Origin of the sequence: Candidatus Villigracilis affinis (assembly GCF_016705895.1) — a bacterium.
In the GTDB taxonomy this organism is placed as follows: domain Bacteria; phylum Chloroflexota; class Anaerolineae; order Anaerolineales; family Villigracilaceae; genus Villigracilis; species Villigracilis affinis.
Genome location: NZ_JADJKT010000007.1, coordinates 57672 through 113529, shown reverse-complemented (window position 1 = coordinate 113529; position 55858 = coordinate 57672). Strand labels below are relative to the sequence as shown.

63 protein-coding genes and 3 tRNA genes (2 of these 66 only partly in view) are annotated in these 55858 nt (G+C 51.2%); 55 read left to right on the top strand and 11 right to left on the bottom strand.

Annotation, left to right across the window (positions count from 1 at the left end):
* The 8 genes from IPI86_RS05330 to IPI86_RS05295 all read left to right on the top strand — a co-directional run.
* Positions 1-1492 carry the 3' portion of a hypothetical protein gene (locus tag IPI86_RS05330; protein WP_345296952.1) on the top strand. Its footprint begins 419 nt before the window's first position, so only the last 1492 of its 1911 coding nucleotides appear in the window; its start codon lies off the left edge, out of view; it ends in the stop codon at positions 1490-1492.
* A 90-nt stretch (positions 1493-1582) separates the two neighbouring features.
* The gene (locus IPI86_RS05325) at positions 1583-2581 is read left to right on the top strand and encodes a S1 RNA-binding domain-containing protein (protein ID WP_345296951.1); all 999 of its coding nucleotides are present in this window, start codon (positions 1583-1585) and stop codon (positions 2579-2581) included.
* 6 nt (positions 2582-2587) lie between these two features.
* Positions 2588-4813, top strand: a complete 2226-nt coding sequence (locus IPI86_RS05320; RefSeq protein ID WP_345296950.1) for a DNA translocase FtsK — start codon at positions 2588-2590, stop codon at positions 4811-4813.
* Entirely contained in the window at positions 4813-5439 is a 627-nt protein-coding gene (locus tag IPI86_RS05315; protein WP_345296949.1) for a CDP-alcohol phosphatidyltransferase family protein, read from the top strand. Before IPI86_RS05320 ends, IPI86_RS05315 begins: the two co-directional genes overlap by 1 nt.
* Position 5440: 1 nt before the next feature.
* On the top strand, positions 5441-6241 hold the full coding sequence (gene lgt, locus IPI86_RS05310; RefSeq protein WP_345296948.1) for a prolipoprotein diacylglyceryl transferase: 801 nt from the start codon (positions 5441-5443) through the stop codon (positions 6239-6241).
* Between the two features lie 87 nt (positions 6242-6328).
* Positions 6329-7264, top strand: coding sequence for an ABC transporter ATP-binding protein (locus tag IPI86_RS05305; RefSeq protein ID WP_345296947.1), 936 nt, complete (start codon positions 6329-6331; stop codon positions 7262-7264).
* Entirely contained in the window at positions 7254-8684 is a 1431-nt protein-coding gene (locus IPI86_RS05300) for a stage II sporulation protein M (RefSeq protein WP_345296946.1), read from the top strand. Before IPI86_RS05305 ends, IPI86_RS05300 begins: the two co-directional genes overlap by 11 nt.
* A gap of 226 nt (positions 8685-8910) precedes the next feature.
* The gene (locus IPI86_RS05295; protein WP_345296945.1) at positions 8911-9762 is read left to right on the top strand and encodes an MBL fold metallo-hydrolase; all 852 of its coding nucleotides are present in this window, start codon (positions 8911-8913) and stop codon (positions 9760-9762) included.
* On the opposite strand, the gene IPI86_RS05290 is transcribed toward IPI86_RS05295, so the two are convergent.
* Complete coding sequence (locus IPI86_RS05290; protein ID WP_345296944.1) at positions 9744-10247, bottom strand: HNH endonuclease; 504 nt, start codon at positions 10245-10247, stop codon at positions 9744-9746. The two genes, IPI86_RS05295 and IPI86_RS05290, sit on opposite strands and share 19 nt — an antisense overlap.
* 76 nt (positions 10248-10323) lie before the next feature.
* On the opposite strand from IPI86_RS05290, the gene IPI86_RS05285 reads away from it, so the two are divergent.
* The 3 genes from IPI86_RS05285 (at position 10324) to tyrS (ending at position 13322) form a co-directional block, all read left to right on the top strand.
* Positions 10324-11217, top strand: a complete 894-nt coding sequence (locus tag IPI86_RS05285; RefSeq protein WP_345296943.1) for a TIGR01777 family oxidoreductase — start codon at positions 10324-10326, stop codon at positions 11215-11217.
* Between the two features lie 23 nt (positions 11218-11240).
* Positions 11241-11918 (top strand): hypothetical protein, encoded by a 678-nt coding sequence (locus IPI86_RS05280; protein ID WP_345296942.1) that lies wholly within the window; start codon positions 11241-11243, stop codon positions 11916-11918.
* A 192-nt stretch (positions 11919-12110) separates the two neighbouring features.
* Entirely contained in the window at positions 12111-13322 is a 1212-nt protein-coding gene (gene tyrS, locus IPI86_RS05275; protein ID WP_345296941.1) for a tyrosine--tRNA ligase, read from the top strand.
* 27 nt (positions 13323-13349) lie between these two features.
* On the opposite strand, the gene IPI86_RS05270 is transcribed toward tyrS, so the two are convergent.
* From IPI86_RS05270 to IPI86_RS05255, 4 genes are all read right to left on the bottom strand, one after another.
* Positions 13350-19850, bottom strand: coding sequence for a GAF domain-containing protein (locus tag IPI86_RS05270; RefSeq protein ID WP_345296940.1), 6501 nt, complete (start codon positions 19848-19850; stop codon positions 13350-13352).
* A 107-nt stretch (positions 19851-19957) separates the two neighbouring features.
* Positions 19958-20028, bottom strand: a tRNA-Cys gene (locus IPI86_RS05265).
* Positions 20029-20085: 57 nt separating this feature from the next.
* A tRNA-Gly gene (locus IPI86_RS05260) sits at positions 20086-20157 on the bottom strand.
* A gap of 26 nt (positions 20158-20183) precedes the next feature.
* Positions 20184-20256: transfer RNA gene (locus tag IPI86_RS05255), tRNA-Phe, on the bottom strand.
* A 200-nt stretch (positions 20257-20456) separates the two neighbouring features.
* Between IPI86_RS05255 and IPI86_RS05250 the strand changes: the two genes are divergently transcribed.
* The 40 genes from IPI86_RS05250 (at position 20457) to IPI86_RS05055 (ending at position 48175) form a co-directional block, all read left to right on the top strand.
* Positions 20457-24356, top strand: coding sequence for a DNA-directed RNA polymerase subunit beta (locus tag IPI86_RS05250; RefSeq protein ID WP_345296939.1), 3900 nt, complete (start codon positions 20457-20459; stop codon positions 24354-24356).
* 193 nt (positions 24357-24549) lie between these two features.
* Positions 24550-24966 (top strand): 30S ribosomal protein S12, encoded by a 417-nt coding sequence (gene rpsL / locus IPI86_RS05245; protein WP_345296938.1) that lies wholly within the window; start codon positions 24550-24552, stop codon positions 24964-24966.
* Positions 24967-24988: 22 nt separating this feature from the next.
* Complete coding sequence (gene rpsG / locus IPI86_RS05240) at positions 24989-25456, top strand: 30S ribosomal protein S7 (protein WP_345296937.1); 468 nt, start codon at positions 24989-24991, stop codon at positions 25454-25456.
* A gap of 46 nt (positions 25457-25502) precedes the next feature.
* Positions 25503-27578: an elongation factor G gene (gene fusA, locus IPI86_RS05235; RefSeq protein WP_345296936.1), complete on the top strand. Its 2076-nt coding sequence runs from the start codon at positions 25503-25505 to the stop codon at positions 27576-27578.
* A 29-nt stretch (positions 27579-27607) separates the two neighbouring features.
* Positions 27608-28807 (top strand): elongation factor Tu, encoded by a 1200-nt coding sequence (tuf, locus tag IPI86_RS05230; RefSeq protein WP_345296935.1) that lies wholly within the window; start codon positions 27608-27610, stop codon positions 28805-28807.
* 10 nt (positions 28808-28817) lie between these two features.
* Positions 28818-29126, top strand: a complete 309-nt coding sequence (gene rpsJ, locus IPI86_RS05225; protein WP_345296981.1) for a 30S ribosomal protein S10 — start codon at positions 28818-28820, stop codon at positions 29124-29126.
* A 179-nt stretch (positions 29127-29305) separates the two neighbouring features.
* Complete coding sequence (gene rplC / locus IPI86_RS05220) at positions 29306-29938, top strand: 50S ribosomal protein L3 (RefSeq protein WP_345296934.1); 633 nt, start codon at positions 29306-29308, stop codon at positions 29936-29938.
* Between the two features lie 28 nt (positions 29939-29966).
* Entirely contained in the window at positions 29967-30596 is a 630-nt protein-coding gene (gene rplD / locus IPI86_RS05215; protein WP_345296933.1) for a 50S ribosomal protein L4, read from the top strand.
* A gap of 9 nt (positions 30597-30605) precedes the next feature.
* Positions 30606-30911, top strand: coding sequence for a 50S ribosomal protein L23 (gene rplW, locus IPI86_RS05210; RefSeq protein ID WP_345296932.1), 306 nt, complete (start codon positions 30606-30608; stop codon positions 30909-30911).
* Positions 30911-31747 (top strand): 50S ribosomal protein L2, encoded by an 837-nt coding sequence (gene rplB, locus IPI86_RS05205; protein WP_345296931.1) that lies wholly within the window; start codon positions 30911-30913, stop codon positions 31745-31747. The genes rplW and rplB overlap by 1 nt, the downstream gene beginning before the upstream one ends.
* A gap of 22 nt (positions 31748-31769) precedes the next feature.
* Positions 31770-32048, top strand: coding sequence for a 30S ribosomal protein S19 (gene rpsS / locus IPI86_RS05200; RefSeq protein ID WP_345296930.1), 279 nt, complete (start codon positions 31770-31772; stop codon positions 32046-32048).
* 11 nt (positions 32049-32059) lie between these two features.
* Complete coding sequence (rplV, locus tag IPI86_RS05195; RefSeq protein WP_345296929.1) at positions 32060-32401, top strand: 50S ribosomal protein L22; 342 nt, start codon at positions 32060-32062, stop codon at positions 32399-32401.
* Between the two features lie 9 nt (positions 32402-32410).
* Positions 32411-33160 (top strand): 30S ribosomal protein S3, encoded by a 750-nt coding sequence (gene rpsC / locus IPI86_RS05190; protein WP_345296928.1) that lies wholly within the window; start codon positions 32411-32413, stop codon positions 33158-33160.
* 32 nt (positions 33161-33192) lie between these two features.
* Entirely contained in the window at positions 33193-33612 is a 420-nt protein-coding gene (rplP, locus tag IPI86_RS05185) for a 50S ribosomal protein L16 (protein WP_345296927.1), read from the top strand.
* 3 nt (positions 33613-33615) lie between these two features.
* Positions 33616-33831, top strand: a complete 216-nt coding sequence (rpmC, locus tag IPI86_RS05180; RefSeq protein ID WP_345296926.1) for a 50S ribosomal protein L29 — start codon at positions 33616-33618, stop codon at positions 33829-33831.
* Positions 33831-34103 (top strand): 30S ribosomal protein S17, encoded by a 273-nt coding sequence (rpsQ, locus tag IPI86_RS05175; protein WP_345296925.1) that lies wholly within the window; start codon positions 33831-33833, stop codon positions 34101-34103. The genes rpmC and rpsQ overlap by 1 nt, the downstream gene beginning before the upstream one ends.
* Before the next feature lie 3 nt (positions 34104-34106).
* Positions 34107-34478, top strand: coding sequence for a 50S ribosomal protein L14 (gene rplN, locus IPI86_RS05170; RefSeq protein WP_345296924.1), 372 nt, complete (start codon positions 34107-34109; stop codon positions 34476-34478).
* A 9-nt stretch (positions 34479-34487) separates the two neighbouring features.
* Positions 34488-34817, top strand: a complete 330-nt coding sequence (gene rplX, locus IPI86_RS05165) for a 50S ribosomal protein L24 (protein WP_345296923.1) — start codon at positions 34488-34490, stop codon at positions 34815-34817.
* Positions 34818-34834: 17 nt separating this feature from the next.
* Positions 34835-35389: a 50S ribosomal protein L5 gene (gene rplE, locus IPI86_RS05160; RefSeq protein WP_345296922.1), complete on the top strand. Its 555-nt coding sequence runs from the start codon at positions 34835-34837 to the stop codon at positions 35387-35389.
* Positions 35390-35392: 3 nt separating this feature from the next.
* The gene (locus IPI86_RS05155; protein ID WP_345296921.1) at positions 35393-35575 is read left to right on the top strand and encodes a type Z 30S ribosomal protein S14; all 183 of its coding nucleotides are present in this window, start codon (positions 35393-35395) and stop codon (positions 35573-35575) included.
* A 19-nt stretch (positions 35576-35594) separates the two neighbouring features.
* Entirely contained in the window at positions 35595-36008 is a 414-nt protein-coding gene (gene rpsH, locus IPI86_RS05150; RefSeq protein ID WP_345296920.1) for a 30S ribosomal protein S8, read from the top strand.
* A 10-nt stretch (positions 36009-36018) separates the two neighbouring features.
* Positions 36019-36567 carry a 50S ribosomal protein L6 gene (gene rplF, locus IPI86_RS05145; protein WP_345296919.1) on the top strand — a complete coding sequence of 183 codons (549 nt, stop codon included), beginning with the start codon at positions 36019-36021 and terminating at the stop codon, positions 36565-36567.
* A gap of 3 nt (positions 36568-36570) precedes the next feature.
* Positions 36571-36936 (top strand): 50S ribosomal protein L18, encoded by a 366-nt coding sequence (gene rplR / locus IPI86_RS05140; protein ID WP_345296918.1) that lies wholly within the window; start codon positions 36571-36573, stop codon positions 36934-36936.
* Positions 36937-36983: 47 nt separating this feature from the next.
* Positions 36984-37532 carry a 30S ribosomal protein S5 gene (gene rpsE / locus IPI86_RS05135; RefSeq protein ID WP_345296917.1) on the top strand — a complete coding sequence of 183 codons (549 nt, stop codon included), beginning with the start codon at positions 36984-36986 and terminating at the stop codon, positions 37530-37532.
* A complete protein-coding gene (gene rpmD / locus IPI86_RS05130; protein ID WP_345296916.1) occupies positions 37525-37722 on the top strand; it encodes a 50S ribosomal protein L30 in 198 nt (65 codons plus the stop codon). Before rpsE ends, rpmD begins: the two co-directional genes overlap by 8 nt.
* 7 nt (positions 37723-37729) lie before the next feature.
* A complete protein-coding gene (rplO, locus tag IPI86_RS05125; protein ID WP_345296915.1) occupies positions 37730-38185 on the top strand; it encodes a 50S ribosomal protein L15 in 456 nt (151 codons plus the stop codon).
* 22 nt (positions 38186-38207) lie between these two features.
* Positions 38208-39593: a preprotein translocase subunit SecY gene (gene secY / locus IPI86_RS05120; protein WP_345296914.1), complete on the top strand. Its 1386-nt coding sequence runs from the start codon at positions 38208-38210 to the stop codon at positions 39591-39593.
* 9 nt (positions 39594-39602) lie between these two features.
* Entirely contained in the window at positions 39603-40253 is a 651-nt protein-coding gene (locus tag IPI86_RS05115) for an adenylate kinase (RefSeq protein WP_345296913.1), read from the top strand.
* Positions 40254-40312: 59 nt separating this feature from the next.
* A complete protein-coding gene (map, locus tag IPI86_RS05110; protein ID WP_345296912.1) occupies positions 40313-41083 on the top strand; it encodes a type I methionyl aminopeptidase in 771 nt (256 codons plus the stop codon).
* A 102-nt stretch (positions 41084-41185) separates the two neighbouring features.
* Complete coding sequence (rpmJ, locus tag IPI86_RS05105; RefSeq protein WP_345296911.1) at positions 41186-41299, top strand: 50S ribosomal protein L36; 114 nt, start codon at positions 41186-41188, stop codon at positions 41297-41299.
* Positions 41300-41310: 11 nt separating this feature from the next.
* Positions 41311-41697 (top strand): 30S ribosomal protein S13, encoded by a 387-nt coding sequence (gene rpsM / locus IPI86_RS05100; RefSeq protein WP_345296910.1) that lies wholly within the window; start codon positions 41311-41313, stop codon positions 41695-41697.
* Between the two features lie 25 nt (positions 41698-41722).
* Positions 41723-42127: a 30S ribosomal protein S11 gene (gene rpsK, locus IPI86_RS05095; protein WP_345296909.1), complete on the top strand. Its 405-nt coding sequence runs from the start codon at positions 41723-41725 to the stop codon at positions 42125-42127.
* An 18-nt stretch (positions 42128-42145) separates the two neighbouring features.
* Positions 42146-42811 carry a 30S ribosomal protein S4 gene (gene rpsD, locus IPI86_RS05090; RefSeq protein ID WP_345296908.1) on the top strand — a complete coding sequence of 222 codons (666 nt, stop codon included), beginning with the start codon at positions 42146-42148 and terminating at the stop codon, positions 42809-42811.
* A gap of 74 nt (positions 42812-42885) precedes the next feature.
* On the top strand, positions 42886-43857 hold the full coding sequence (locus IPI86_RS05085) for a DNA-directed RNA polymerase subunit alpha (RefSeq protein WP_345296907.1): 972 nt from the start codon (positions 42886-42888) through the stop codon (positions 43855-43857).
* A gap of 3 nt (positions 43858-43860) precedes the next feature.
* Positions 43861-44238 carry a 50S ribosomal protein L17 gene (gene rplQ / locus IPI86_RS05080; protein ID WP_345296906.1) on the top strand — a complete coding sequence of 126 codons (378 nt, stop codon included), beginning with the start codon at positions 43861-43863 and terminating at the stop codon, positions 44236-44238.
* 52 nt (positions 44239-44290) lie between these two features.
* Complete coding sequence (gene truA, locus IPI86_RS05075; protein ID WP_345296905.1) at positions 44291-45037, top strand: tRNA pseudouridine(38-40) synthase TruA; 747 nt, start codon at positions 44291-44293, stop codon at positions 45035-45037.
* Positions 45038-45059: 22 nt separating this feature from the next.
* On the top strand, positions 45060-45497 hold the full coding sequence (rplM, locus tag IPI86_RS05070; protein WP_345296904.1) for a 50S ribosomal protein L13: 438 nt from the start codon (positions 45060-45062) through the stop codon (positions 45495-45497).
* A 15-nt stretch (positions 45498-45512) separates the two neighbouring features.
* On the top strand, positions 45513-45905 hold the full coding sequence (gene rpsI / locus IPI86_RS05065) for a 30S ribosomal protein S9 (protein WP_345296903.1): 393 nt from the start codon (positions 45513-45515) through the stop codon (positions 45903-45905).
* A gap of 96 nt (positions 45906-46001) precedes the next feature.
* A complete protein-coding gene (gene mazG, locus IPI86_RS05060) occupies positions 46002-47099 on the top strand; it encodes a nucleoside triphosphate pyrophosphohydrolase (protein WP_345296902.1) in 1098 nt (365 codons plus the stop codon).
* A gap of 92 nt (positions 47100-47191) precedes the next feature.
* Positions 47192-48175: a hypothetical protein gene (locus tag IPI86_RS05055; RefSeq protein WP_345296901.1), complete on the top strand. Its 984-nt coding sequence runs from the start codon at positions 47192-47194 to the stop codon at positions 48173-48175.
* Between the two features lie 13 nt (positions 48176-48188).
* Here IPI86_RS05055 and IPI86_RS05050 read toward each other — a convergent pair whose 3' ends face one another.
* The 6 genes from IPI86_RS05050 to IPI86_RS05025 all read right to left on the bottom strand — a co-directional run bounded on the left by IPI86_RS05050 (position 48189) and on the right by IPI86_RS05025 (position 52211).
* Complete coding sequence (locus IPI86_RS05050) at positions 48189-48731, bottom strand: GNAT family N-acetyltransferase (protein ID WP_345296900.1); 543 nt, start codon at positions 48729-48731, stop codon at positions 48189-48191.
* A 10-nt stretch (positions 48732-48741) separates the two neighbouring features.
* Positions 48742-49383, bottom strand: a complete 642-nt coding sequence (locus IPI86_RS05045; RefSeq protein ID WP_345296899.1) for a hypothetical protein — start codon at positions 49381-49383, stop codon at positions 48742-48744.
* A gap of 61 nt (positions 49384-49444) precedes the next feature.
* Entirely contained in the window at positions 49445-50713 is a 1269-nt protein-coding gene (gene nirK, locus IPI86_RS05040; protein WP_345296980.1) for a copper-containing nitrite reductase, read from the bottom strand.
* On the bottom strand, positions 50602-51210 hold the full coding sequence (locus tag IPI86_RS05035; RefSeq protein WP_345296898.1) for a cupredoxin domain-containing protein: 609 nt from the start codon (positions 51208-51210) through the stop codon (positions 50602-50604). The genes nirK and IPI86_RS05035 overlap by 112 nt, the downstream gene beginning before the upstream one ends.
* A 13-nt stretch (positions 51211-51223) precedes the next feature.
* Positions 51224-51415, bottom strand: coding sequence for a hydrid cluster protein-associated redox disulfide domain protein (locus IPI86_RS05030; RefSeq protein WP_345296897.1), 192 nt, complete (start codon positions 51413-51415; stop codon positions 51224-51226).
* Between the two features lie 103 nt (positions 51416-51518).
* Positions 51519-52211, bottom strand: a complete 693-nt coding sequence (locus IPI86_RS05025) for a Crp/Fnr family transcriptional regulator (RefSeq protein WP_345296896.1) — start codon at positions 52209-52211, stop codon at positions 51519-51521.
* A 127-nt stretch (positions 52212-52338) separates the two neighbouring features.
* Between IPI86_RS05025 and IPI86_RS05020 the strand changes: the two genes are divergently transcribed.
* From IPI86_RS05020 to IPI86_RS05005, 4 genes are all read left to right on the top strand, one after another.
* Positions 52339-53397, top strand: coding sequence for an SCO family protein (locus IPI86_RS05020; protein WP_345296895.1), 1059 nt, complete (start codon positions 52339-52341; stop codon positions 53395-53397).
* Positions 53398-53564: 167 nt separating this feature from the next.
* Entirely contained in the window at positions 53565-53834 is a 270-nt protein-coding gene (locus IPI86_RS05015) for a metal-sensitive transcriptional regulator (RefSeq protein ID WP_345296894.1), read from the top strand.
* Between the two features lie 93 nt (positions 53835-53927).
* Complete coding sequence (locus IPI86_RS05010) at positions 53928-54146, top strand: heavy-metal-associated domain-containing protein (RefSeq protein ID WP_345296893.1); 219 nt, start codon at positions 53928-53930, stop codon at positions 54144-54146.
* Positions 54147-54197: 51 nt separating this feature from the next.
* On the top strand, positions 54198-55858 hold the 5' portion of the coding sequence (locus tag IPI86_RS05005; RefSeq protein WP_345296892.1) for a heavy metal translocating P-type ATPase. The gene runs 823 nt beyond the window's last position; only the first 1661 of its 2484 coding nucleotides appear in the window; the start codon lies at positions 54198-54200; its stop codon lies off the right edge, out of view.

Sequence of the window (55858 nt, the reverse complement as noted above, 5' to 3'; positions counted from 1 at the left end):
TGATGGGAAGCCGGCCCCGCACCTTCAGCGCACGATGTGGACTGAAGTGTTTACGCTGTTTTACGTTACGGCCATGGTTTGGGCGGGCGTGAATTTTGCGCGTGCCTATAGCTTGATGTTGACTCGCTCAGGACGCCGTCGCATGTTGTATCTGATGGCTGGCGCGACCGCTCCTGCGCTCGGCTCCTATCCTTACCTGTTATTTGGTTACGGCCTTGCGGCGGAGCATCCCTACCTCTTTTGGAGTGTGGCGACGGTGATCAACGTGCTGGTGGGGGCATTGGTCATCATCATGGCCTATGCGGTGGCTTTCTTCGGTGTTTCGTGGCCAGACCGTGTCATCAAAAGCCGTTTGTTCAAATGGATCATGCGCGGACCCGTGACTGCCTCCGCCGCTTTGGCGTTGATGACGGTCATTCGTCGCAGCGGGGAATTGCTTGGCTCACCATACAATCCCTTTGTGCCGTTCATCGTGGTCGTAACCATCCTATCGCTTGAACATGCCATTACATTTGCCGCGCCCCTCTGGGAACGCTGGCTTTTCTTCGGAAGAGATCGCGGCGAATTGCAATTACTCCAAAATTTTGAAGAACGCCTGCTCACCCAAAGCGACTTGCAGCAATTCCTTGAATCGGTGCTGGCCGCTGTGCGCGACCACATGCAGTCACCAGCCGCTTTTGTAGCAGCTTTGGATGATGAGACCTTATCACCGATTGTCGTGGCTGGGAATCGCGCCATGCTTGATCAGGAGGGTTTGACCGAGGCCTTGGACCAAGTGGGGGAGGATGAACGCCATGAGTTCCAGTGGGGGAACTTCTGGATATTGCCTCTGCGTCACCGCCGACGCCCCGAAATGGATCAGGATGAGATGCCGCCTTTGTTGGGCCTGCTCGGTGTTGCCCGGCGAGAGAAGCTATTGATCGAACGCGACCAGCGCGATGCCTTGTGGCTGCTTGCCGACCGTGCAGCGCTTGCCTTGCAAGACCGTCAATTACAACAGCGGGCTTTTCAATCACTAGCCGATTTACAGCCGCAGGTGGAAATGATCCAGCGCATGCGCGCCGCTGTGCGCTACGATACACGCGCGAATTTACTGACAGATAACCTCCCCGAAGAATCGGACCTTGCCAACTGGGTGAAAGATGCCCTGACCCATTATTGGGGCGGACCCAAACTGACGAACAATCCATTGATAAAACTTCAGGTCGTGCGCGAACTGGCGGAAAAAGACGGTGGGAATTCCGCCAATGCCGTGCGCACCCTCCTTAGAAAAGCCGTTGACCAGGTCAAGCCCAAGGGTGATCGTAAATTCACCACGGAATGGATCCTGTTCAATATTCTTGAAATGAAATTCATTGAAGGGCGCAAAGTGCGTGATGTTGCATCGCGTCTGGCCATGTCTGAAGCGGACTTATACCGAAAACAGCGCGTGGCAGTGGAAGCGGTTGCGAAGGCGATCCTTGAAATGGAAATGAGCCGAAAAGAAGCGTGAACTTTGGATTGTGAAGTCAGAGCGCGGTTTTCAGTGGGATTGAACTGAAAAAGCGTCGCTCATATTTATTGTGTTGGGAAGGAGCAAATTATGACTGGACAGAGAAACAAACATGAAAATCCGATGCCTGCCATTGACGAGGGCTGGTGGTCATCGGTGCTGATGGAGGAGAGCCGATATTCGTCGGCGCATCCTCCGGTTCGTTCGGCGGGGAACAGGTCCGAGGTCCGCAATGACTCGAAGCTTGTTGCTTCACATGGTGAAGTCGAGACGGATGATTCGCTCGAAAAGAAACCTGCGACCAACTGGAATCAGGTCAAGGAACTTTACATGAGCGATCAGATCGTTGACCTGGCTGTCACCGGGCATAATCGCGGCGGCCTGCTTGTGGAGGGCAGCGGTCTGTACGGATTTGTGCCATTCTCACACCTGATCGATCTGGCGGGGAAGGTGGAGAATATTGACCGCGACCATGACCTTGAATCTTATGTGGGTCGTTCGCTTCACCTAAAGGTGATCGAATGCGTGCCCGAAGATGACCGTGTGGTTTTCTCTGAACGTGCGGCGCAGTCGGAGCCTGGTAAACGGGCCGAACTTTTCAGCGCATTGCAGCCCGGGCAAAAGGTAAAAGGCACGGTCACCAATGTTACAGACTTCGGTGTCTTCGTTGATTTGGGCGGCGTGGAAGGGCTGATTCATATCTCAGAATTATCATGGGGACGTGTTTCTCACCCGAGCAACATCGCGAAGATCGGCAGCTCCATCGATGTGCAAGTGCTCGATCTTGCACCTGAGCGCTGCCGCGTTGCACTGAGTCTCAAACGCCTGCTGGCGAATCCCTGGGAGCATGCTACGGTTGAATTCCCCGAGGGAAGTATAAAGAATGCGACCATCACTAATGTGCTTTCCTTTGGCGCGTTCGCGCGTTTGGATGCCGGTGTTGAAGGTCTCATCCATGTCTCCGAGATTCCGCAGGCCAATGGCCAACCATTGAAGGAGATCCTTTCAGAGGGAGAGGCCGTGCAGGTACGCATTCTGCATCTCGACTCCGCCCATCAACGGATGGGTTTAAGTATGAGGCTCGAATAAAACAAAATGTCTGACTCTCCACACCCTCGCAATCGGCAATATCAACAAGCCGAACCGCCCCCCATCGCGCAAAACGACTGGCTCGAAAGGCTGGCCCGTTTTTACATGCAATTTGGCCGCTTTTTGCGCGATGTATTTGGCGTGTTATTTGTCGCGTTTGCGTTCATTTTATTGCTGGGGGTGTGGAAGTTTACCGATGGCGTGCTGGTCACACCGATCGCCATGCTGCTCAAACTCTGGTTTGGCTGGGGAAGCCTGCTCGTTATCTTTGCGCTGGGATATTTCGGATATTCTTTGGTACGACGAAACAACGCCGAAATACGCTGGGGACAAATCATCTCGCTTGAACTCGCTTCGCTCCTGACCCTTGGCCTGCTCGCTGTTTTCTGGGGCAACGACATCACTCGGGCAGAATCCGGCTGGGACGGTGGCCGCCTCGGTTGGGGGCTCGTCACCCTTGTTTGGCGGACCATGGGTGAGATTGGTGGCACACTTGTACTCTTTCTGTTGTGGTTGTTCACGGTCGTTACCGGTTTTGGCTTGTGGACAAAAATAGAAGCCTGGTTGTTGAAACTTGCCGGTGAAGCTCCGCCTGTAGTAGTGGCAACTCCCGTTCCTGCAGAAGTGGAGCAGCGGCAGATCGAACAATCCATACAACCCGCAGCGTCCGCTTCGCGAAAGAAGGCGAATCCGCTGCCTGCGGAATTCCGTACTACCCTGAAACAAAGTGACAAGAAGGATGAGAAACCTGCCAAGGCGCGGCCGCGTGACGAAGACCTCCCGCCGCTGCAAATCCTTCTCGCAGAATCAGCCGTCCGCGCGGATGAACGCACGATCAATCAAACTGCGGGCTTGATCATGAAGACCCTCGCTGATTTCGGCATCCCCGCCACAGTGATCGGATATCGGGTTGGCCCATCTGTTACGCAATTTGCGGTGCAGCCCGGCTTCATCAAAAAACCTGGTTCGGATGAAGAAGATGTACAGCAAATGAAAGTGCGCGTCGCACAGATTGCTTCGCTGGAAAAGGATATCGCGCTGGCGTTATCCGCCCAGCGTTTGCGCATCGAAGCGCCCGTGCCTGGCAAACCCTACGTGGGCATCGAAGTGCCGAACACACACAGCTCAGTTGTGCGTTTGAAGACTTTGCTTGAATCAGAAGCGTTCAATAAAGTTGGTGCGCCGCTCACTGTTGCGATCGGACGCGATGTGTCGGGCCATCCGCTCATTGCCGACCTGTCACGCATGCCGCACTTGCTCATTGCAGGTGCGACAGGTTCGGGTAAATCGGTCTGTATCACATCCATTGCGGCTTGCCTTGCAATGAACAACTCACCCGAAGACTTGCGCATGGTCATGATCGATTCGAAGATGGTGGAATTGATCCGCTTCAATGGTTTGCCGCATTTGTACGGCAAAGTTGAAACCAACCTCGAACGCATTTTGGGAGTCTTGCGCTGGGTCGTCGTCGAAATGGAGCATCGTTATCGCCTGCTCGAATCGGCGCATGCCCGTGATTTGGATTCCTACAATCGCAAAGTGACCCGCAAAGCCGATGGCAAAGCCCTGCCGCGCATCGTTGTGATGATCGATGAACTCGCCGACCTGATGATGTCTGCTCCGGATGTCACCGAACATAACCTTGTGCGTCTTGCGCAAATGGCGCGTGCCACGGGCATTCATCTTGTGGTTGCCACCCAGCGCCCATCCACCGATGTGGTGACGGGTCTTATCAAAGCCAACTTCCCGGCGCGCCTTGCTTTTGCAGTGGCGTCTGGTATCGATAGCCGCGTTATTTTGGATTACACCGGCGCGGAATCCCTGCTTGGGCGTGGTGATATGCTCTTCCTCAATCCTGAAGTGGGCAACCCCGTGCGCGCGCAAGGGGTCATGATCACCGATATGGAGATCGAGCGCATCATCTCACATTGGCAAAAGAACAGCGATGGCACTGAAGACACGCCCCCGTGGGAAAAACTTTTGCAGGAACCCGGCGAAGGCGAAGACGACGGTCTGGTGGAACAGGCTATTTCCATCGTGCGCCAAAGTCAGCGTGCCTCCGCTTCATTATTACAGCGCCGCTTGCGGGTGGGGTATCCGCGTGCTGCGCGCCTGCTTGACCAGCTTGAGGAAATGGGCGTTGTCGGTCCATCACAGGGCGGCGGCAAGGAGCGCGAGGTACTTGTCAGCGAAGATGATTTGGATGCGGACAAGCAGGAGGATCTGGGTTAGTGAAGCCAACTTTTACCGATCAATTGCGCCGCATTTTCAAAGGTATCCTTGATCCGACTGGCGCGTTCTTAAATCATATTGGGTTAACTCCTAATGCCATTACCTTGCTGGGTTTGGTGGGAACCACGGCTGGCGCGTATATTCTTTCACTGGGAAAGATGACCACCGGCGGTATCGTGCTTTTGATCTCCGTCCTTGTGGATGCATTGGATGGCACCATGGCGCGTTTGCGCAGCGAGCCAAGCGATTTTGGCGGCTTTGTTGATTCGGTCAGTGATCGGTACGCTGAGTTCATCACCTTCGGCGGACTTTTATACTTTTTTCTCACTCAGGAAAATTATCCAGGCGTGGTTGCGACTTTTCTCGCCACGGCTGGCTCGGTGCTTGTATCCTATGTAAAAGCGCGCGCTGAGGGTTTGGGCTTCACTGCAAAAGTTGGTCTGCTCACGCGTGTGGAACGTTACATCGTTTTGATTCCATTATTGATCTTTAATCAGCCGTTTATCGCGGTTGTCCTGATCGCTGTGCTCGGCAACATCACTGCATTCCAGCGCATCCTTCACGTCCGCGTGCAGGGGCGCGAGCGGATGAGAAAAGCAAAAGAGAACAAAGAGTACCTGCATTAACATGACCGAAGGTCTATCGCTCGGCCCACTGCTCCTGCGTTGGAACGGTCTCCTGATTGCGCTTGGCGTGGCAATGGGGGCGTTAATTTCTGCGCGCGAAGCAAAGCGGCATGGCTTTGACCCAGAGATTATTTACTATCTTTTTCTACCTTTGACGGTCTGGGGGACTCTGGGGGCACGCGTCTGGCATATTCTCACCCCGTCTCTTTCTTCCGTTGGGCTTGGCCTTACATCGCAGCATTATCTCACCCATCCATTGGACTTCATTGCATTTTGGATCGGCGGTTTTGGTTTCCCCGGCGCTTTGATCGGTGGTGCGCTGGCCTTGCTTTATTTTTCCAAAAAGAATGGCTTGCCCTTTTGGGCGTTGACCGATGTTCTGGCTCCGGGCATTGTCCTTGGTCAGGCCATCGGACGCATTGGCAATTATTTCAATCAGGAACTGTACGGTCTGCCGACCAATCTACCGTGGAAGATTTTCATTGATCCCGCTTATCGCCTGGCAGGTTTTGAAACAGTGAACTTTTACCATCCGTTGTTTGCTTATGAATCGCTCTTGAGTCTTGCGAGTTTATTTTTCCTTTTGTGGCTGGCGCGCCGATTTGCTGAAATACTTGCGGCTGGCGATCTTTTCCTTGTGTATCTTGTTTTGCATGCCTTTGCCCGCTTTTTGCTTGAGTTTCTGCGGCTTGATATTGCCCTAGTAAGTGGGATTAATATCAATCAGGTGTTTTTTGCGGTCATTTTTGTTTGTGCGGGGATCGGTTTGTACCTACGCCATCGCCCTGTCCAGGAATTGTAAGGTCTCTGTGAGCATCCATGCCGAGTAGTGGGGAATACAATTGAATCTGGGCTCATCGTTCATCGTGTTTACCAATAAGGAATCCGTATGATAGAAACTCATGATCTAAGCAAGCAATTCCACGATTTTATGGCCGTGGATGGGGTAAATCTGTCGGTGGATGCCGGTCAGATTTTGGCGTTGTTGGGCCAAAATGGCGCGGGCAAAACCACCACTGTCCGCATGTTGACCGCTTTATTGAATCCGACTCGCGGTTGGGCAAGAGTGGCAGGATATGACGTTGTGAAAAACGGGCATGATGTGCGTTCCTCCGTGGGGGTGCTCACGGAACAGCATGGTTTATACATGCGCATGACCGCCATCGAGTATCTTGATTATTTTGGGCAGATCTACAACATCGCGCCCTCGGCACGGAAATCTCGCAGCGAGCATTTGCTTGAATATTTCGGCCTCACTGAAGCTGCGAAGCGCAGAATTGGTGAATACTCAAAAGGCATGCGCCAGAAACTGGCCCTGGCCCGTGCCATGATGCATGACCCCGGTGTGTTGCTGCTCGATGAACCCACCTCAGCCATGGACCCTGAATCTGCGCGGCTGGTGCGGGATGAGATTGCGCGGCTGAAATCGTCCCAGCGCACGATCGTGATTTGCTCGCACAATCTCACTGAAGTGGAAGCCCTGGCAGACAAGATCGCGATCATTTATCGCGGACGGATTCTGCTGCAGGGGACTTTGGAGGAATTAAAAAAGAATGTGCTTGGCCTGCCTGAATACGAAGTCAAATTCACCGACACCTGGGACTCAAGTAGGTTGGAATTGCCCGAAGGTGTGGAAATACTTTCTCGGACGGCGACCAGTTTGAAGGTCCGTGTGGAGCGGCCGCAGGCATCCAATCCAATGATCTTGAATGCATTGTCCAGGGGATCTGCATCGGTGATGGCTTTTCAAGAGGAAGCCCGCACGCTCGAGCAGGTGTACCTTAAGGTGATGGCGGAAGCAAAAGGACGCGAAAATGTTCAATAAACTTAGGCCGGTCTGGCTTGTGGCGGGGCGTGAATTAAAAGACCAATTCCGTGATTGGCGTGTGTTGACGCCGATGATCATTCTGATGGTCTGTTTTCCGTTTTTGATGAATGAGTTTGCAAAACAGACGGTTGATTTTCTGAATCAATACGAGGCAAATTTAATTCTTGACCGCCTTGTTCCATTTTCGATCATGATCATTGGCTTTTTCCCGATCACGATCTCGCTGGTAGTTGCGTTGGAAGCCTTCGTTGGCGAAAAGGAACGCGGCACGATCGAGCCTGTGTTGAGCGCTCCGCTCGATGACTGGCAGTTGTATTTTGGAAAGCTGCTGGTGGGCGTGGCGACACCTTTGGCGGCGAGTTATCTTTCCATTACTTTGTATCTCATTATGATCGTTCAGCAAGGACTTGAAATACCTTCGTTTTCGATCATGCTGCAATTGATCTTGTTGACGACCGCCCACGCCACCTTAATGGTGAGCGCCGCGATCGTGATCTCGGTGCAATCGACTTCTGTGAAGGCGGCGAATTTGCTGGCTTCGTTCATCGTCATCCCTGTTGCCATTTTGATGCAGGGGGAGGCGGTCATGCTGTTTTGGGGAAATGAAGACGTGCTCTGGCTGGCTGTTGCGGGTGTGATGATTATCGCGCTGCTTTTAATTCGTGTGGGCATTGCCCATTTTCAGCGTGAATATTTGCTTGGCCGCGAGATCGATACGATCAACTTGAAGTGGGTCTTGAATACGTTTTGGAAGAATTTCATGGGCGGGGCGCATTCCATTGGCGAATGGTACAGGAAGGTTTTGGGCGGGGCAATGCGGCGCGTGCTCCCTGCCGTGCTGGCTGTGACCTTGGTGGCAGGTGTCAGTTTATGGATGGGCTACGATTGGATCATGGTGAATGTATCACCGGTCATCGCAAAAGCATCTCCTGAAAGGCTCGAGAAGATCGAGGAAAGCGCTCGTGAAATGCCCGGGCTGGCAAATTTACAAGACACCATCAATGCCCCTTTCCTATTTATGAACAACACCCGCGCGGTGGCGCTCATTTTCCTTGCGGGATTGGTTTCGTTCAGTGTGCTGGGCGTTTTGCTTTATATGCTCAATATCGGTTTGATCGGCGGCGTATATGCACTCCTTGAACTGCTTGGCCTGCAGCCATTGCCGATCTTTCTGGCGGGGGTCCTGCCGCATGGCATTTTTGAATTACCTGCGCTGGTGATCGGTGCGGCCGTGGTGCTTTACATGGGTGTGGCTATCGTCACGCCGCAGACAGGCAAGTCGATGGGTGAGGTGATCATTGAATTGTTTGCCGATTGGACGAAGATATTTTTCGGTCTCGTGGTGCCGCTGCTGGCTGTGGCTGCGGTCATCGAGGCGTATATCACCCCTGTCCTTTTGGCTGGTGTTGTGAAGTAGACAATTCGTTTTCCCTTGATCGTGTTTTTCAGGCAAAGCCGTAAAGGCGCGTTTCTCATGCACCTTTACGGCTTTGCCTTATCATGTGCCAATATACTCAATTGGACTTTGCCAAAACAGTTGTTAAATTTTGCATCAGGCGATACAATTTTGTGGGTCAGGTCATCCAGATTTTCGAAATAAAACTGCGATTAACGAAGGCAGGAATGTAGGATAAGATAACCATATGCCAAAAGTAATCATCCTTGGTTCGTCCAATGCAATCCCTACAAAAGGCAGCGAAAATACGCATATGGTCCTGGTGGGTAAGGAACGTATGGTGCTGATCGACTCCGGCAGCAACCCCATTTTGCGGCTGGAAGAAGCCGGTCTGGATTTTAACGACCTCACCGACCTGATTCTGACGCATTTCCATCCCGACCATGCCTCCGGGATCCCCCTGCTTTTAATGGATATGTGGCTGCTGGGGCGCGAAAGTCCGCTCCACATTTATGGATTGCACTACACTCTCGACCGCCTTGAAAGTTTGATGGGGTTCTACAATTGGTCTGATTGGCCGAATTTCTTCCCGGTGATCTTCCATCGGCTGCCGATCAAAGAAATGACCCCCGTTTTGGATTGCTCCGATTTTACGATCCATGCATCGCCGGTGCGTCACTTCATTCCCAACATTGGCCTGCGTGTGGAATTTACCCGCAGCCAAAAGGTGATGGCCTATTCCTGCGACACGGAACCCTGTGAAGAAGTTGTGCGCCTGAGTGAAAATGCAGATGTGTTGATCCACGAAGCCACCGGTGAAACCCCGGGGCATTCCTCCGCCCGGCAGGCGGGAGAGGTGGCCAAAAAAGCAGGCGCGGGCAGGCTGTATCTCATCCACTATCCGACCGGTCAATACTCGAGCGGCGATCCCATCGCGGAAGCAGGCGAGTCATTTCGCGGCATCGTTGCCTTGATGAAGGATTTTACAGTGTTGAAATTCGGGAAAAGATTACCGCTCTCCCATTTTGGAAGAGCGGCTGAAAACGGCAGCGATAGTCGTACGAAAAAGGCGGGGAAAATTTACCAGCCCGAAATATAAGGCTCCCACTCGCCGTTCTCTGTGAGATGCCGCCCGAAGATATATGCGGCATTGGCGGGTGGTTCCTTTGGAATATGCAGGAGATGCATGTGAGCCTCTTCCACTTTGCGCCCGCCCTTGCGGTGATTGCATGAGGAACAAGCCGCCACCAGATTCGTCCAAATATGCTGGCCGCCCATGTGACGTGGGATCACGTGATCCACAGTCAATAGCCCATCCCGTTTGCCGCAATACTGACAGGTATAATTGTCACGTCGGAATATTTCGCGGCGCGTTAATTTAACATGCGGACGTGGACGATGTACTTGTGATTCCAACCGAATGACCGACGGGCGGGGGAGCATTTGCGTGATTGTGTGAATGTATCCGCGCCCATTGACGATCAAACCGGCTTTCCCAGCAAGGATCAGACCAACAGCCCTGCGTGTTGAGCACACATGAATCGGCTCAAAATTGGCGTTGAGTACCAGTACCGGTTCGTACATATTGCCTCGGAAATCTGCATGATTATACATCCACTCAAATAAATCCGCGCAGCGGTGCATTACAGGAGCGTTTGAAATGAACATCATGATCGCAGGTGGTTCGGGTTTTTTGGGGAATGCCCTCGCAAGATCCTTCCTCGCAGATGGACACAAAGTATTCATTCTCACCCGCGGCACACATTCTCTGCCGGGGACGCAGGCCGTGCCATGGGATGCGAAAACAACGAATGGATGGGGGCATCTTGTAAACGAAATGGATGTGATCATTCACCTGGCAGGCAAGACTCTCGCCTCATGGCCGTGGACTGCCGCAACAAAAAAAGCCTTCCACGACTCTCGCGTCATACCCGGACTGGCGCTTGTTGAAGCGATCCTGCAAGCGACTCAGCGCCCGGGAATTTTTATTCAGCAGTCGGGCATCAATCATTATGGCCTGAGCGGCGACCTTGCTGATGAATCCACGCCGCCCGGAAGCGATTTCCTGTCACAGCTTACTGTAGAGTGGGAAAACACCACCAAACCGCTTGAAGAACTGGGTCTTCGGCGGGTAGTCACCCGTACGGCGCCTGTGCTCGATAAAAAAGATGGGCTGATGCCGCTGATGGCTTTGCCGGTAAGGCTTTTCGTGGGCGGGCCCATGGGCGATGGAAAATTCTGCATACCGTGGATCCATATTCAGGATTGGGTCGGTGCAATGCGGCATTTGATCGCAAATGATAATGCGCGCGGTGTGTATAACCTGATCGCGCCTGTACCCACTTCCAATGCTGAATTCAATCGAACCCTTGCCAGCGTGCTTCGCCGCCCATATTGGTTTCCTGTGCCTGCATTTTTGCTGCGGACCTTTTTGGGGGAAATGAGCGTCTTGATTGTTGAAGGCAGGTTTTCCCAGCCCAAACGGCTGACCGAGTCTGGGTACCGGTTCCAGTTTCCAGGTCCGCGTGAAGCGTTGACCGATTTGTTCAGTTAAAAGTCAAAGGAGAAAAAAATCCCATGAAGAAAATAATCCTCGTGCTGGCATTCCTTCTTGCCGCCTGTGGACCCTCTGCACAGCAACACCCTGTGGTGGTCGTGCCGCAATTGATTGCGACGGCCGAGCCGTATATTGACCCGTCTTATCCGACGGCCCAAGTGGAAGTCGCCGCACCGAATCAAACGGCGAGCGGTATCGAAGTTCGTATGGAACGGGTTTCAATGGAAGGCAAAAACATCAATGCGGATGTGTGTTTTACCCTGCCCGATACATCGGATTGGGGGGTTCAATCTGCGAGCCTGACGTACGGGGGAGTGGTTGTGCAGGAATTTGGCACCACCCTGTTGAGTTTTCAAGACCCTGTGAATGGAGTAGCTGGTCTGCGCTGTGACACGCTGACCTTCGTTGTGCCGCCCGATGCCGACCTGACCAATGCGGCGATCATCATTGATTCCATTGGTACCACAGTGCGTGAAGGCGAATATTGTTCGGTGTACATGCCGAAGATCCAGCAGGCCATGCTCGATCGCGGCATTGCCATTACATTGGATTGCATCGATGTGAATGGTTTGTTGACGATGCAGATCCTCAGCATCCCACCAGAGATGACGCAGGAACAGGCCGAGCAGATCGTTTACAGCGACGAGTTCTACACCGTAAAAGGCCCGTGGACCTTCCCGTTCGGTTTGGCACAGTAAAATTCTTGATGTATAATACGCGCATGTTCAGTTTAAGTTCGTTCAACAAATACTATTATTACACCCATCCATAATCCCTTGCGATGGAGTGCTTGAAACGCGCCCACATCATCGCGGGCGCGTTTTTGTTTGTCAATTTCAAAACAAACCAAAGGTTTTGAAAACCTTTAGGGTTTAGGTAAAGGAGAAGCTATGAACATCGAAGAACAAGTTGAATTGTTGATGCTCGGTACGGAATACGGCGATGAGGATCTTAAGAAGGCCATGACGGCTGAACTCCGCGAGCGATTGATGCTTGCCCAAAAAGAGAACAGGCCGCTGCGGGTGTATTGCGGTTACGACCCCACATCCACAGACTTGCATTTGGGGCACACCATTACCATGCGCAAGCTGCGCCAGTTTCAGGATCTGGGACACGAGGTCACTTTTCTGATCGGAAGCTACACTGCGTTGGTGGGTGACCCTTCGGATAAAAATAAAGCGCGTCCGATCCTGACCGAGGAGAAGGTCGCCGAAAATGCGATGACTTACACCGAGCAGGCTTTCCGTGTGCTGGATCGCGAAAAAACGAAGATTCGTTACAACGGCGAATGGCTTTCGAAGCTCACGCTGGTGGACCTGATCCGCCTTGGGCAGAACTTCACCGTTCAACAGTTTTTGGCGCGCGATAACTTTGCCAATCGCCTTGAAAAAGGGGAACCGATCTACATCCATGAGACTTTCTATGCGTTGATGCAGGGCTATGACGCCGTTGCCATGGAAACCGATGTTCAGATCGGCGGCTCGGATCAGTTGTTCAATATCATCGTGGCTGGGCGCAAATTGCAGGAGGCGTTGGGTCAGAAGCCGTTGGTGGGAATCATCACCGCGATCCTGCCGGGGACGGATGGCGTGCAGAGAATGTCGAAATCAACGGGGAACATCGTACCGATCAACACGGGCGCGAACGACATGTTTGGCAAGTTGATGTCTGTGCCCGACTCTGCGATGGCCTTGTACATGCGCCTTGTCACACGCTGGAGTCCGCACGAGATCGAAAAGATCGAGCAGGACGTGGTTTCCGGTGCTTTGCATCCGCGCGATGCGAAGATGAATATGGCAGGCGAGATCACCAGCATTTTCTACGGCGAAGAAGACGCGAAATCTGCGCGTGAGAATTTTGTCAAGACCTTCCAACAGAAGGAAATTCCCGATGAGATGCCTGATTTTGCTTTGCAATCAGGGCAAACAGTTGTGGATGTGATCCTCGCTGCCGGATTGGCTGAGAGCAAGAGCAAGGCCCGCTCCCTGATCGATCAGAAGGGTGTGAAGTTGGATGGCGAGGTGCTGGAACGCGGCGATGCACCTTTCCCGCACCCTGGTGTATTACAAGTGGGGAAGCGGCGTTTTGTACGGGTTAAGTAAATTCAAAAAAGAGATGAGCCGAGCGGCTCATCTCTTTTTTGTTTTGCTGGTTGGGGTCTTTTTACGTGGTTTCTTTGGTTCGCCCAGCGCGTTTTTGTACAAGTCATCGTTGTCGATCATCTTGCAGAAGGCTTCCACGACGATGGGGTCGAATTGTTTGTTCGAGAGCCCTTTGATGTACTTCATTGTTTTCTTGCGAGACCATGCGCGGCGATAGGGGCGGTCTGAAAGTAAAGCATCCCAAACATCGATGATCGCGAAGATGCGGGCTGCGAGAGGGATCTCTTCGCCTTTCAGGCCACGGGGGTATCCGCTTCCATCCCACCATTCGTGGTGGCAATAGGCAATGTCCACTGCGGGGCGGAGGTATGCAATGGGGTAGAGCAGGTCGTATGCATATTTGGGATGTTTGTGCATATCGGCCAACTCGCTTGGTGTGAGTGGGCCTTTCTTGTGAAGGATGGCATCTGCAACACCCATTTTGCCGATGTCGTGGAGCAAGGCCCCGCGGCGGATCTGCAATAAGTCGGTTTCGGGAATGTTCATTTGCCGTGCCAGTTCAAGGGTCAGGTTTGTGACGCGGTTCGTATGTCCCTGAGTCTCCTTGTCGCGTAGTTCCAGCGCTTTGCCCCAGCCTTCCAGGGTCGTGTCATATGCAAGGGAGATCTCCTGATTGGTTCGTTGGAGATTTTCGAAAAGCTGCGCGTTGTCGATTGCAATGATGGCCTGCTCTGCAAGTGTGTGGATGAAATCTAGCCAGTCTCCGTTGGGGGTGAAGGGTTTGCGGAAATAGGTTTCAAGGATGCCCTTGGTAGCTCCCTTGCTAAAAAGCGGCATGGCGTAATAACTCACGAATTGCTCGGATTTTAAAGTCCGCATTTTCGGCAGGTCGGGTTCCTTGCTCAAGTCCTTTATGAAGATCGCTCTGCGGTTCAAAAGAATCTGACCTGCGAGACCTTCGCTAATGTTTTGCGAGCCGCGCACTACTTCACGATTTTTGAATCCAGCTGGGGCGTAATAATTCAAGGTCTGGCTGTTGGGGTTGAAGACCAGTACTGTGGCGGCGCTTACTTCCATCTTAGTGGTCAAATGCTCTGTAAGGATGCCAAGTGTAATATGCAGGTCAAGGCTGGATGTGATGGCTGTATCCATCTCACGTAGTGTGGTGAGTCGGCGAATCTGTTCTTCACTGCGCTCGAAGAGGTTGGAGCGGTAGATGGCGTTGCCCGCGATTTCGGTAAGTGTTGTGATCAGGCGAATATGATTTGCTCCGATCTTATGGGGTGCAGACATGGCAACCACCAATGCACCGATGGTTTCGGATACGGTGCGAATTGGGAGTGTTACGCTACTCCAACCTGTACCGAAGAAGCTGGCATTTTCAGGTACGATAAGGTTATCGTGAATTAGTTCGGAACTGATGTGCATCGCTCCTTTGGAATACACCGAGCCAACGATCCCTTCATTGGGTTTGAACGTGGATTTTGGCAGACCCTTTAGCCTGCCACTTGTTGCAATCGGTACAAGTTCATTTGCTCCATGGTCATACAACCAGATGGCCGCTGAGTCTGTGCCCATGTTGGCTTTGATTTCATTAAGCAGGATGGGGATCATCTCTCGAGTATCGCGGGCGGTGCGCAGGGCAAAAGAGACACGACTGACCATTTCCAGCTCATCGAGTCTTTGGAGTGTCTCGGTATAGAGGCGCGTATTTTCAAGGGAGTTGGCGGCCTGATGGGCGAATATCTGAGCGATATGTGCGTCATTTTTTGTGAATGTATTGGGGATGTGGCGATCAATCGTAATGTATCCGGTCACCTGTCCGCGGGTGATCAGGGGAACCCCCATCCATCCACGAATCTTGCTGGTCTCTGCCCATCTTTCAAAACGGGGATCATCGTCGCAATCCTCAAGAATCAAGGGTTCGCCAGTTTCTCTAGCGATTTTGAATAGAACATGATCGACCGGGAAGATATGATTTAGAGCCTTTTCTGGATTTTGAAGGCCCCTGGTCGCTGTAATGCGGATGTGAGCTCCTTCGATCTCCATGATGGATGCGCTATCGTACGGGACGATCTTGCCCAGCCATTCAAGAATGGCCTCATGCAGGGATGGCAGGTCAAGCAGACTCGAAAGGATGGTCGCAGCTTGACGTACAAGTTCAGACTCTTTGCGTCGTTTTTGTTCCAATTCAAAAAGACGGGCATTTTCTATTGCGGTTGCGGCCTGGTTAGCGAACGTTTGAACGAGCACTGCGTGTTCCTCGGTATAAATGCCTGCTGTTTTGCTGTCGAGATTGATGAAGCCGATCGGTTTATCCTGAATGAACATGGCAACACCCATCCATCCGTGGATATATTCACTCCCTGCCCATTTTTGGAAATAAGGATCCACTTGCGCTTCTTCGAGAGCGTGAGGTTTCCTTTCCGCGATAATGGACCTCCATTTTTCAGTGATCGGGAAGATCTGTCCGACGGAGAAATGTCTCGGTAAATTGCGTTTGGCGACCATCTTCAATTCATCCTCCTGATGCACCATCATGATGGAGGCGCTGTCGTAGGGGGCGAGCTTTATCAGCCAGTCCAGAATGTTTTCGAAGACGTTATAAACGTCCAGCGTGTTGGCGAGTGCGGATGTTGCCTGATTTAAGATCTCTGCATTTTGAAGATGTTTGTGTTCCGCCTCGAATAGGCGGGCGTTTTCGATGGCAACCGTGGCTTGCTGTGCGAGGCTGTTTAGAAAATCGAGGTCAGTGGATTTGAAAGCCTTATCCTCTCCGATCCGCCAGACGACCAGCAAACCGGTCAACTGGCCCTTTGAGAGGAACGGCATTCCCATAATGTGTTCATCCCGTCCGATCTCGGTCCCTTCAACAGGAACCGAGCGTGGGTCATTGATTGTGTTGTTGACGATCTCTCCGCGTTTTTTGAGGGCGATATCTCCCAGGATTCCATTGCCGATTTTCAGCGGGTCGTTCTTGACCTCTTCTGAATCGCTGCCAAGAGCGGATATTGCCCTCAGTCGTAGCGGATTTTGCTCGGCCAAATAAACCGCACTGGTCTCCGCCTTTAGTAGTTCTTTGGCGTAAAGAGCGATGCTATCGAGCACTTTGTCGAGTTCAAGGGTTGCGGAAATGCTGCGGCCGACTTCTGCGATGGCTGCTGTTTCCTGCGCGCGGTGGGCCGTTTCTTCGAACAAACGTACCGATTCTATTGAAATGGATGCCTGATGCGCGATACTGACAAGGAAGTTCAACTCGGACTTGTCAAACAATCCATTCAGTTTTGGCCGCCAGGCATTGATCGCGCCGAAGGATTGTCCGTGCAAGATTAGGGGGGCAGACATCATCGTATCAAGCGCGGCATCTTCTTTGGGCGTGCCGGGCACGGTGATCGTGCGTGAGTCCAGTGAAATATCATTTACGATCTCGGGCTTGCCAGTCGCAATAATATTGCCGGTAATGCCTTTTCCGATCTCGATCGTGTGTGAAAGCAATTCCTTTTGATAAGCACCTTTTGCTGTAACGACCTTGATGGTTTTGTTATCATCTTGAAGCAAATAAACTGCGACCGTACCGGCATTGAGTAGGGAGATGGCTCTCTCGGCAATTTTATCGAGGGCGGGGATTACCTCACGGGTCGTGGCAATCTCATTCGCAATATTTGCCAGTGTTTCGATGATCTGGGTACGTCGTTTTTCCTCGTGGAACAAGCGGGCATTTTCGATGGCGATTGCAGCCTGGTTTGCAAATGTCTGCGCAAGGGCGGCGTGCCCTTCGTTAAAAAAATTCGGTGTTCGGCTATCGAGATTTAGAAAACCGATTATTCTGTCTTTGGAAAATAAGGGGATGCCCATCCAACTACGGATATAGTTTGTCTGCTCGAATTTTTCAAATCGGTCGTCGATTTGAACATCTGGAATGATTATGGGTAGGTGAAATTTTTCAATGCCGCCCCATTTCTTTAGATCAAATAAATATTTTTTGCCGATCATTTCTTGGGGAATGTTTTGCCCCGCGACAATTTCAACATACTCATTGTTGATCATTTCAATTGACATACTGTTGAAACTCACTAGCTTCGAAAGTGAAATGAATATATTTTCGAAGAGTTTGTCCAGTTCGAAGAAGGATGTTAATGTTCCGGTTGCTTCCCGCAGAATTTCGGCTTGTTCGCGACGCTTTTGTTCTTCATCAAACAAACGTGCGTTTTCGATGGCAATCGAAGCATGGTTCGCAAGTGCGAGTCCAAGTTCTTCATCTTGCTGTGTGAAGTGAGATGTTTGAAAACTTTCGAGCGCGATCATTCCTATTGATTTACCCTTGGCAATCAACGGGATTCCCAGAAATGACCTTATTTGTGAATTTTCGCCAAGGTACCTATAACGCGTATCAAGGAGTGTATTGTCGATCCGGACAGTTTGCTGCTCAGTAATAACGTGGTTGTTGAGCGGCAATTCTCCAAGCAGGAACGGCTCAGGTTTTACGAAATTTATTGATCCGGCAGATGCTGAAATAGTCAAGTAGTCTGCATCTAAAAGCTGGATGCTGCCGCCGTCTGATGGAATCACTTTAATGAGTTGATCAAGAATGGATTGTAGAACCTGATCGAGGTCCAGTGATGATGCGGCTATACGGATCAGGTCCAGTATCGCTGTTTCGCGTTGACGTTGAATCTGTTCTGCTCTAGTGAGGCGAAGCTTCTCAATTGCGGTTCCCAAGCCACCAGCGATTGTATTGAGCAGACGTTCATCCTGTTCATCAAAGGCATTAATCTGTTTGCTTTCTACATTAAAAACACCAATGATCCGTTCATTTACTCGAAATGGGGTGCATATTTCCGATTTTATACTTGATAATATTTCAATGTAATCTGGATCTTGTGTGATGTCGTTAATGCGGATGGATCTGCCGGTCCGCACTGCTCTCCCTGTAATTCCACCTGTAATCGGGTAGCCGTTTTTCCATTTGGAAATATCAGCACCTACATAAGATGGGTGAGGGGTTAGCATGGTTCCCTGTTCGTTCAAAAGTAAAATTCCGCATACGTCCGTGTATATGCTGGCAGTAATCCTTGTCACTTGTTCAATAATGTCATTTTCCGAGTTGCTCTGTGTGCCCGCCATGGTCGTTGCCCGCAGGATGGTCAATTCCTTTAATTGGCGCTCAAGCAAGATCTCTGCTTGTTTTCGAACCGTAATATCCTGTGCAATAGCGATAATTACATCCTGTCCGAAATAAGTTCCCTTGTTTAAGGTGATGATTTTAGGAAATATCTGGCCGTTGCTTCTTATTCCCCAGAATTCGAATTCTTGCGGCTCCCCGTTAAAAGTGTGTTCGATCCTTTTGACGAGATTTGTCAGATCGTTTTTATCGGGTGCACTCAATACCTCTGGTGTTTTTCCAATAAAAAACTCCCGTGGATAACCGTACATCTTCATTGCGCCGTCATTAACATCAAGGAATCTTCCTTCTTTATCCTGAATGTAAATGGCTTGGGTCACGCTATTGAATAGTTCACGGTAGCTGACCTCGTTTTCCTTCATTACCCTTTCTGAGTTTTTTTGCTCTGTAATATCCAGAAGAGTGCCTTGCCAGAAGAGGGGATTTCCACCCTCGTCTTTAATGATCGAAGCATCTTCTTTGATCCAGACATAATGACCGTCACGATGACGTAATCTATATTCAATGCGAAACGGCTCTCCAGTCTCGTCCGTTCGGATATCCTCGGCAATGACGCGTTCGCGGTCATCCGGGTGAAGTGAGTTTTCCCACATGTCTTCACCAGCTGCCCACTCTTCCGGACTATAGCCAAGTAGCTCCTTGAGCCGCGGGCTCATATATCGAGTGGATTGGGAATCATTGAATATGTCCATGAAAATGACTGCTGGTAGTTTTTCAACCAAGGTGCGATAGCGCTCTTCAGCTTCGCGTATTGCGTTTTCGGCATTTTTTTGCTTTGTAATATCTGTGACGAAACCCTCGTAATACAATATTTTTCCGTTAATACCCTTTACAGCACGGGCATTTGTGGAGGTCCAGATTATGCTTCCATCTTTTCGCAGGTTTTTTGCGTCGAACTTTTCCACATATCCTTGCTGGGTCAGTGCTTCTGTGAATTCGCGGCGACTCTCCATCGATAGGTGAATTTGTGTGCTGATGTTACTGATTTGTTCGATCATTTCTTCAGGCGTTTCATAACCAAACAGTGCCGCCATGGCAGTATTAACATTAATGAATTTCCCTTCAGGGGAGGATCTGAAAATCCCTTCTGTTGTGGATTCAAACAAGTCTGAAAAATTTTGTTCTGCAGTTTGTAGGATGTTTTTTCTGTTCTTTAGCAGGATAAATAAAACGAGAGCAGTAATGAGAACGAAAAACCAACCTTTATATGATTGAACGATGGATAGTTGATATGGGTCGGTGAATAAAAAAGCAACTATTCGGTCGGAAAGTAGAATCCATAAGGCCCCTATGATGGCATAGGTAAGGGAGATACTTAATGCAGATGATGATCGTGAATTCTTCATGATCTGTTCAGGTTTTTTTCCTCTATTTGATTATAGACTTTTTTCATGGATTTTTCATAAGAAAAGTGAAACAAAAAAAGCAAATCATTTATGATTTGCTTTTGAAGAGGCGTCGAGGGGATTTGAACCCCTGATGAGGATTTTGCAGACCCTTGCCTTACCACTTGGCCACGACGCCATATTATTGAATGAGAAATATTGATTGAATGTTGCTAATCACCATTCTCTTTTATTGAGCGGGCGATGGGATTCGAACCCACGACCTTCTCCTTGGCAAGGAGACGTACTACCACTGTACTACGCCCGCATTTCTTGGCTAAACTTCAGCCAGAGTGCCGAGACCCAGGATCGGACTGGGGACACCACGATTTTCAGTCGTGTGCTCTACCAACTGAGCTATCTCGGCAAAACCATCTTTTGTAAAGCGGTCGTGATTTTACACGTACTTATAGAGATTGTCAAGAAAAGCATGCGAATTCGTTTGAATGATATTCAATATCAAATGTAGCTTGACTTTTTATATTCGTTTCGATATAATGTTAGGTCGCTGTCCAAGTGGGACAGTTAAAATCGTTTTATAACCCAGCCACAAGTCAGGAGAGAAGAATGGCATCTTCTTTGCCCCAAAAAACCTACGCACGTATTCCAGTAAAGTTAGAGCTCCCCAACTTAATAGAAGTACAACTTGATTCGTTTGAAAGACTCAAGAAGGAAGGGTTGAACGATCTTTTTCATGAGATCTCTCCCATTGAGTCTTATAACAAAGGAATGAAGTTGTTCTTCCCAAGCAGAGGCCCTGAGTCGCAGCAGTGGGGACTCAAGTATTGGTTTGGCGAGCCCAAACATGGGATTGAGGAATGTGTCGAACGTGATTTGACATATGCCAGCCCATTGTATGTCTCTGTCTTGTTAGCTGGCCCGGATGTTCCGGAGCCGATCAAACAGGATATTTTCCTCGGTGACTTTCCTGAGATGACTGATAAAGGCACGTTCATTGTAAATGGCACTGAACGCGTCGTAGTTTCCCAGTTGATCCGCTCTCCTGGTGTGTATTTTGAAGCACCTGCGGACCGTGCAACCGGCCGTCCTTTGGCCATGGCGAAATTGATCCCGGATCGCGGCGCGTGGATGGAGTTTGAAACACGTAAGTCCGACTATATCATCTTGAAATTCAACCGCAAACGCACGGTTCCAATTACCGTTTTCCTGCGTGCTCTTGCTGCCGTGGATGATGGGCTGAAAGATTCCCCCATCAAATTCGGTACAGATGAAGAGATTCTTTCCATATTCAAGGATGTGGATAACAACCCTGAGCGTATGTTCATTGCGTCTTCGCTCAAGCAGGAACCTGATTGGAGTCAGTACAATCAGACCATCCCTAATGCCGCATTGATTGAGTTTTTCAAAAAGATGCGCCCCGGCGACCCTGCAACACTCGATAATGCCCGTCAGTTTCTCGAGGAGCAGTTATTTGACCAACGCCATTACGACCTTGAACGCGTGGGCCGTTATAAGTTGAATCAAAAACTCGACTTGAATATTCCGATCCCGCATCGTACGGTTTCGAAAAATGACGTGATTCGTTTGATTCGCCGTATGATTCAGATCAATAATGGTGCGGAGCGCCCTGACGATATTGACCATTTGGGCAATCGCCGCGTCAAGACAGTAGGGGAGTTGATCCAGAACAAGTTGAGAATCGGCTTGCGACGTATGGAACGTGTGATTAAAGAGCGCATGTCCATTCGTGATCAGGAACAGCTTTCTCCTGTGACCTTGGTCAATATTCGCCCCGTGGTTGCCGCGTTGCGTGAATTCTTCGGCTCATCACAACTTTCACAGTTCATGGATCAGACCAACCCGTTGGCTGAGTTGCGTCACAAGAGAACTTTGTCCGCGTTGGGTCCGGGTGGTCTTCGCCGTGAACGTGCTGGTTTCGACGTGCGCGATGTTCACCACTCCCACTACGGACGTATCTGCCCGATCGAGACCCCTGAAGGTCCAAACATTGGTCTTATTGGTCGTTTGGCTTCCTTTGCCCGTGTAAATGAATATGGCTTCATTGAAACACCGTATCGCAGAGTGTACAAATCTTTCAAGGCTGATGATGAACGCCTGGAAGGCCGTACTTTGCGTGAAGATGTTTACGACCCCAAGACCGAGGAGTTGCTCTTCAAGTCTGGGACTTCGGTTGATTCCAAGGCCATGAAGAAGCTCGCCAAGATCGGCGGAGATGTCAGCGTGATTCCGTTTGTTTCTGACGAAATCGCTTACCTTTCTGCAGACGCTGAAGATAAATATACAATTGCTCAGGCAAATGCTCAATTAACGGAGAGCAAAGAGTTCTCTCGTGAGCGTATTTCCTGCCGATACCACTCAGGCTTTATGTTTGCTGGATCCGAAGCCATTGATTATATGGATGTGGCTCCGCACCAAGTCGTAGGTATTAGTGCGGCGCTTATTCCATTCCTTGAGCATGACGATGCAAATCGTGCGCTCATGGGCTCGAACATGATGGCTCAGGCTGTTCCTTTGGTTCGCCCCGAAATTCCATTGGTTTCTACAGGCATGGAGGGTCATGCGGCCCTTGACTCAGGTCAGGTTGTGGTTGCTGACGCAGATGGTGAAGTTGTTTCTGTAACTGGATCCACCATCACGGTCAAGGAAAAGAAAAGCGGAAATCGCGTTTATCAGCTTCGCAAGTATCAGCGTTCCAATCAAAGCACCTGTATCGATCAGCGACCCTCTGTAGTTAAAGGGCAGTTGATTAAGGCTGGCGATATTATTGCCGACTCCTCTTCCACAGATAGCGGTCAATTGGCGCTTGGTCAAAACGTGGTTGTTGCCTTCCTTTCATGGGAGGGTGGCAACTTCGAAGATGCTATTTTGCTTTCCGAACGTCTTGTTCAGGATGATCGCTTCACTTCTGTTCATATTGAAAAGCATGAAGTTGAAGCTCGCGATACCAAGCTTGGCCCTGAAGAAATTACTCGCGACATCCCCAATGTAGGCGATGACGCTATCAAAGACTTGGACGAGAACGGCATTATTCGTATCGGTGCAGAAGTTGGCCCGAACGATATTCTTGTTGGCAAGATCACGCCCAAAGGTGAAAAAGAACTTACACCTGAAGAGCGCCTGTTGCGTGCGATCTTTGGTGAGAAGTCTCGCGATGTGAAAGATACTTCTTTGCGAATGCCTCATGGCGAGCGCGGCAAGGTTGTTGATGTAAAAGTATTTACCCGTGAGGACAATTCTGACCTCTCTGCTGGTGTGGATATGATGGTGCGTGTGTCAGTTGCACAGCGTCGCAAGATCACAGCAGGGGACAAGATGGCAGGTCGCCACGGAAACAAGGGTGTGGTTTCCAAAGTCGTGCCTGTGGAAGATATGCCCTTCCTTGAAGACGGTACTCCTGTTGACCTCATCTTGAATCCGCTCGGTGTTCCTGGTCGTATGAACATCGGTCAGGTTTTGGAAGTGCATTTGGGATGGGCTGCGAAACGCATGGGCTTCCGCGCGATCACTCCGGTGTTCGACGGCGCCAGTGAAGAGCAAATCGAAGCCGAACTTGCTCGTGCATGGATCATGGATCAATCCTGGAAAGAAGCAGCTGAACGCGCCTGGGAATGGCTCAAAGATCAGGAATATGATCCTGCTTCCATTCAAGATGACGATGAAGTTCGACGTTTGTACCTTGAGCATTGGCTCGGCAAACGCAAGTATGATGTTTACAGCTTGAACGATTTGGATTACGCGCGTCACGCGACAGCCCGTGAATGGTTGCGCGAAAAGGGCTATGCCAACCCCGAAGATATCCTGCTCGAAGACCGAGATGTGGCGAATCCCGACCCTGAGATTGATGACATGACCGTCAAGGCATGTTTACGACTTTGGATGGAAACCAACGGACTCACACGTCGTGTTGCAGAAGATAAGGTCTACGAAACCGCACAGGAAGTATCAAAAGAAAAGGGTGTTCCTCTTCCCATTCTTGGCAAGCAGGTTTTGCGTGATGGAAAGACCGGTATCCCGTATGATCAGCCAGTAACCGTTGGCGTAATGACCATACTCAAGCTTCATCACCTTGTTGAAGATAAGGTCCATGCACGTTCAACTGGTCCTTACAGTCTGGTCACACAGCAGCCTCTCGGTGGTAAGGCACAGTTCGGTGGTCAGCGCTTTGGTGAAATGGAAGTGTGGGCGCTGGAAGCTTATGGTGCTGCGCATACTCTTCAGGAAATGCTCACCGTCAAATCGGACGATGTTCAAGGTCGCGTAAATACATATGAAGCGATCGTGAAGGGTGAGCCGATTGAAGAGCCGAGTATTCCTGCATCGTTCCGTGTTCTCGTCAAGGAACTGCAATCCCTTGGCCTTGCAGTTGAAGCGATCAACGAAGGCGGCGACGTGGTCAAGTTTGGCAAGGATGATGAAAAGGCCCATCCACCAAAACACGACACCGGCTTGCTTAGCCTCGGAGAGAATCGATCAGGAAAAAAGTAGTAATTCCTATTGACGCGACAGGTATGGCGTGATAAACTAATCAGCCGTTGCCCAATGAAAGCAAGAGTGGCTTTATCCCCACTCGACCCAAACTGGCAGCTACAAATGAGGCCATCAGGAATCGTTATTGATGGTCTCATTTATTGCGAATATTCAAATGAATTTGTGAAATAATTTGTAATCGGAGGCGGTTATGCCGACAGTAAATCAAATGGTCCGTAAGGGCCGCAAAAATAATAAGACAAAAAGCAAAGCCCCGGCGCTTCAGTTCACTTTGAACAGCTTCAAGCAGCGCCGCGTGCGACAGGATAAGGGCGCACCGCAGAAACGCGGTGTTTGTACTGTTGTTCGCACCATGACTCCCAAGAAGCCGAACTCTGCGTTGCGCAAGATTGCGCGTGTGCGTTTGACCAACGGCATTGAAGTCACGGCTTATATTCCTGGTGAAGGTCACCAACTGCAGGAGCACTCTGTTGTATTAGTGCGCGGTGGTCGTGTAAAGGATCTGCCAGGCGTACGTTACCACATTGTGCGTGGTTCCCTCGACACCACCGGCGTAGCTAATCGTAAGCAGGGCCGGTCCAAGTACGGCGCAAAGCGTCCGAAGTAACATATAGATGGAGTAATAGAGCATGCGTAGAGCAAAACCTGAGAAACGGGAAATCCTTCCCGATAGCCGTTTTAATAGCGTTAACCTGCAGACCTTGGTCCAGCATGTGCTTAAGCGTGGCAAGAAGAGCACTGCTGTTCGCTTAATATATGATGCGATGGACCTGATCAAGGAGCGCACCGAAAAGAATCCTTTGGATGTTTTTGATGGCGCTCTCAAGAATGTTGGTCCTGCCATGGAAGTTCGCCCGCGCCGTGTGGGTGGTGCAACCTATCAGGTCCCGATGGAAGTTTCTACCGATCGCCGCACAACCTTGGCGATCCGCTGGCTTCTTTCAGCTGCTCGTGATCGCTCTGGTAAGTCTTTTTCGGACAAACTTGCATCTGAATTGATTGATGCGTTCAATGAAACTGGCTCTGCTATCCGTAAGCGCGATGAGACCCACAAGATGGCAGAAGCTAATCGCGCCTTCTCTCATTACCGCGTTTAGTTTTTAATTTAATCTTATATTTGTAAATAACAGGAAGTAGTTAAGCATGGCACGTGTGCATCCGCTGGACAAATACAGAAATATAGGCATTATTGCCCACATTGACGCTGGGAAAACCACCACTACCGAGCGTATCATGTTCTATACCGGTATGACTCATCGCATCGGTTCTGTCGACGATGGTACTACGGTGACCGACTGGATGGTTCAGGAACGCGAGCGTGGTATTACCATCGTTTCTGCTGCCGTTTCTGCGGAATGGAAGGGATATCAGGTCAATATTATCGATACTCCCGGACATATTGACTTTACTGCGGAAGTACAGCGTTCCTTGCGCGTATTGGATGGTGGGGTGGTGGTGTTTGATGCCGTGCAAGGCGTGGAGCCCCAATCTGAAACTGTGTGGCGTCAAGCTGATCGTTATGGCGTGCCACGCATTTGCTTTGTTAATAAGATGGATCGCGTTGGTGCTTCCTATGAACGTACCATTGAAACGATCATTGACCGCCTCGGCGCAAATCCGATTCCGATGCAACTCCCCATTGGCTTTGAAGCAACCTTCAAAGGTGTAGTAGATCTTCTTTCTATGAAGGCTGTTGTTTGGGAAGATGATTTGGGTAAAGAACCTCATATCATTGAGATTCCTGATGATTTGAAGGAACAGGCTGTTGAAGCCCGAGCCAAGATGGTGGAAAAGATAGCCGAATTGGATGATGATTTGACTATGAAATTCCTGGATGCCCAGGAAATCAGCATCGAAGAACTCAAGCTCGCACTTCGCAAGGGTGTTCTTGCCACCAAGGTTGCTCCCGTGTTCTGTGGATCTTCCTTAAAGAACAAAGGCGTACAGGTTCTTCTCGATGCAGTAATCGATTATCTTCCTTCTCCGGCAGATAAGCCAGTTATCACGGTATCTGAGCCCGGTGTTCCGGAAAACACCTTTGATATTGCTGCACAAGATGATGCTCCCTTGGGTGCTTTGGTCTTCAAGATCGTGACTGATCCATATGTGGGTCGCCTTGCTTATGTCCGTGTTTATTCTGGAATTTTAAGCCAGGGCCAAACTGTTCAGAACACCACCAAAAAAGGAAAGAAAGAACGCATTGGACGCTTAATTCGCATGCACGCCGATCACCGCGAAGATGTAGCAGAGATCCGTGCTGGTGATATTGGCGCAGTATTAGGCTTCAAAGAAAGCTTTACCGGTGATACTCTTTGCGATACCAAGCCTCTCGTTCTTGAGACTATTTCGTTTCCGGAACCGGTTATTTCTCTCGCAATTGAACCGAAGAGTTCTTCCGATCAGGAGAAGATGGGCGAGGCCCTTCGCAAGTTGGCGGAAGAAGATCCAACACTTCATGTGAATTCAGATGAAGACTCTGGTCAGACCATTCTTAGGGGGATGGGTGAGTTGCACCTTGATATTATCGTAGACCGTCTGTTGCGTGAATTTAGAGTACAGGCAAATGTCGGTGCTCCTCGCGTAGCATTCCGCGAGTCGATTACCAAACCAATTAAAGAAGTTAATTACAAATACGCGAAACAATCAGGTGGACGCGGTCAATATGGACACGTGGTATTTGCCATGGAGCCGGGTGAACGCGGAAGCGGTATCGTATTTGAAAATAAGACCGTCGGTGGTTCCGTTCCGAAGGAATATATTGGACCTATCGAAAAGGGTGTTAAAGAAGCTGCAGATGGTGGCGTTCTTGCTGGATACCCTGTTGTCGACTTGAAGGTTACCTTGATTGACGGCTCCTACCATGAAGTTGACTCTAATGAAATGGCCTTTAAGATGGCCGCCATTATGGGCTTCAAGGAAGGTGTACAAAGGGGTAACCCAATTCTTCTTGAGCCGATGATGAAAGTGGAAGTCGTTGTTCCTGAAGAGTATCTGGGCGATGTTATGGGCCAGATCAACAGCCGCCGTGGTTTGATTCAGGGCATGGAAGTTCGCCCTGGTAATGCCCAGGCAGTGAAGGCGATGGTTCCATTGGCAGAAATGTTTGGGTATGCAACACAACTTCGTTCTGCTACACAGGGACGTGGTGTGTTCAACATGGAATTTGACCACTATGCGCCAGTATCGCAGTCAGTGGCGGAAGAAATTTTAAAAGCGTAAACGTTTTTTCATAATTCAAGGAGTTTTTTATGGCGAAGGAAAAATTTGATCGCAGCAAACCGCATCTGAATGTAGGGACCATGGGGCACATTGACCATGGGAAGACGACATTGACAGCGGCAATTACGAAGGTGGCAGGCCTCTCAGGGCAGGCAGATTTCAGAGCCTATGACCAGATCGACAATGCACCTGAAGAAAAAGCACGCGGTATCACGATCAACATTGCGCACGTGGAATACCAGACGGACAAGCGTCACTATGCCCACGTAGACATGCCCGGTCACCGCGACTATATCAAGAACATGATCACTGGTGCGGCCCAGGTGGATGGCGCCATTCTCGTAGTGGCAGCCCCGGATGGTCCGATGCCGCAGACACACGAACATGTGCTGTTGGCTCGCCAGGTGGAAGTGCCGTCGATCGTTGTCTTCCTGAACAAGGTGGACATGATGGACGATCCCGAATTGCTGGAGCTCGTAGAACTCGAATTGCGCGAACTGCTGAGCAAGCAGGGCTTCCCCGGCGAAACCACCCCGATCGTGCGTGGATCCGCCAAACAGGCGTTGGAAAGCGCCTCGACCGACCCGAGCGCTCCTGAATATGCTCCGATCAAAGAGTTGCTGCGTGTCATCGACGAATACATCCCCGAACCGAAGCGTGACACCGACAAGCCGTTCATGATGTCTGTGGAAGACGTGTTCTCGATCAAAGGCCGCGGCACCGTGGTAACTGGTCGTATCGATCGCGGTATCATCAAGATCGGTGAGCCGATCGAGATCATCGGCTTGCGCGACACCAAGAGCACCGTCTGTACGGGTGTGGAAATGTTCCACAAGCAGTTGGACGAAGGCATGGCAGGTGACAACGTGGGTCTGCTCCTGCGCGGTATCGAACGTGAAGATGTGGAGCGTGGCCAGGTATTGGCCAAGCCGAAGTCGATCACCCCGCACAAGAAGTTCCTTGCGGAAGTGTACGTGTTGAAGAAGGAAGAAGGCGGTCGTCACAAGGCATTCTTCAGCGGCTATCGTCCGCAGTTCTACATCCGCACGATGGATGTGACGGGAGACATCACCCTTCCTGAAGGCGTGGAAATGGTCATGCCGGGTGACAATGTGAACCTGACCGTTGAGTTGATTGTGCCCGTGGCTCTTGAGCAGGGCTCCAAGTTCGCCATTCGTGAAGGCGGTCTCACCGTCGGCGCGGGTGTCGTTACCAAGATCCTGGAATAGGTGAGAGATGATGGCCAAACAGAAAATCCGTATCCGTCTTAAGGCATATGATCACCGCGTTCTTGATCAATCTGCGAAACGCATCGTTGAAACTGCCGAGCGTACTGGTGCTCAAGTTGTGGGTCCCGTACCCTTGCCAAGTAAGATCGAACGCTTTACAATACGTCGCTCTGCATTCATCGACAAGGATTCGCATGAGCACTTTGAAATCCGCACCCATAATCGTCTGATTGACGTTTTGGATCCAGACTCAAAGACCATTGATATGTTGATGCGCTTGAACCTGCCCGCAGGTGTTGATATTGAGATTAAGATCTAATTTAGTTCAGTAACCGCAATAATTTTGCGGATTATTTGAGACAGCGCAAGAGTAGGTCTGTGTTGTAGAACCGACACAAACCGCTTCGCACCAGACCTTCTGACTGCGCTGCACGGAGATGATGCGGTCGTTGCCCCGACTGGCAGTCTCGTCAATTCTTCTAAAGGAGTAAATTGAGTATGTTGAAAGGGCTAATTGGTAAGAAGATCGGCATGACCCAGATCTTCGATGAGCAAGGTGTTGCCTATACGGTAACACTCATCGAAGCTGGGCCATGTTACGTTACCCAGGTACGTACGCCGGAGAAGGAAGGTTATTCATCGGTACAACTGGGCTTTGGCGAAGTGAACCCCAAGCGCCTCACAGGTGGACAGTTGGGTCATTTTAAGGCCAATGAAATTTCCCCTGTGCGCTTCCTGCGCGAATTTCGAGCAAAAGATCATGGATTGAAGGTCGGCGACAAGATTACTGTTGTCGACGCTTTTGTCGTTGGTGAACGTGTCGATGTAATCGGCGTCAGCAAAGGCAAGGGCTTTGCCGGAGTTGTAAAGCGCTATCATTTCCATGGTATGAACGCCACGCACGGAACGTCCGACCGAAACCGCGCGCCAGGCTCGAACGGCTCAGGCACTACGCCTGGGCGAGTCTTGCGAGGATCGCGCCGCGCTGGTCATATGGGCGTGGATCGCGTCACCGCTCAGAACATCAAGATCGTCATGGTGGATGCGGAACGGAATCTGCTCGCAATTAACGGCGCAGTTCCCGGTGGCAAGGGTAGTCTCGTCATGATCAAGGAAGCGCGCAAGCAATAGGCGCGCAGGAAACGGGAGCCATATAACCATGAAAGTAGATGTTCTTGATTTGAAGGGCCAAAAGGTTCGCGAGATGGAATTGCCCGCGAATGTTTTTGAAGCCCCCGTAAATGTAGACCTGATGCATCAGGCATATACCCGACAAATGGCGAACGCTCGTCTTGGTACACATCAGACGAAGGTTCGTTCAGAGGTTAGAGGCGGTGGTCGAAAGCCGTTTAAACAAAAAGGCACTGGTCGTGCCCGTCAGGGTTCCACCAATGCAGCCCAGTGGGTGGGTGGTGGTCGTATTCATACACCCCATCCCCGCAGCTATGAACAGCGCATGCCCAAGAAAATGCGCCTCGCCGCACTCCGCTCTGTTTTGTCTGCCAAAGCCGCTGATGCTGGTATTGTTGTAGTGGATGATCTCGATATTAAAGAACCGAAGACCCGCCTGATGGCTGAGGTTTTGGGCAGTTTGGTTGGTACATCAACCGCTCTGGTTTTGATGCCTGCAAAGGATCAGAACTACGACAACGTGATGCGCTCTGCCAGCAACATCGAGAGCGCCAAAATCTTACTCGCAAGCTACTTGAATGTGCGTGACGTACTGAATTTTGACAAAGTCGTCCTGCCGCTCAAGACAATCGATGCGCTCGTGGCGCACCTTGGATAGGAGAGAGACATGACCACGATTCACGATGTCCTCGTCCGCCCTCTGGTAACTGAAAAATCCAGCTTCCAGTCGGGCAAACTTGGCCAATATGTTTTTGTCGTCGCCAATAAGGCGACCCGTACCATGGTAAAAGATGCAATTGAAACCCTGTTCGATGTTACCGTGGCGCGTGTGAATATTATGAATGCTCCCGCCAAACGCGGACGCCGTACCAAGAGCCGTCGTTTGCTGGTGCGCCGCCCCTCGTTCAAGAAGGCAATCATTACCCTTGCCGAGGGAAGCAAGTCCCTTGAAATCTTTGAAGGGGTGCAATAATGGCAGTTAAAAAGTACAAACCAGTAACTCCCGGCATGCGCGACATGACCGGTTACACCTTTGAGGAAATTACCAAGAGCACTCCTGAACGCGCGTTATTGGTAAAGAAAACAGCCCGCGGTGGTCGCAATGCTCAAGGTCGCGTTACAGTTCGTCATCGTGGTGGTGGCGCTCGCCGCTACATCCGTATCGTGGATTTTAAACGCGAAAAGCATGGCATTCCCGCCAAAGTGGCCGCTGTTGAATACGATCCGAACCGCACAGCCCGCCTCGCTCTTCTTTTCTACGCGGATGGTGAGAAACGCTACATCATTTCACCTCTCGACTTGAAAGTTGGCGACGCCGTGATGTCTGGTCCGAATGCTGAAATTCGCCCTGGCAACGCTCTTCCGATCAGCAACATCCCGATCGGTACTTTGATCCACAACATCGAAGTAAAAGAAGGCAAGGGTGCTCAGCTTGTCCGCTCTGCGGGCGGCGCTGCACAATTGCTCGCCAAAGAGGGTGACTTTGCCCAGATCCGTATGCCCTCCGGTGAAGTTCGCCTTATCCATCAGGTCTGCTACGCAACGATTGGTCAGGTTGGTAATCTTGACCACAGCAATGTCAAACTGGGCAAAGCTGGACGCAAACGCCACATGGGCATTCGCCCCACAGTTCGTGGTACTGCAATGAGTCCTCGCGACCATCCACATGGTGGTGGTGAAGGCCGTCAGCCTGTCGGTCTCCCTGGTCCTAAGAGTCCGTGGGGTAAACCCACTCTCGGCAAGAAGACCCGCCGAAACAAAAAGACTGACCAGTACATCGTGCGCCGTCGCAGTAAGACGAACCGCTAAGAATTAGACGAGGTACGCATATATGTCAAGATCATTGAAAAAAGGCCCTTACATTGAGCCGAAACTGCTCAAACGTATCGAAGCCATGAACCAAAAAAATGAAAAGAAAGTCATCCGCACTTGGAGCCGCCCTTCTGTGATTTTCCCCCAGATGGTTGGACACACCATTGCGGTGCATGACGGACGCCGCCACGTGCCGATCTACATTACCGAAAACATGGTCGGCCATCGATTGGGTGAGTTCGCCCCGACACGGACCTTCCGTGGTCACCAGACCAGCGAGAAAGCCGCTTCGGCGTAGGAGAGTGAGATATGAGCGATATTCATGCAAAAATCAGCCATCTTTCCCTCTCTGCACAGAAAGTCCGCATCGTGATCGATATGGTGCGTGGCAAGAGTGCAAATGAAGCCCTGGAGATCCTCCGCTTCGTTAACAAACGCGCCGCATTGCCAGTGCAAAAGTTAGTTGCATCGGCAGTGGCCAACGCCGAAGAAAACTTTGGTGTCAGCCGCGACGATCTGTATGTTGCCAAGATCACAGCCGATGAAGCCCCGACACGCAAGTGGCGCCGCTTTGGAGCTCGTGGCCGTTTCAAGCCGATATTACGCCGCAGTTCACATGTGACTGTTGTATTACGCGAGCGCGGAGCTTAAGGAGATTTTATGGGTCGTAAAGTACATCCTATTGGTTTTCGTTTAGGGATCAATCAGCCTTGGGGTGGGCGTTGGTTTGCCGAAGGCGCCACCTATCGTCAGCAGTTACATCAGGATTTTGCCATTCGTTCTCTGTTACTTGGCAAATTTTCCAAAGGTGGTGCTGCAGCCAGTGAAGTCGTTCGCGGTCTTCGCAAGCAAATGCCCGATGCCGTGAAAGATGGCAAAGCTGGAATCTCCCGTGTTGATGTCGAACGCACACCTGGTAAGGTCCGCGTTTCCATTTACACCGCCAAGCCCGGTATTTTGATCGGACGCAAAGGCGAAGGCGTGAAGAAGATCCGCCAGGCGCTGGAAACTTTGGCAGGCAAGAAAGTCGAGTTGGATATCAAAGAGATTTCCTCTCCCGACACCGATGCCATGTTGGTCGCCAAGAACATTGCTGATCAGCTTGAGCGTCGTATCGCCTACCGCCGCGCAATGAAGCGTGCCATTCAGCAGGCCATCAAGCAGGGCGCTGAAGGCATCAAGATTTTGGTCGGTGGTCGTTTGGGCGGCGCGGAAATGTCCCGCGACGTGTGGTTGCGCGAAGGCCGTGTGCCTCTGCAAACCCTGCGTGCCAACCTTGATTTCGCCACTACAGAAGCTTTAACCACCTACGGCCAGATCGGTATCAAGGTCTGGATCTACAAAGGTGAATCGGTTCCTGAAGTTGAAGAAAAAGCTGAAGCGACGGAAGGCGTGTACGTCAGCGAGTAATCGCGACGTCACACTGAGATGAGGTAATTGATATGTTAATGCCGAAGCGTGTAAAGTGGCGCAAGCAGATGCGCGGTCGTATGAAGGGTAAAGCTCTCCGCGGAGCGGAAGTTTCCTTCGGCGAATTTGGTCTGCAGGCGCTGGAACCGGGCTGGGTAACAGCCCGCCAAATTGAAGCAGCTCGCCGCTCCATTGTTCGTGGAATGAAGCGTCGTGGAAAGGTCTGGATCCGCATTTTCCCGTCCAAGCCTTTTACACACAAACCACCCGAGACCCGCATGGGTTCCGGTAAAGGTAATGTGGAGTACTACGTGGCAGTGGTCAAGCCAGGCCGTGTCATGTTCGAAGTAGGTGGCTTGCCAGGCGACATTGCTGTTGCCGCCTTGAAGAGCGCGCAATACAAATTCTCCATTAAGACCAAAGTCGTGGGTCGCCACGCGGAAGGAGAATAGAAGATGAAGTCTATGAAAGTGGAAGAAATCCGCAAAATGGCAGCGGAGGAAATCCGTAAGAAACTCACGGACACGCGCGATGAATTGATGAAATTGCGCTTTCAGCAGGTGAGCGGCCAATTGACTGACACCAGCAGCCTGCCAGCTCTGCGCCGCAACGTCGCCCGCATGGAAACGGTCTTGCGCGAGCTTGAGAACGCTGTTGTGGAAGGTGCATAATGAATAATCGTCGTCGTATGACTGGTGTAGTGACCAGCAATAAAATGACCAAGACTGTCGTGGTGGAGATCACCCGCAAGTTTCGTCACCCTCTTTACAAGAAAGTGGTGTATTCGAGCGCGCGCGTAAAGGCGCATGATGAAATCGGCTGTCAGATCGGTGATCAGGTCCAGATCGTTGAGACCCGTCCGTTATCCCGCGACAAGCGATGGGCAGTTGAAACCATCGTCAAGCGTGAGACACGCACCGCTGATCAGGGTGTAGGAGAATAAGCCATGATCCAGCAGGAGTCACGTTTGAAAATTGCCGATAATACCGGCGCCCGCGAAATACTTGTCATTCAAGTATTAGGCGGTTCCAGACGCAAGTACGGAGCGATTGGTGATATTGTGGTGGCAACGGTCAAAGCTGCCGCCCCCCAGGGCTCTGTAAAGAAGAGTGAAGTTGTAAAGGCCGTCATTGTGCGTTGCAAGAAAGAGTGGCGCCGTGAGGATGGCTCATACATCCGCTTTGATGATAACGCCGCGGTCATCCTCGATGCTGATGGCGAAAACCCGAGGGGCACACGTATCTTTGGACCCGTGGCGCGCGAACTGCGCGACAAAGGCTACATGAAGATTGTGTCGCTGGCCCCGGAAGTGCTGTAGGAGCGAAGAATGAAAGTAAAGATTCGAAAAGGCGATACAGTAGAAGTAATCAGCGGCCGCCTTGAAGACAAAGGCAAACGCGGCGAAGTCATCAACGTTATTCTCGATGACCGACGCGTGGTTGTACAGGGTGTGAACATTCGCACCAAGCACCAGAAACAGGTGCAGGCTGGAAACCGCCAAATGAACCCGGGCAGGATCCAGTTTGAAGGGCCGATCGACATCTCGAACGTGATGCTGGTTTGCCCCAAATGCAGTGAAGCCACTCGTGTTGGAATTCAACGCGATGATGACGGCGCTCACCGTGTTTGCAAGAACTGTGAAGCCATGATTGACTAGGCCGTGGAGCAGATAAAATGAACAGAATGCAAGAACTCTATAACAAGGAAGTAGCCCCGGCCCTGTTCAAGTCGTTCGGTTTCAAGAACGTAATGCAGGTGCCGCGTATCGAAAAGGTCGTTTTGAACATTGGCCTTGGCGAGGCGATGGACAACCCGAAGGCCCTTGAAGCTGCCACCGCAGACTTGACGCAGATCTCCGCACAGAAGCCTGTGCAGACCAAGGCTCGCAAAAGCATCGCGAACTTCAAATTGCGTGAAGGCCGTCTTATCGGTGCAAAGGTAACTTTGCGTGGCCCTCGTATGTGGGCATTCATTGACCGTCTCTTTAACATTGCCCTGCCGCGTGTACGCGATTTTCGCGGTGTTTCGGCGAATGCATTTGATGGTCGTGGAAATTACACACTGGGTCTCAAGGACCAATTGGTTTTTCCTGAGATCGAGTATGACAAAATTGACAAATTGCGCGGTATGGAAATCACAATTGTGACTTCTGCCCAGAATGATGACCACGCCCGCGCATTGTTGCGATTGCTTGGAATGCCGTTTAGCAGCAACAAGAAGGAAGCTTAATCTATGGCAAAGAAATGTATGCAATATCGAGAACTGCGCCGCAAACATGCTGTTCAGGTGCGCAATCGTTGTCAGCGTTGTGGACGCCCACGCGGTTTTATCCGCCGCTTCGGCTTGTGCCGCATTTGCTTCCGTGAATTAGCTCTGACGGGCAAAATCCCCGGCGTCGTAAAGGCATCCTGGTAGCCCCAGGTGGAGGAAGATCATGTCATTTACTGATCCGATCGCTGATATGTTGACCCGCATTCGCAATGCTGTGCTGGCTGGCCATGCCCAGGTTGCAATGCCCAACTCAAAGATTAAAGTAGAGATCGCCAAGATCCTCAAGGATGAAGGCTTTCTCGAAGGTTTCGAAGTGGTGGAAGGTGAACGCGAGGCTCAGAAGGTCCTGCGCGTGAAGCTGAAGTATGTTGGTGAACGTCGCCAGCGTAAGGCAGTGCTCTCTGGTTTGGAACGTGTAAGCAAACCAGGCCGCCGCATCTACACCAAGAAGACGGACATTCCGTGGGTGCTTTCAGGTATTGGCGTTGCCATTATCTCCACACCCAAGGGTGTTATGACCGGCGTACGCGCTCGACAGTTGGGCGTGGGCGGCGAGATCATTTGCAAGGTGTGGTAGGAGGTTTATCGTGTCTCGCATTGGTCGATTGCCTATTGATATTCCCGGCGGCGTACAGGTGAACGTGAACGGTTTGGATGTTCACGTGAAGGGCCCGAAGGGTGAGTTGAAGAGATCGTTTTCCCGCTTGGTTGGAATCAAAATGGAAAACAATCAATTGAACATTACCCGCAATTCGGAAAACCCCGCCGAACGCGCCATGCATGGTACTGTCCGCGCAGTGATCGCAAACATGATTCACGGCGTTAGCAAGGGTTTTGAAGTTGTTCTCCAGGTTGAAGGCGTGGGTTACCGCGCTGAAATGGAAGGGAAGAACCTCGCCCTGTTTGTTGGTTACTCACACCCGGTCAAGATGGAACCCCCGGCTGGTGTAACATTTGAAACGGACGCAAAGACCCGTCAGATCAAAGTTTCGGGTTTTGATAAAGAATTAATCGGTCAGATTGCTGCGAATATTCGCAAAGTACGCCCGCCTGAGCCGTACCATGGCAAGGGTCTGCGCTACCTGGGCGAACGCGTCCGCCGCAAAGCTGGTAAAGCTGGAAAAGGAGCCAAGTAAGCTATGGCTAAGAAGAGTCGCTCTCTCGCTCGTGAACGCCGCCATGTGCGCGTTCGCAAGCATGTACATGGAACTGCCGATCGTCCGCGCTTGAACGTGTTCAAGAGCCTTTCCGGTATCTATGCCCAGATCATTGACGATCACGAAGGCAATACCCTGGTTTCCGCGTCCACAGTGGACAAGGATCTGCGCGAGCAGGTAAAGGGTATGAAAAAGACCGAACAGGCCAAGGCCATTGGTAAGGCGGTGGCGGAACGTGCCAAATCCAAAGGGATTTCCACAATTGTGTTTGATCGTGGCGGTTTCCGTTATGTTGGTCGTGTCAAAGCCCTTGCTGATGGTGCCCGCGAAGGCGGTTTGCAATTCTAGAAGTTGTAGCGGCGAATTAATTCGTTGCTACGTTACTGGAGAAAGATATGGCAGAAAAGCAATTTACTGATAAGCAGCAATTTGAAACACAGGACGCCTTTGAAGAGCGTGTTATTGAGATTGCCCGCGTTGCAAAAGTGGTAAAGGGTGGTCGTCGCTTTCGCTTCCGCGTGACAGTTGTCGTTGGTGACAAGAACGGTACCATCGGCATGGGCACTGGGAAGGCGAATGCTGTTCCTGACGCCATGCGCAAAGCTTCTGAACGCGCTCGCAAGGATTTGCGTGTAGTGAACCTCTCCAACACCACCATTCCGCACGAATCATTGGGTAAGGTGGCTGGCGCAAAAGTCTTCCTCAAGCCCGCCTCCGCTGGTACTGGCGTTATCGCCGCTGGTGGTGTGCGCGCTGTGTTGGAACTCGCTGGCGTTCGTGACATTCTCACCAAGTCCATGGGTAGCGCAAACGTTTTGAACGTGGTTATGGCTACCTTTGGCGCTCTGGAAGGCTTGCGTTCTCCCGCAAATGAAGCGGCTCGCCGCGGCAAGCGTACGGAAGAATTAATGCCCTTCTGGGAACGGAGGAAGCAACATGCCTAAGCAAGCAACTTCCGGAAAGACCCTGCGCGTGACTTGGGTGAAAAGCGATATTGGCTTTCCCAAGGATCAAAAAGCCACTATTAAAGCACTGGGCTTGCGCAGATTACATCAAACTGTTGAGCACAAGGATACGCCCGCCCTTCGTGGTATGTTGAACAAGGTCGTTCATTTGCTCAAGATCGAAGAGTAGGTTGAATATGAAACTTCACGATCTCGTACCCAATGTTGGGTCAAAAAAGAATCGAAAGCGCGTTGGACGCGGTATCTCAGCAGGGCAGGGTAAAACCGCCGGTCGTGGTACCAAAGGCGCTGGTGCTCGCTCCGGCGAAGGCGGTCACGCTTATCGTCAGGGCGGTAACCTGCCGTTCTTCCGCCGCCTGCCATTTATCCGCGGTGAAGGATTTACCCCGCCAAATCAGGTTTCCTATAATGAAGTGAACCTTGATCAACTTTCACAAGCCTTTCAGGCCAATGCTGATGTGAATCCTGAAGCCCTTGAGCAGGCACATCTCCTGCGCGACTCACGTAACCCGACAGTTGTTCTGGGACGCGGTGAGATTACCGTGGCCCTCAAAGTGAAGGCACATCGTGTAAGCGCGGGCGCCAAAGCCAAGATCGAAAAGGCTGGCGGCTCGGTCGAACTGATCGCCTAACCCCTATTAAAGGATACTTTGCATGAAGAGCACTTTTTCAGGCTGGCATTACCTGTGGAAATCGGAAGATATTCGACGCAAACTGATCATCACCTTTGCAATTTTGGCGTTGTATCGGCTTGCGGCGAATGTACCCGCCCCTGGCGTAAATTTTGAAGTTTTGGCTGCATTCCGCGCATCATCTGCGGGCAGCGGGGGCTTCCTCGGTTTTCTTGATCTGCTCTCTGGTGGTACGGTCTCAAACTTCTCATTGCTTTCAATGGGTGTGTATCCGTACATCACAGCGCAAATTATTTTGCAGTTGTTGATCCCGATCATTCCAGCTCTGCAGCGTAGAATGGAAGAGGATCCTCGAGAGGCTCGCCGCTGGCAGGAAAAGTGGACTTACTATCTTGCCGTGCCGATGGCTGCCCTTTCTGCAATCGGTCAAATCAATATTTTCAATTCCCTATCCCTTCAGGCGGTCGGCGAGAGGATTCTCCCGTTCGGCTTTGGCGCTGACTTGTGGCTTACATCGCTGACGGTTTTGCTTGCCATGACGGCCGGTACGATGTTTGCCATCTGGCTTGGTGAGTTGATCTCCGAATATGGTATTCGTGGACAGGGTCTTTCTCTGGTTATTTTTGCAGGTATCGTTGCGCAAATGCCCGCGAATCTCGTTTCTCTTCTTTCAGATGAAAGTACACGCTGGTTTATGTTGTTGTTTACCATCGTGATCATCATTTTGACAGTGTTTGCGATTGTTTATGTGCAACAAGGCCGACGGAACGTCCCCGTTATGTACCCCGGACGCCGAATGGGCAATCGCATGTCCATGCCCGTAAAAGGTACACTGCCTTTGATGGTGAACTTGTCAGGCATGATCCCCTTGATCTTTGCAAGCGCAATTTTACAGTTTCCAGCAATCCTTGCAAGTTACTTCACCAGCAGCGAAAATGCAGGTGTTGCCAAGTTCTTTACCGATGTACAGAACTTCTTTGGGGCTACCAGCACAACCACCAGTAATTGGGGATATTGGCTCCTCTACTTCTTCATGGTTGTGATTTTTACATTTTTCTATACTTCTGTGTTGTTCGATCAGCAGAACTATGGAGAGAATTTGAAAAAAGTTGGCGCAACCGTTCCCGGTGTACATACTGGTGCTCCTACTCAAAAATATTTGAGCACAGTCCAGCGCCGTATCACATTGGTTGGCGCTGTGTTCCTTGGGATAGTTGCAATCATGCCTTTCTTAATAGGTTTGTTATTGCGGGTATTGAGTTTGAACACCGCTAGTTCCCAGGCTGGATTGTTCCTGGTTTCCTCTTCAGGTTTGCTCATCGTTGTGGGCGTGGTACGTGATACCTTCCAAAACATTGATGCAGAACTCAAATTGCATGGCTATAAAGATTCACTGCTGGTCCGCTAAGGAGCTGTAATGACGACCTTCATCGTCCTGCTTGGACCTCCTGGAGTGGGTAAGGGGACCCAGGCCGAGATTTTGGCCCGTTCCACCAACCTCGCACATATCTCTTCAGGAGATCTCTTTCGCGAAAACCTTAAAAACCAAACAGACCTCGGCAAACTCGCCAAATCCTATATGGATAAAGGCGAACTGGTACCGGATGATGTAACTATCAAGATGATCCGTGATCGCCTAAAACGAGATGACTGCAAGTCCGGTGCGATCCTCGACGGCTTTCCGCGCACACCAGCTCAGGCTGATGCACTCGAAAAGACACTCGCGGAGTTCAGTGGTCAGGTGGACAAAGTTCCTTATATTACTGCTGCTGAAGATATCCTGATTGAACGGACTGGCGGACGTTTTACATGTCGTGCAAGTGGCCATATCTATCATGAGACGTTCAATCCTCCAGTAAAAGTCGGAGTATGCGACATCGATGGGTCTGAGTTGTACCAGCGTGATGATGATAAAAAAGAAACCGTTACGAAGCGTATTCGTGTCTATCTCGAACAGACCATGCCGCTGGTGGAGTACTACCGGACAAGAGGTAAATTAGTCGAGATTAACGGTGACCAGGCCGTTGAGCAGGTAACACAGAAACTACTTGCTGCCTTGAAAACATAATTTTGGTATTGTGCGGAGCGAAGAATAATAGTGCTCCGCTGAGAAGTAGGTTTTATTCAATGAGTTGGCAACGCCAGATCAAGGTCAAAAGCCCTGCGGAAATCAAGGTCATGCGCGAAGCAGGGCATATCAATGCAACCGTTCTGGCCGCGGTAAAAGAACTTTTACAACCAGGTGTGACGACCGCCGACCTCAACGCGGCTGCTGAGGAGGTGCTGAAGTCACACGGATGTGTATCGCCGTTCAAGGATTACGGCCATCCGCCATACCCTGCATCCATCACCGTTTGTATCAATGACGAAATGGTGCACGGAATTCCCCACCCGAAACGAAAGTTGAAGGAAGGGGATATTGTCTCGATTGACTGTGGCACGATCCATAATGGCTTTGTCGCAGACTCCGCTTTCACTGCCGGAGTAGGGGAGATCTCTTCCCAGGCGGCAAAACTGCTTGAAGTCACCGAAGGAGCGTTGTACGCTGGCATTGATAAAATGCGCAAAGGTAACCGCACAGGTGATGTTTCGGCAGCGATACAAAAATATGTGGAAGACAATGGTCTCCACGTAACACGCGAGTACACAGGTCACGGCGTCGGGAGAAAAATGCATGAAGGTCCCCAGGTACCAAACGTCGGTATCGCAGGAACCGGATTTCAACTTCGCCCGGGACTGACGATTGCACTTGAACCAATGGTGCTCGTTGGGACGCATGAAACCCGCGTCTTGCCCGATCAATGGACGGTTGTCTCTGCTGATGGGTCTTTGACGGCACATTTCGAACATACAGTTGCCGTTACCGAAGGAGAACCCCTCATCCTGACTGTCCTGTAACCAAGCAGGCAACCGAAAAAGTATGGACGGTTCGTAAAACAACCAGTATAATTAAGTCTTTGGTCGTCAGAAAAGATGACCCCAAGCAAGGAGATTGAATTCATGAAAGTATCACCCTCCATTCGCAAGCGTTGTGCCAAGTGCCGCATTATTCGGCGCAAAGGCGTTATTTTCATCATTTGCGAAAATCCAAAACACAAGCAGAGACAGGGTTAGTGTGGTGACCTATGGCGAGAATTGAAGGTGTAGATCTGCCCCGCAACAAGCGGGTTGAAGTTGGCCTGACTTACCTGTTTGGTATTGGCCCGACACGCGCTCAGAAGATTTTGGCTCACACCAAAGTCAATCCTGATACGCGCATCAAAGATTTAAGCGAAGCGGATGTTGCCGCGATTCGCGAATATATTTCCAAAAATTTCAAGGTTGAAGGCGATTTGCGCCGCGAAGTTCAATTGAACATTAAGCGCCTGATTGAAATCGGGTCTTATCGTGGTTTGCGCCATCGCCGTAACCTGCCTGTCCGTGGCCAGCGCACGCGCACAAACGCGCGCATTCGCAAGGGCACCAAGAAAACGGTTGCCGGTCGTGGTCGTCGCAAGGGCACCAAGAAGTAATTCTGTCCGAAAGGTATAAATAAAAATGGCTCAGAGTGTTCGTTCCACCCGTCGCCCATCGGGCGCCAAAAAAGGGAAGCGTACCCTGTCCTACGGACAGGTGCATATCTTTGCTTCCTTCAATAATACGATCGTTACTGTTACCGACACTGAAGGCAACACGGTTTCCTGGGGTTCTGCTGGCTCCGCTGGTTTCAAGGGTTCTCGCAAGAGCACACCCTTTGCCGCCCGCCTCGCCGCTGAACAGGCTTTAAAAGCTGCCCAACAGCTGGGTTTGCAGGACGTTGATCTTTTCGTAAAAGGCCCCGGCCCCGGTCGCGAGAACGCAATTCGCGCCGTCCAGTCCATGGGTTTGAAAGTTCGCTCTATTTCGGATATCACCCCGGTGCCACATAACGGCTGCCGTCCTCCGAAAAAGCGACGCGTGTAATTAAGAGGTTGTTACCATATGGCTAAAACATTAAGTCCAGTTTGTAAACTTTGCAGGCGCGAAGGCGAGAAGCTTTTCCTTAAGGGCGAGCGTTGTTTTACACCCAAGTGCTCCTTTGAAAAGCGTGATTTCGCCCCCGGCCAGCATGGACGCACCGCAGGTCGTGGTGGTGGCAAAGGCAAGGGTATGGGTACCGGACGCGCTTCGGACTTTGCCCGCCAGTTGCGCGCCAAGCAGAAGGCCCGTCGCATTTATGGCGTGATGGAACGTCAGTTCCGCCGCTATTATGATACGGCTAAGACCGGCCACAGCCTTACCGGTTTGACCCTGCTTCAGATCCTTGAATCCCGCCTTGATAACGTGGTGTTCCGTCTTGGATTTGCTTCCAGCCGCTCACAGGCTCGCTTGCTCGTTGCCCATGGTCATTTCACTGTGAATGGTCGCCGCACCGATGTGCCTTCCATGCTCCTCAGCGAAGGTGACGTTGTTAGTGTGCGTGAAGGCTCTGGCAAATTGACCTACTTCAAAGACCTGAGCGCCTACACTGAAAAGCGCAATGCGCCCAGTTGGCTTAATCGTGATATCAAAGCGATGGCCGGTACCTTGGCTCGCATGCCAGAACGTGCTGAGATTGACGGAAGTCTCGACGAGCAGTTGATCGTCGAATACTATTCCAGACGCTAATCTTCCATTTTCGCTCTGGCCGGACTGTAAGCTGGTGTCCAGCCTTGAGCATTATATAAAGGGAAAGGTGAACCGTGACTGGTATCATCACGAACATGGTTATGCCAAAAATCGAGCGTGAAGCTGAAGCTCGGAACTATGGCAAATTCACAATTGGTCCGCTGGAGGGCGGTTATGGTGTGACGTTGGGCAATGCCCTGCGCCGCGTCCTGCTTTCCTCTCTTGAAGGAACCGCCATTACATCCGTACGTTTTGCGGATGTTCTGCATGAGTTTAGCGACGTCCCGGGCGTGCGAGAAGATGTCATCCAGGTAATGCTGCAGGTCAAACAGATCCGCATCAAAATGGATGGTGTTGACAGCGCTCGTATGCACCTTGAAGTGCGCGGCGAAGGAACGGTCACCGCGGCCGATATTGTTACCCCGGCCGAAGTTGAGATCGTCAACCCTGACACCTATCTTTTCACGGTGGATGGTGCAAAAACCAAGCACGACATCGAATTCGTAGTGGAACGTGGCCGGGGTTATTCCCCAGCCAACGAACGTGCCGGGCACATGCCCATTGGCGAGCTTCCTGTGGATGCGATCTACAGCCCGGTAAAACGGGTGAATTGGGAAGTATCCTCTGCCCGTGTGGGTCAGAGCACGAATTACGACAAATTGATTTTGGAAATCTGGACAGACGGCACCATTTCGCCGGAACGCGCCCTCAGTTCCTCCGCCCGCATCCTCATCGATCACCTGCGTTACGTCGCTGGCATCAACGAGGAAATGCTTGCGGTGGCCGTGGAGCGCGAATCCTCTGGCAGCCGTTTGAGCAGTGAACTGGCCGAAACGCCAGTGGAAGCCCTCGACCTGTCCGTGCGTGTCTTCAACTCATTGAAGCGCACTGGCATCACCAATGTTGGTGACGTGCTCGACCTCCTTGAAAAAGGCGAGACCGCGGTCATGTCCATCCGCAACTTCGGCGAAAAGAGTCTCGACGAGCTTCGCCAGAAGATGCAGGAAAAGGGCTTTATGAAAGACGACACATCCTCGGAGAGTTAGAAGATGAGACATTCAGTAGCAGGTTATATTTTAGGACGCACCAAAAGCTCACGTATTGCCTTGAGGCGCAACCTGATCAAACAACTTTTTATACACGAGCGTATTAAGACCACGGAAGCCAAGGCTGCTGCGGTTCGCGGTGATGCCGAACGCCTGATTACCATTGCCCGCAACAGCGCCAATGGCAGCGATTCGGACAAGCTCAATGCGCGCCGTCTGGCGATCACCAAGCTGGGTGATAACCAACTCATCAAGCGTTTGTTCGATGAGATTGCCCCCCGCTTTGCGACCAGACCCGGTGGTTACACCCGTGTGACGAAACTTGGACCCCGACTTGGCGACGCCGCCGAAATGGTTGTCCTTGAATTGGTTGAAGAATAGCAGAAACATCCGGCGTTCAGCCAAAAGCTAATTGCTAAAGGCTAATCGCTATATGGCACGTTACAAAGTGATCCTTGCCTATGACGGCACCGGTTTTACCGGAAGTCAAAGACAGGCAAACTCCCGCACAGTGCAGGGCGAGCTGGAAAAAGCGCTCCGCAGACTGGGATGGTCTGATAAGTCCATCGTTATGGCTGGCAGAACAGATACGGGAGTGCATGCGACAGGACAGGTGGCCGCATTCGATTTCGAATGGGCACACACGGAGGATAAACTTCTTCGTGCGCTCAACGCGGACCTTCCTTCTGATCTTGTCATAAGAAGCCTGATCACGGCCCCGGCCGATTTTCACCCACGCTTTGACGCCGCCTCGCGCGAATACCGCTACAGGTTATTTTGTGGAACGATCCGCGACCCGTTGCGGGAAAGATTTTTGTGGCGGGTTTGGCCCGCCCTGGATGAAGATGTCCTCAACCGGGCTGCAAACATCTTCCTCGGCACACATGATTTTGTCACCATGGGTTCACCAACGACCCCGAAAGGGACGACGGTACGCACGGTGACGAAAGCCGAATGGAAGAGAATGCCGGATGGTGAGTGGCAGTTTGAAGTCAGGGCAGATGCGTTTTTATATCGCATGGTAAGAAGGCTGGTTTTTGTACAGGCTTCCGCCGCCCAGGGAAAATGTTCGCTTGAAAAAGTCCGCAATGCTTTAAATGAGCAGGGAAAACTTTCATCCGGATTGGCTCCCGCGCACGGCTTGACGCTGGTTGAAGTAACGTATGGATCACATGACTAGATTATGAAACGGAGTGACGAAAGTGCAACAGAAAACATATTATCCGAAAGCCGCTGAAATTCAGCGCGACTGGGTTGTGCTGGATGCCGAAGGGCAAAATTTGGGCCGCTTTGCCGCGAGCATTGCGCACATTCTGCTTGGCAAACATAAACCAACCTTCACACCTGGTGTGGAGATGGGAGATTTTGTGGTTGTGGTAAATACCGAGAAGGTTACAGTGACCGGTACCCGCACCAGCAGCAAGCTCGAAAGCAAGATCTACTATAGTCACTCCGGTTATCCGGGCGGCTTGAAGAGCATCTCCCTGCGGGATCAACTCGCCACACACCCCGACCGCGCCCTGCGCGATGCCGTATGGGGCATGCTCCCGCACAACCGCATGGGTCGTGCAGTGCTCAAACGCCTGAAGATCTATGCTGGCCCCGATCATCCGCACGCAGTGCAAGCGGCGAAGAAATAAAAGAGGTAAGAGAATATGGCTCAATATTATGAAGGTATTGGTCGCCGCAAGGCAAGCACGGCCCGTGTTCGCCTGACGACCGGCAACGGAAAATTCACCGTGAACGAAAAAGATGGCGTAGCTTTCTTCACCCGTATGGGCGATGTCGAAGACATCATGCGCCCGTTCGGTGCAGTGGGGCAGGAAGCTGGCAAATACGATGTAAGCGCCATGGTTAACGGCGGCGGCACATCCGGCCAGACCGAATCCGTTCGTCTCGGTATTGCCCGCGCCCTCCAGCTCATCAATGCGGAATGGACATCTGCCCTCCGCAAGAAGGGCCTGCTCACCCGTGATGCCCGCGTGAAGGAACGCAAAAAGCCAGGTCTCAAGAAGGCCCGCAAGGCACCGACCTACACCAAACGCTAATCCTTTTACTGGGATTTCAGTTAATCCGTAATGCGTAATCCGTAATTATTTACGAGTTACGAATTACGGATTACGCATTTAACCACGGAGATAAGCATGGACTTCAACCTGATCTCTTCCATCTTCACGACGTTGCGCATCGCGCCGCCCTCGAAGCTGACTCTGCTCGAAGCGCAGACTCTCGCGTCCGCGCATGTACCGCCATTTCCGCCTGACATGCCCGTTTTGCTGACCGGAATCGATACAAGCGAATTGGCTTTGCAGGTTAGAACCGTATTGTTGACCGTGTATCCACGCGGGCACAGTATTTTTGTCGTTGACGTCAATAAGATGAAAGAGGAAGTATTGGGCAGTTTTGGGGCTGGTGTATTTTCCCCAGAGACCTGCTTGTATATTCCGTCGCTGGGGGAGGGGACATCTTTCGAGTCATTTGCGGAGATCGTGGCGCATTTGCGCGCGCCGGATGGCTGCCCATGGGACAAGGAGCAGACACACCAAACCCTGCGGAAGCATCTGCTCGAAGAATCCTACGAAACTTTGACCACCATGGACGAGAACGATCCCGAAGGAATGCGTGAAGAATTCGGTGATCTGCTTTTACAAATCGTGTTGAATTCGCAGATCGCGAATGAGGCCGGTGAGTTTTCGATGAACATGGTTGTGAAAGGCATTTACGACAAGATCGTTCGCCGTCACCCGCATGTGTTTGGAGATGTAAAACTCGATGGGGTGGATGGCGTTTTGCAGAACTGGGAAAAGTTGAAGGAAAAGGAACGAAAGGAAAAAGGGGAGGATGGAAAGCAGGAAAAGGGGTTACTGGATGGCGTTTCTGCCGCATTGCCCGCGCTAACCCAGGCGCAGGAATATCAAGACCGCGCTGCGCGTGTTGGTTTTGACTGGCCCGAAGTGGAAGGCGTTCTGGATAAAGTCCGCGAGGAGATCGAAGAGATCAAACGGGCACAGAATATTGATGAAGTCACTGCCGAGTTGGGTGATTTGTTCTTTGTGCTGGTCAACCTGGCGCGCTGGCGTAAAGTGGATGCGGAATCTGCGTTGCGTGGGACGAACTTGAAATTCAAGAAACGTTTTGCTTACGTGGAGCAAGGCGCGAAGAAGCAGGGAAGAAATCTTTCGGATATGAGGCTGGAAGAGATGGATATTTTGTGGAACGAAGCCAAGATGAAAGGTTTGTGATTATTTCAGACCTGGCTCACCCAAATTAGCATTTTGCCTGTCGATGATTTGTAAGGATAGATCATGAACAGGCGGGATAAAATTTTATTAACATGGGAACCAATCAGAACACTTCTTCCACAGCACAAACTCCCAAATGGGATTTGCCCGATGCCTGGGCAAAAAGCGGACATTGCCCTGCTTGCGGTGCGACGAATTTGAAAGTGACACACCTGCCGGACATGCCGGATTATTTATCCTGTGCGCGTTGTCAGGTATCGTTTGAAGTGGAAAATGGGGGACGATTCGTTCGTTTGAAATACATCCCCGACCGATATGAATTTGCGGATGCCCAGCTTCACAACCGATGGGTGGAGGCGGCTAGTCTCTCTGCGATCTTGAACAAAGCCAGACCTGCGGCGCATGAAGAAAAAACCATACCGCCATCTACCCAAATGCTTTCGGATGCGGACGCTTGGAATCGCGCACTGGGTATGTATCGGCTTGGAAACAAGCCCAAGATGATCCAGTTGACGCTGATGCAATCTGGAATGCCACAAGAACAGGCAGCGGTCATTTATCAGAAATTGAAGAAGCTGGCCGAACAGGATGCTCAAAAAATGAATCAGAAGTTCTGGATATTGGCCGGTATCTCCATTTTCCTGATCCTTTCCCTCGCGGGTGGGTGGTTGTATGCCAGCGGTAATCTTGCCATTCTAATGGGCGATGCTACGCCTGTGCCAGTGGTGGAAGGCCCTTCTGCAGTTGAACTCCTACTTGACCTTGTTCCTGATGATGCGAAGCCCGCCATCGTTGACCTGCCCGAAACGGTTGTGGAAGTTGGCCGTGGCCCCGGGCATTCCTCATGTCCTCCGACATCGGGAATGGCGGCGGAACTGTTTGGGGGCGATGCTGGCATGTGGCAGAAATCGGGTGCCTTTGCCGCGTGGCAAATGGTCAACCCGATCGATTCTGCCATCGTGACAGTTCCAACAGATATGACTGCCGCCTACGTGAATAATAAGACCATGCAATTCCTCTCGGTGCACGGACCAGCAACGATCTACAACGTAAATTTTCTAGTGATTTCCTGTTGAGGAAGTTAATGGGTCATTCTTTTTTGGGGTGTAGAATTTCCAGCGCCATTAAGTGTTCGTCGTAATAAACGCCATCGATGTAAAGTGCCTTGGGGTCAGTGCCGTAGAGTTTGAATCCGCAGCGCTCATAACTGCGGATGGCTGATGCATTGCTCGTGACAACCGCCAGTTTGACGATAACAACTTCATGTTTTATTGCCCAATCCAAACAGGTGCGGATCAACGCTTCGGCAATATGTTTCCCGCGCCATTCGGGCCTGACATAAACGCTGATGATGCTTGCGCTGTGATGATTCTTTTTCGTCATGTTTCGAAAGATGCCTGTCATGCCGATCAATTGTCCGTTGTGTTCGGCAAGGAACATGGCTTGCTCTTTCTCAATTATGGCCAATCTTCCCTCCCAATAACTTAATGGCTTGAGCAGGGCTTCTTCATAATCTGAGCCATAAGCAGTGGGGTGATCCTTAAGAGCTTTGAGCCGCAATTCGCGGAACGCTGGCAGATCTTCCGGGGTTGTGTGGCGGATGATGATTTCTTCCAATGGAGTGGATGTCATAATGTAGCGATTAGTTTTGGTTGCATGTAAAGCGCGCCAATGCCTCATCAAAAAGCGGACCGGCTGTTTCAGCCTGCGGGGTGTAGACCTTCCAGGCAAAGACACGGTCGCCGCAGGTCCAGGCGGCGATGCTGCCGAAGGGCACTTCGCTGATCGTGGTGGTGATGGGTCCATACATCACGTTCATGCCACGGACGAGTTTAACTTCGAGGGTGCCGGTTCTGGTATCCACTTGATCGTCGAGCAGGGTATCGAGCAGGAATTGCGGGTCAGATGTGCCGGGGGCTTGCAGCCAGATCAGATTGATGACCACGCTGGGAATTTGGTACGCGGCGAGGAATCCGTTGTTGTAGGCGCTTGGCGAGAGTTGACTTAACGCCGCCATGTGATCGTAGAACGCCATGTTGGCGGGATGCCCGATACAGAATTGATATTCGCAGAAGACGCCTGCCAGTGAAATGGGAGTGGGGGATGGGTATGCGGTCGGCGGGATGTTGGGAACGGCAGTTGGAAGCGCTGCAATGGTGGCGGCGACGGATTGTCGAATTAAATCGTTTGGGTTTGGAGTCGGGAGATTCTTTTTCGGGGAGCAGCCTGCAAATAGAAACAGAATCAGGCTGATGGTTAAGTTAAGAAGCGTTTGTTTTTTCATCCCGAAATTATAATGGAAAAGCCCCGTCATCAAGACGGGGCTTCTGTTTTGTGGATCTGTTTTAGTGTCCGCTTCCTGCGGAGGGGGTGCCGAGAAAGATTTCGGGAGCGGCTGGGCCTTCAACGATGAGGAAACCTGCGAGCCCGCGCTGCAATCTTGAGAGGGCATGATCTACAAGAATGAAGCTGCCCGGTACTTCGAGTTTGAATTCGACCATGGTTGCACCGCCGGGTGGGACAAGCGTGGTTTGCACGTCGGTGAGCGGTGCGCCGGTGAGGGAGGCCTGGTCGAAGACCCGATCGAAGATCTCGCCGATGACGTGGAAGGACGATGTGAAGTTGGGTCCGCCTACACCGAAGAAGATGCGTATGGTTTCACCGACATTGGCTTTGAGTGGTTTTTGAGTGGTGAGCGCGCCGACCGCACCATTGAAGACGAAATATTCAGGATCTTCATTCAGCAGTTTGGTGGTATCGGACATCTGATGGCCTTGTTCGCCGAATGCGCCCGATGTGTATAACTCACCTTGCATGACGTAAAACTCGCGATCCACCGGGGGCAGGCCGCCTTCAGGTTCAACAAGGATGAGGCCATACATGCCGTTCGAGATATGGTCTGCGACCATCGGGGTTGCGCAGTGATAGACGAAGAGTCCGACATTGAGTGCCTTGGCAGTGAAGACGCTTTCCTTGCCCGGCTGAGTTTGGGTCATGACTGCGCCGCCACCTGGGCCTGTGACTGCGTGAAAATCGACGGAGTGATTCATGGTGCTGGAGGTGTTGTTCTTCATGTGGACTTCGATGGTATCACCAAGGCGCACGCGGAAGAATGGGCCGGGGACTGCTCCGTTGAATGTCCAGTAGGTATATGTGGTTCCATCTGCAAGCTGGCCTTCCACTTCCACAGCCTCGAGATTGATCACGACGGTGGTCGGTTCGCGGGGTTCGAGCGGCGCGGGCAGGTCGGCTGGGTCGCGTACCACGTCTGCGCCGGTGGTGGGAGCCTGGGGTGCGGTAACTTCGGTTTCTGATGTGCTGTATGCTCCAGCGGGTAATCCATTGAGATAGGTAACGATGGAGTTGAGCTCGTCTTCGGTCAATGTGTCAGCCAGTGCGGCGGGCATGACATTGGGTGCGCATGCGCCGGTGGGGCAGGTAGGGGCGATAAACAAATTCGGGTCGAGAATGGATTCGCGGATGTATTCCTCAACTGTGGTGGCTACGCCGGTGTAGGCGTCACTCTTGAGGTGTTCCTCGGCGGCCATGCTGAGGTTTGAAAGATTGGGCGCAACCACGCCAACAGCGTTGGGGATTCCATCGATCCATGGCAGCTTCCACATGCGCCTTTTTGGAAGGCGGCAAGCACGGCGGGGTCGCCATTGCTGGTGGAGGAAACGGCCGCAGGCATCACATCGGACGTGCTGACCATTAAGATGCCTCGCATGCCCAATTCAGCATGGTTGGCTACACTGTCAAAATATTCCATTTCTCCATGTACGGTGGATACAGCAAATGTGACCGAGGCTTCCTCGCCCTTTTCCTTTACCACATCGGTGCTTACGTTGACTTCGGGAAAAGTGATGTCATGTTGCCCTTCTCCACCGTTGATTAATGTGACCGTGATGGTTGAACCAGGGACGGCGCTCAGAGTGGGGTTTTCGATCCCGTTGATCTCGTCGCTGACGCCAAGAAAGACCAGTCTGCCTTCCCGCAGGTCAGTGGTCAATACATATTCCTTGTCAACAGGTTGGAAGCTTGTGCCTGTGCAGGCGGCGATGAAAAGACCAAGCAGAATTGTTAAGACCAGAAATTTAGAGAATTTTTTCATTTTGTGCTCCTTATTAAAGTATTTGAATGTTGTATTTGGGCAGGTCTTCAAGGAATTTTTTTTCGTCAAGTTGATAGGTGTTGATCACATCTTCCAACCTGCAAAACCGCGCAAAACCGCAGCCCACACAGGCGGCATGCCAATCCAGAAAGAGCCTGGCTGCCTTGGGGGAGGATTTCAAAATATCTTCCACACTGGTTTTCAAAAGTCTCGAATTGTCTTCCATGATGGATATAGAATATCACCTTTCTCCGAGTTGTCTTTGCGCTAGCGCAAATAAGCAGTAGGGACACAGCGCCGCTGTGTCCCTACACTCCATCCGCAATTCTTACCAGTTCGTGTGGTTTCAAAATCCTTATTCGTTCCCTGCCCGTTTTTATGATCCCCTGCCGCTCCCATTCACTGAATAACCGACTGACCGTAAATAGCGTGGATCCGGTCATCTCGGCCACATCCTGTCTGGAAAAGGATAACTCGATTGCCGCATCTTTTTCGGACCTGATTCCTGCCTGCCCTGCCAGGCGGATCAGCGCATTGGCCACCCTCTGCTCAACGCGTTCCGTAGCCAGTTCCCTGTAGCGAGCCTGCATTTCTTGAATATAAGCAGTCATTAGGTTCATCAGGTCGAAGGAAAGATATGGGCGGGTTTCCAGCATGGAATGCAGGAACTTGCTGTGAATTGCGAGCGCGGTGCTATCCTCCAGGGTTTGTGCGCTGGCGGGGTAACTCGCCTCCGCGCGGACAGCTCCCAAAGCGCCGAACATCTGCCACGGGTAAATGGTCCGCAGATTCACCTGTTGACCATTGGGATTCGCCTGCATTAATTTGACCTGTCCGCTGGCGAGCACGTAAAGATATTCAGCCGAATCTCCTTGAAAGAAGAAAAAACCGCCTTCTTCGACCGAGCGGGTAATGCTGTTTTGCAGAATAAGGCGCAGGTCGTCATCTGTCGCATTTTGAAAGACGACGACCTGTTTCAGATCTTTTATTGAAATTTCCATCTTTCTATTTTACCCCTGGAAATAAGACCAATCCTTGTAAATTGCACAGAATCCTCTTTGCGCCGCATCAAAGAAGGAATGATACGTTTTGAGTATATTGTTTCTTATTCGTGCTTAAAAGGATCTTATGAAAAAAAACCTTGCTACCCTGATTGTCATTCTCCTGCTGTCCTCCGCGAGTATCTGGAGCTACCAGCGCTTTGCGTTGTATCAATTCCATGGTTCGGTGTTTCAGGAGCCAAAGCTGGCGGCTGAGATCGTTCTGCGTTCGGCTTCAGGCCCTGTGCGTCTTAGTGATTATCAGGGGAAGATCACCTTGTTGTACTTTGGCTACACTTCCTGCCCGGATGTTTGCCCCACCTCGTTGGCAAATCTAAAACTGACGCTTGGTAATTTATCCCCTGAAGAAGCAGCACAGGTACAGGTTGTTTTTGTCTCCGTAGACCCGGCTCGTGATACACCCGAAAAACTCGGCCGGTATGTGCAAATGTTTGATGCAGGTTTTATCGGGGCGACGGGAACCCGTGAGGAGATCGACCTGATCACAGCTGCGTTTAACGTCTACTATAAAATAAACAACTCGGAATCAAGTGAAAACTACAGCGTGGATCATTCTGGATTTATAACAGTGATCGACCGCAGCGGATATGCCGTTATGAGCTGGCCGCACGGCACTCCGCCTGGTGAAATGAGCGAGGATCTTCGCTATTTGCTACGGAATGGCATGCCGATCAGCGCACAAATTCTGGCAGGGCCAACATATACACCCGTGGTGTGTGCGGTGACTCTTGCTCCTGCGCATATCCGAGGCGGTGAATGGCTTTATCAACACCATTGTGCACAATGTCACGGCTCAGATTTGGCTGGCAACCCCGCCTGGCAGGTGGAATTGGCAGATGGTTCACATCTTCCGCCGCCCTTGGATGGAAATGGGAAAGCCTGGCAATATTCTGAACAGGATCTTCTCCAGATCATCAAAGAGGGGCGTAGCTTGGATAAGCCCATGTACATGCCAGCGTTCAAAAACGGGCTGGCAGATTGGGAAATTAACTTTATCCTCACATACATGAAGAGCAAATGGAGTATCAATCAACTGAACTATCAGCATGGATTTATGACTCTGACACCACAGGCAACTCAGACTCTTGTTGCGACTCCATCTCCAACTAATACGGCAACTCCGTAGCAAAAATATGTCTATGCTTGTATTGATGAGGACAAATGATTTACATATTTTAGAAGTGATTTTTGTCCTTGACAGGATCTGGGTCAAAGTTTATTATTAGTTCACCCCACCCCCCTGGGGGGGGTAAGAGAAAAGCAACAGACCTTATCTGGAAGTTAGAGGTAACCATGGAAAACGACAGCACAATTCGAAGACTGAAGACCGTTGAGGGCCATCTGCGCGGAGTGATCCGCATGGTGGAAGAGGACGCCTATTGTATTGATGTGATCCGCCAGATACAGGCGATCGAAGCGGCGCTCAATAAAGTCAGCTCCAGAATACTGGAAGACCATTTGAATTCGTGCGTTATCACCGCGATCCAGGGCAGTGACAAAAAGGAACGCGAGCGCGTTTTGAAGGAAATTACTGAAGTATTCGAGATGTCTACAAAAGTTTAATTCGTTTGCTAATCTGGCAGGCGGTGTTTATCGCCGTATTGAGGCTGCCAGTGAAATAAAAATAAAAACATACAACCAAGGAGAAATAAAACCATGACCACAGTTACTTATACCGTCCCTGCGATTTCCTGCGGACATTGCACCCACACGATCGAGACCGAAGTGTCTGATTTGCAGGGCGTGCAGTCTGTAAAAGCGGAGATCGATTCCAAAAAGGTGACCATCACATTCGATGCGCCCGCCAACGAGCAGGCGATCAAAGCCTTGCTCGCAGAGATCAATTATCCTGCTGAAGGATTGCTCACTTTATAGTGTTTTCGGTCACGCAGCTTTCAGGCGTGACCTTGTTATAGGAAGTTGAAAATGACTGATACGAAGCAATTAACTTTACCAATTACTGGCATGACCTGCGCAAACTGTGTCGCAACGGTGGAGCGCAATCTCAAAAAGCTGGATGGCATGCAAAGCGCGGTGGTGAACCTGTCCTCCGAGCGCGCCACTGTGGATTTTGACTCTGCCAAACTCGGGTTGACCGATGTCATTGCACGTGTAAATCGTGCGGGCTATGGTGTGGCCACCGGCGAAGCGGACTTGATCATCAAACGTCTTTCTGATGACAACGATGCGCGCCGCCTTGAGAAGGCCCTCGCCAAACTTGAAGGCGTGCTGGAAGCACAGGTTACGTTCACCACTGAAAAAGCGCGTGTGAAATATATTCCAACCATCGTCACACAGGCGGAATTGCGCCGTGCCGTGGCTGCTGCCGGGTTCGAGGCGATGGAGCTCGGTGGGGAAGCGGAAGATGCCGAGGCAATGGCACGTGAGCATGAGATCAACGAACAGCGTCGATTGCTCATTATCGGTTTGATCTTTACAGTTCCGCTCTTCCTGCTCTCGATGGGCAAGGACTTTGGGCTGCTCCCTGACTTTTTCTACACAGGCACAACCATGGAAGGCATGCGTGACGCCCAGCCGTGGTTCGGATGGTTAATGCTGGTACTTGCGCTGCCCGTTCAGTTCTATGTTGGCTGGCAGTATTATGTGGGCGCATTCAAGGCACTGAGAAACAAATCTGCGAACATGGATGTGCTTATCGTAATGGGCTCATCTGCTGCCTTCTTCTATTCATTGCCGATCACGTTTGGTCTGCTCATGGGGCACGTTTACTATGAGACGGCGGCCGTGATCATCACCCTGATCAAACTTGGAAAATTCCTCGAAGCCCGTGCCAAGGGACGCACCTCTGAAGCGATCAAGAAACTGATGGGATTACGCGCCAAGACCGCACGCGTCATTCGTGACGGGGTGGAGGCTGAGGTCTCAATTGACGATGTCCGTGTCGGAGATATGATCCTCGTCAAACCTGGCGAGAAGATTCCTGTGGATGGAGTTGTCATCGAAGGCCGCAGCGCAATTGACGAATCCATGCTGACGGGTGAATCGCTCCCAGTCGAAAAGAAGCCCGGCGACCCGATCATCGGCGCAACGCTCAACAAGCTCGGATTGCTGAAATTCGAAGCGACAAAGGTTGGCCGCGAAACTGCGCTGGCTCAGATCATCAAGCTGGTGGAAGATGCGCAGGGAAGCAAGGCGCCGATCCAAAAACTGGCTGACCAGGTCTCTGCGATCTTTGTTCCGATCGTAATTAGTATTGCCGCATTGACTTTTGCAGGCTGGTACTTTTTCGGACCCACCCTGCCGATCAACTCTGATATTGATAACTTCACACGTGCCCTCATTTACATGGTCGCTGTGCTGGTCATTGCCTGTCCGTGCGCGATGGGACTTGCCACACCGACTGCAGTTATGGTTGGTACCGGCAAAGGTGCCGAGATGGGTGTGCTTTTTAGGAACAGTGAAGCGTTGGAACGTGCAGGGAAAGTTTCAGTGGTTGTGCTGGACAAAACTGGAACTATTACAAAAGGGCAGCCTGCGGTTACAGACATAATTACCAATCCCCAAATACAAATTACCAGTGATGAACTTCTCCGCCTTGCTGCGTCTGTGGAGAGGGGGAGTGAGCA

Coding starts and splice junctions, on each gene's coding strand:
- rplD (WP_345296933.1), top strand. CDS start 29,967: ATGAAAGTAGATGTTCTTGATTTGAAGGGCCAAAAGGTTCGCGAGATG.
- IPI86_RS05250 (WP_345296939.1), top strand. CDS start 20,457: ATGGCATCTTCTTTGCCCCAAAAAACCTACGCACGTATTCCAGTAAAG.
- rplV (WP_345296929.1), top strand. CDS start 32,060: ATGAGCGATATTCATGCAAAAATCAGCCATCTTTCCCTCTCTGCACAG.
- rpsK (WP_345296909.1), top strand. CDS start 41,723: ATGGCTCAGAGTGTTCGTTCCACCCGTCGCCCATCGGGCGCCAAAAAA.
- IPI86_RS05055 (WP_345296901.1), top strand. CDS start 47,192: ATGGGAACCAATCAGAACACTTCTTCCACAGCACAAACTCCCAAATGG.
- rplQ (WP_345296906.1), top strand. CDS start 43,861: ATGAGACATTCAGTAGCAGGTTATATTTTAGGACGCACCAAAAGCTCA.
- rplP (WP_345296927.1), top strand. CDS start 33,193: ATGTTAATGCCGAAGCGTGTAAAGTGGCGCAAGCAGATGCGCGGTCGT.
- rpsG (WP_345296937.1), top strand. CDS start 24,989: ATGCGTAGAGCAAAACCTGAGAAACGGGAAATCCTTCCCGATAGCCGT.
- rplN (WP_345296924.1), top strand. CDS start 34,107: ATGATCCAGCAGGAGTCACGTTTGAAAATTGCCGATAATACCGGCGCC.
- IPI86_RS05300 (WP_345296946.1), top strand. CDS start 7,254: ATGTTCAATAAACTTAGGCCGGTCTGGCTTGTGGCGGGGCGTGAATTA.
- IPI86_RS05295 (WP_345296945.1), top strand. CDS start 8,911: ATGCCAAAAGTAATCATCCTTGGTTCGTCCAATGCAATCCCTACAAAA.
- rpsQ (WP_345296925.1), top strand. CDS start 33,831: ATGAATAATCGTCGTCGTATGACTGGTGTAGTGACCAGCAATAAAATG.
- fusA (WP_345296936.1), top strand. CDS start 25,503: ATGGCACGTGTGCATCCGCTGGACAAATACAGAAATATAGGCATTATT.
- truA (WP_345296905.1), top strand. CDS start 44,291: ATGGCACGTTACAAAGTGATCCTTGCCTATGACGGCACCGGTTTTACC.
- IPI86_RS05115 (WP_345296913.1), top strand. CDS start 39,603: ATGACGACCTTCATCGTCCTGCTTGGACCTCCTGGAGTGGGTAAGGGG.
- rpsD (WP_345296908.1), top strand. CDS start 42,146: ATGGCTAAAACATTAAGTCCAGTTTGTAAACTTTGCAGGCGCGAAGGC.
- IPI86_RS05325 (WP_345296951.1), top strand. CDS start 1,583: ATGACTGGACAGAGAAACAAACATGAAAATCCGATGCCTGCCATTGAC.
- rpsI (WP_345296903.1), top strand. CDS start 45,513: ATGGCTCAATATTATGAAGGTATTGGTCGCCGCAAGGCAAGCACGGCC.
- rplW (WP_345296932.1), top strand. CDS start 30,606: ATGACCACGATTCACGATGTCCTCGTCCGCCCTCTGGTAACTGAAAAA.
- rpsM (WP_345296910.1), top strand. CDS start 41,311: ATGGCGAGAATTGAAGGTGTAGATCTGCCCCGCAACAAGCGGGTTGAA.
- IPI86_RS05305 (WP_345296947.1), top strand. CDS start 6,329: ATGATAGAAACTCATGATCTAAGCAAGCAATTCCACGATTTTATGGCC.
- tuf (WP_345296935.1), top strand. CDS start 27,608: ATGGCGAAGGAAAAATTTGATCGCAGCAAACCGCATCTGAATGTAGGG.
- IPI86_RS05045 (WP_345296899.1), bottom strand. CDS start 49,383: ATGAAAAAACAAACGCTTCTTAACTTAACCATCAGCCTGATTCTGTTT.
- IPI86_RS05320 (WP_345296950.1), top strand. CDS start 2,588: ATGTCTGACTCTCCACACCCTCGCAATCGGCAATATCAACAAGCCGAA.
- rpsC (WP_345296928.1), top strand. CDS start 32,411: ATGGGTCGTAAAGTACATCCTATTGGTTTTCGTTTAGGGATCAATCAG.
- IPI86_RS05155 (WP_345296921.1), top strand. CDS start 35,393: ATGGCAAAGAAATGTATGCAATATCGAGAACTGCGCCGCAAACATGCT.
- rplX (WP_345296923.1), top strand. CDS start 34,488: ATGAAAGTAAAGATTCGAAAAGGCGATACAGTAGAAGTAATCAGCGGC.
- rpsE (WP_345296917.1), top strand. CDS start 36,984: ATGGCAGAAAAGCAATTTACTGATAAGCAGCAATTTGAAACACAGGAC.
- rpmJ (WP_345296911.1), top strand. CDS start 41,186: ATGAAAGTATCACCCTCCATTCGCAAGCGTTGTGCCAAGTGCCGCATT.
- secY (WP_345296914.1), top strand. CDS start 38,208: ATGAAGAGCACTTTTTCAGGCTGGCATTACCTGTGGAAATCGGAAGAT.
- lgt (WP_345296948.1), top strand. CDS start 5,441: ATGACCGAAGGTCTATCGCTCGGCCCACTGCTCCTGCGTTGGAACGGT.
- map (WP_345296912.1), top strand. CDS start 40,313: ATGAGTTGGCAACGCCAGATCAAGGTCAAAAGCCCTGCGGAAATCAAG.
- IPI86_RS05025 (WP_345296896.1), bottom strand. CDS start 52,211: ATGGAAATTTCAATAAAAGATCTGAAACAGGTCGTCGTCTTTCAAAAT.
- mazG (WP_345296902.1), top strand. CDS start 46,002: ATGGACTTCAACCTGATCTCTTCCATCTTCACGACGTTGCGCATCGCG.
- rplB (WP_345296931.1), top strand. CDS start 30,911: ATGGCAGTTAAAAAGTACAAACCAGTAACTCCCGGCATGCGCGACATG.
- rpsS (WP_345296930.1), top strand. CDS start 31,770: ATGTCAAGATCATTGAAAAAAGGCCCTTACATTGAGCCGAAACTGCTC.
- IPI86_RS05290 (WP_345296944.1), bottom strand. CDS start 10,247: ATGTACGAACCGGTACTGGTACTCAACGCCAATTTTGAGCCGATTCAT.
- IPI86_RS05015 (WP_345296894.1), top strand. CDS start 53,565: ATGGAAAACGACAGCACAATTCGAAGACTGAAGACCGTTGAGGGCCAT.
- IPI86_RS05270 (WP_345296940.1), bottom strand. CDS start 19,850: ATGAAGAATTCACGATCATCATCTGCATTAAGTATCTCCCTTACCTAT.
- IPI86_RS05285 (WP_345296943.1), top strand. CDS start 10,324: ATGAACATCATGATCGCAGGTGGTTCGGGTTTTTTGGGGAATGCCCTC.
- IPI86_RS05035 (WP_345296898.1), bottom strand. CDS start 51,210: ATGAAAAAATTCTCTAAATTTCTGGTCTTAACAATTCTGCTTGGTCTT.
- rpsL (WP_345296938.1), top strand. CDS start 24,550: ATGCCGACAGTAAATCAAATGGTCCGTAAGGGCCGCAAAAATAATAAG.
- IPI86_RS05050 (WP_345296900.1), bottom strand. CDS start 48,731: ATGACATCCACTCCATTGGAAGAAATCATCATCCGCCACACAACCCCG.
- rplC (WP_345296934.1), top strand. CDS start 29,306: ATGTTGAAAGGGCTAATTGGTAAGAAGATCGGCATGACCCAGATCTTC.
- rpsJ (WP_345296981.1), top strand. CDS start 28,818: ATGGCCAAACAGAAAATCCGTATCCGTCTTAAGGCATATGATCACCGC.
- IPI86_RS05020 (WP_345296895.1), top strand. CDS start 52,339: ATGAAAAAAAACCTTGCTACCCTGATTGTCATTCTCCTGCTGTCCTCC.
- rpmC (WP_345296926.1), top strand. CDS start 33,616: ATGAAGTCTATGAAAGTGGAAGAAATCCGCAAAATGGCAGCGGAGGAA.
- tyrS (WP_345296941.1), top strand. CDS start 12,111: ATGAACATCGAAGAACAAGTTGAATTGTTGATGCTCGGTACGGAATAC.
- rplE (WP_345296922.1), top strand. CDS start 34,835: ATGAACAGAATGCAAGAACTCTATAACAAGGAAGTAGCCCCGGCCCTG.
- rpmD (WP_345296916.1), top strand. CDS start 37,525: ATGCCTAAGCAAGCAACTTCCGGAAAGACCCTGCGCGTGACTTGGGTG.
- IPI86_RS05280 (WP_345296942.1), top strand. CDS start 11,241: ATGAAGAAAATAATCCTCGTGCTGGCATTCCTTCTTGCCGCCTGTGGA.
- rpsH (WP_345296920.1), top strand. CDS start 35,595: ATGTCATTTACTGATCCGATCGCTGATATGTTGACCCGCATTCGCAAT.
- rplO (WP_345296915.1), top strand. CDS start 37,730: ATGAAACTTCACGATCTCGTACCCAATGTTGGGTCAAAAAAGAATCGA.
- rplR (WP_345296918.1), top strand. CDS start 36,571: ATGGCTAAGAAGAGTCGCTCTCTCGCTCGTGAACGCCGCCATGTGCGC.
- IPI86_RS05010 (WP_345296893.1), top strand. CDS start 53,928: ATGACCACAGTTACTTATACCGTCCCTGCGATTTCCTGCGGACATTGC.